This window comes from Mesorhizobium sp. RCAM 05104, from assembly GCF_059683645.1.
In genome coordinates, this window is sequence record NZ_CM185033.1 from 5,390,899 (window position 1) to 5,445,178 (window position 54,280).

A 54,280-nucleotide genomic window follows, 5' to 3' on the forward strand; every position below is an offset into this window, starting at 1 on the left:
TGAGACAGCGAAAGGACGATCATGGGTCAGCTCAATGCCGGCATCGTGCCGGTGACACCGTTCCAGCAAAACTGCACCATCCTGTTCGACATGGATGACAAACACGGTGTTGTCGTCGATCCGGGCGGCGACATCGACAAGGTGCTGGCGGTGCTGAAGGACAATGCAATTACCGCCGAAGCGATCTGGATAACGCACGGCCATATCGACCATGCCGGCGGTGCCATGGAGCTGAAGGAGGCGCTCGGCGTGGAGATCATCGGCCCGCATGAGGCCGACAAGCTGTTGCTCGACAATCTGGAGAACCAGGGCAGGCGCTACGGCATCGCTGGCGCACGCGACTGCGTGCCCGACCGCTTTCTCAGCGAAGGCGATACCGTGTCGTTCGGCTCGCATGTGTTCGAGGTGTTGCATTGCCCCGGCCATGCGCCCGGTCATGTAGTCTACTACAACCGCGCGGCGAAATTCGCCCATGTCGGCGATGTGCTGTTTCGCGGCTCGGTCGGTCGCACCGATCTGCCGGGCGGCGACCATGCGGCGCTGATCGCCTCGATCAAGGACAAGCTCCTGCCGCTCGGCGACGACATCGGCTTCATCTGCGGCCACGGCCCAGGCGGCCGCTTTGGCGAGGAGCGACGGACAAACCCGTTCCTGACTTGAATTCCTGGTTTGGAACATCCGAGGCGGTCAAGCCGAACAACAAAAAAGCGCTGGCCTTGCGGTCAGCGCTTTTTGATTTGGGCAGGGAAGCCCTGAAGCGCTTCGCGCTTCAAGGTTCTGTCCTTGTGCATGTGGTTATCCCAAAACCGTTGCGCACTTTTGGGCGACACGCACTCAGTTGGCCGTGCAGAAATGCTGTTCGCCGTCATTGCCGGTGAACGTGCCGGTGCGGGAGTTGAACGTCCGGTAACGGTCCGAACAGTATTCGTACCAGTCACGTGTCCACGGCTCGGCATAGCTATCATTGTAGACGACCCTCGGCTCCGCATAGTAGCGGCGAACCGGGGCAGGGCGCGGCCGTACATCACGATAGTAGTAACCGTCGCCGTAATCGTCGGGCGGCGGCTGGTCATTGGCCAACGCACCAACGATCAGGGCGCCGGCGGCGAGGCCGAGGACGCCGGCGGCGACGGCATCGCCATTGCCGTGGTGACGGTGATGACGCCATTCATCGGCGCTGGCCGCCGGCAAGGTCGCGAGCGTCGTGGCAACCACGGCGGCGGACAGGACGGCGATCTTGAAAATTCGGTTCATGTCGGTCTCCTTCGTGCCGGCCCGTGTAGTTTTCAGGGGGATGCGGTCCGGCTTTACCCAAGACTAATATGAGACCGTGGCTGAACGGGGGCTGAACGGATTAAAGCGGCCGATCCGCTGCGAACGTCAGACATCGCACGCTCCAGGCAGCGGATCTGCCCTGCCGGCTGCGGCGTCGATCCGAAGCCGGCTCAGCCGACCGACAGGTTGACGGCCTTGGGCCCCTTGCCGCGCTTGTCCGGCTCGGTATCGAATGTCACCTTCTGCCCGTCCTCCAGACCGGGAAGACCCGACGCCTGCACGGCCGAAATATGGACGAAGACATCCTTCGCGCCATCATCCGGCGTGATGAAGCCGAAGCCCTTGGCATGGTTGAAGAATTTGACGGTGCCGGTCTGCGGCATGGGAAGCTCCTTTGATCCCATAAAGTCCAGTCTCGGGCCGGCAAATGCCCGAGCCGAAATTTGTCCTTTATTTTAGCGTCATCGGCAAGAGAAAGTTTTGCGGGCACCTGAAGGCGCGTCGCGCTTGAGCGGATTCAGGCGACGCGCTTCAGGTCTTTGTTTTATGCATGTCGTTGTTCCAAAGCCGGGCCACTCTTGGGCGACATGCATGGGTCCGAGCCGGCGGCATGAAAAAGGCGCGGCAAAAAACGCCGCGCCTTTCAAAATTCAAATCCCTCTCCAAGCCGGCTCAAGGCATTGGAGCTTCCTTCGCGCACCCGCTAGCGCGCGCGGCGCGCCGATGGCTCAGGCAGCGCGGAGATTGACCGCCTTGGGGCCCTTGCCCATGCGGTCCGGCTCGACGTCGAAGGTGACCTTCTGGCCGTCGACGAGCGTGCGCAGGCCCGAAGCCTCGATCGCGGAAATATGGACGAACACGTCCTTGGCGCCGCCATCGGGCGTGATGAAACCGAAGCCTTTGGTCGCGTTGAAGAATTTAACGGTGCCGGTCTGGGCCATTGGGGAAACTCCTTCACCCGTTCAGTCTTTGATGGTCCTGCCCGCCACCTGTCGTCGAGGGCAAGTCCCGGTGGTTGCTTCGGCAGTCATGCATTGGCGCATGGTCAAACCCCCCGCCGAAAAACGGGGCCGTCAGAGATTCACAGTATCGGGGAAAGGTCGTCCAAAACGTTCCGCTCTCCGGGTCGCAAATGCCCGAACACGGAATTTATCGCACGGAAACGTGATGGTTGCAAGATAGCGCCACGGGCCGCCTCGATGGGCGCGTCCCGACGCATAAATCGACCGATCCGAGCGTCGACGGGCCCCGAGATAGGCCTGGTTGCCGGCCAGGTCATCGGACCAGGGCGGGGCTACGGCTGGGCCAGAGATGCCACCGCCGCGAGCTGAAGATTGCCATGGCTCCAGCCGCCCTTTCCGGTGCGGACGGCTGCAAACGGGGTTGCATTTGGGAAGGGAATGGCGAGGATCGTGATGGGGACGGGACCGTAGGAGAGAGCAACATGAAATTTCTGGCGGCAATCTTGTCGCGGCAAGGCTTTGCCATCCTGTTCCTGTCGGCAATTCTCGCCGCCTGCACCGTCGTCGTCGATGAAGGACCGGGGCCGCGTCCGCCACGGCCCGAGCCGCAATTCTGCAGCAGGCAGTACGAACCGGTCTGCGCCAGGCGGGGCGGCGACCGCCAGACCTTCGCCAATGCCTGCCTTGCCGACCGTGCCGGCTACCGCATCGTGCGCGATGGCCCCTGCCGCGACGGCGGCGGTGGCGGAGAGCAGACGTTCTGCACCCGCGAATATGCTCCCGTGTGCGCCCGCCGGCATGGCGAGATGCGCACCTTCCCCAACGCCTGCGAAGCCCGCGCCGCGGACTACCGCGTCGTTGATGATGGGCCGTGCTGAGAGGTTACTTACCGCGCCTCTCCGCTATGGGATGTCGGCAGGACATGAGCGGATCGGGGCGGAGCGTGTGGATTGAAGCGCGCGCTGCTCGTCACGGTGCCGGATAGGCGCCGTCGGCGGGGCCGGCATAAAGCTCGCTGCCATCCTCGTCGGAAATGCGCAGGCGATCGGGGATTTGCGGCATGGTGAGCGTGTGGAACAGCGCGGTGGCCCCCTGCAGGGCGGCGCGCAGGTTCGGCGCTTCCAGCGACACCTTGGCGAGCGTGGCTTCGTCGGCATCGCGTGACCGGTAAAACTCGATGACGAAGTTCAAGGACGCCTCCGTGGCGCGGGCGGGCGTTGCGCTGTCCCGCAAGGGAGAATCTTCGGCGCCGACAGGCGCCGAAGAGGCGTGCCGGATGTCAGCCCTTCGATTTCGGCTTCAGGCTGCTCTCCGCCTGCTTGACCGACGAGCCGAACGGCGAGGCGGGCTTGGCCACCACCTTGTCCTTCTTCGGTTTGCGCGCTTCGCGGTTGCTTCGCTGTTGTCCCTTGGACATGTTCTGCTCCTGGTGCTTGTTGGCTTGGCTTGCGGCGCGGTCTCAGACACTGTCTGGAAATTCTACTCTGTCGGCCTTCTGATGGCGTTTTCCGCGCTTCCGTTGCTTACGGATCAATCGTCCGCTGCGCTACGGTTCTGGAAACCGCCACCATGGGATTGGCCAGAGCGAATTTCGAAACAGTCTTTCAGATCGCGGGCATGTCGGCCGGTTCGAGATTGTCTTCCGTGGTGACCCGCTCATGGGTCTCCTGCTCGCTGCGGATGCGGTATTGCGGCGAGCCGTCCTTGACCGGCAGCATGCTCTTGATCTGGAACAGTTCCGCGGTCTTCTGGACGAGGCCGGTGCGGCTCTTCATGCGCACGGTCTGGCCGATGGCGAAGAGGTGCGCGGGCGTGTCGGTGCGCGGGCGCGCATTCTGCTGGAAACGGATCATGCTGCGTTCTCCCGGTCGCGCTTCAGCGCTGTTTCGAGTTCAAGGTAGTCGATGGCGACAAGTTGGCTGGTGGGCGGGTTCTTCACCGCCCTTGCCGGCAGATGGATGAAGGTGGCGACGCGGCGCCAGGCAAGACGCGACATGCCTTCGATCACCTCTTCGTCGTGATCGATGTCGTAGTCGCCGGCCGGCAGCAATCCTTCCAATCCGCCGAGCGCGAAAGGTGCCGCGAAATGCGCGATGGAGCGGGTGGTGCGGTCCGACATTGTCTTAACCTTGATACCTTCCGGGCCCTGAAGTTTTCCGGCATCGACAGGGAAGCGTCCTGCGCCTCGCAGCGCCATGCAGGCAGCGGTCCTGACAGCAAAAAAGCGGGGACGAGCCCCGCTTTCCTATCTCCGGCTATCGCCGGAAATAAGCCGATTTCGAGAGCTGCCAGTACATCCGTGGTCAGCGTTCATCGAATTCGGCCGGATCAGATCAGTTGCAGATTGGCGGCCGACTCGCGGCCCTTGGTGTCGCGCTCCAACTCGAATTGCAGCTTCTGGCCTTCGGCGAGGCCAGGAAAGCCGGCGCGCTCCAGTGCGCTGAAATGGACGAAAACGTCCTTGCCGCCATCGGTCGGCTGAATGAAGCCAAAGCCCTTCTGGCCGTTGTAGAACTTCACGGTTCCGGTGTTCATGTGGGTGTCTTTCGAAGAATGAGAAATGGTCGCGGAGCGAATGTGCCGCGCGCCCGGTATCGATGATTTGGAATGAGATTGGCGGGTCGGGAACCTCTGACGCCGCGAGATGCCAATTCTGGCCCCAAACGATCTTGCTTATATAGCCCAGCGGGGCCGATTGTTCAAGAAGATTTACGAAAATCCGTCGCGTTGGCAAAAAAATAGAACGCTGTAATTATTTGGAAAATTCTGATAGAGCTCGGAAGCTTTCTAAAAAAATCTTGAAATCATGCTGGGGCGATTGTCCCGGCACTTGTATTTTATTTATTTCCGAAAGGACAAAAGCCATGGTTTCCGTCAGAACCCCGAGAGGCACGACCCTCGCGATCAACCCGATCATCAAGCCAGCCGCCATACATGCCATTGCCGTTGGCCCAACCGGCAAACCGATGATCGTCAAGTCCGCACGGCTCACCGTCAGAAGCGACGAGGCGGCAAGGCGCACGGTCGCCGACACCGATGGAACCGTGAGGCGGGCCAGACAGGTTGCCGAGAGCAATCGCCTGATCTGAGAAAGGCGGCGGCTCGAATCCGCTGCCTGAGTTGGACAGCCCTGGTTGCATCCGAGCCGGCCGCATCTCGATTTTTTAACGCAGCGTCGAGGAGATGCAAATGCCCGATAGCGAAACCTACGCCTTCCCCAGCCTGAAGGGCGAACTCCTTGGTGCGATGAGCCATGATTATGGGCGGCGTGTCGAGGTGAACAGGTCGTGGACCATCTATCACGTGTTCACTGGCAGGCCGGCCGAGATCGGCACGCGGCCAATGGTCGGCCTCAGCGAGTTCGACGCCACTTCGGTGATGTTGTTCCTGAACTCTCACAACGCCGAAAGACGCAAGGCCTCGTTCTCGCGGCATCCGAGCGCCGGCGGCTCCTGCCAGCACTGATCCGCCATCGCTCGTATCGAGGTGGCTTTGCTAAGGCAGCCTCGTTGGACCCGATCCACTCTTGAATCTCCGTCTCCCATGCCTTAGGTCCGGCAAGCGGACAAACACGGCAGGTTTCCCATCAACAGAGATCAAAGAAGAGCGGCGGGCGCGGGAACCAGATCAGGCGCTGGAGGACAGCCGCCGCTGGGCCTCGACCAGTATGTGCAGCAGGCGCTGCAGTTGCATCAGGCCGGGCGCCGGCAAGAGGCCGAGGCGATCTACCGGCAGGTGCTGGCACGCCAGCCCAAGCACGCGGCCGCGGCGCATTTCCTGGGACTGCTGCTGCACCAGACCAGGCGCAGCGCCGAGGGGCTCGATCTCATCGAACAGTCGGTGAGCCTGCAGCCGACAAATCCCGACTTCCTCAACAATTTCGGCACGGTGATGCGCGATCTCGGCCGTGTCGCCGCGGCCGTCGATTTCTTCCGCGGCGCGGTGGATATCCGGCCGGACCAGCTCGCGGCGCGCGACAATCTCGGCTCGTCGCTGAAGCAGCTCGGCCAGTTCGAGGAGGCCGAGGAGATTTATCGCGGCACAGTCGCGCGCAATCCCTTCCATGTCCGTGCGCGCATCGGGCTTGCCGAAACGCTGCAGGAGGCCGGGCGGCTGGATGAGGCGCTTGGCGTCTTCCGCGAGGCGCTGGCCATCCGGCCGAAGGATGCCGAGCTGTTGCATGGGCTCGGCGTCGGGTTGATGGAAAAAGGCAAGCTCGATGAAGCGGCCGATCTGTTCCGGCAGGCGCTGGCGGTCGACCCCGGCATGGCGCGTGCCTGGCTGATGCTGACGCAGGTCAAGCGCCAGAAGGAGCGCGATGCCGAACTGACCAGCATGGAGGCGCAACATGCCAAGGCGCCGCAGGACAGCCTGGCGCGCATGCAGCTTTCCTTCGGGCTCGGCAAGGCCAATGACGATCTCAGGGATTATCCGCGAGCCTTCGATTATTTCGCCGAAGGCAATGCCATCCGCCGCAAGGGTATCGACTACGACAAGGCCAAGACGCGCGCCGAATTTGAGGCGATGAAGGCCACCTTCGATGCCGGCTTCTTCGAAAAGCACAGGCCGAGCCCAATTGCCGACGACACGCCGATCTTCGTTGTCGGCATGCCGCGCTCCGGCACCACGCTGGTCGAGCAGATCATCGCCAGCCATCCCCAGGTCTATGGCGCCGGCGAGCTCAGCATTCTGAAGACGGCGGTCGGCAAGCAGTTTCCCTTGACCATGCCAGGTGGCTTTCCCTGGGGAATATCGGACGTCGCCGACGCGGATTTTGCCGAGGCCGGGCAGGCTTATCTCGACATGCTGCACGCCCGCTATCCGCATGTCCGACATGTCACCGACAAAATGCCAGGCAACTTCCTGCTTATCGGCTTCATCCACATGATGCTGCCGAAGGCCAGGATTATCCACTGCGCCCGCGATGCGGCGGCGACGTGTCTGTCGATCTACAAGGTGCATTTCCGTGGCGACAGCCACCGCTATGGCTATGACCTTGGCGAACTCGCCGACTTCCACAATCTCTACACCGACATCATGGCGCATTGGCATACTGTGCTGCCGGGGGCGGTGCATGATGTGCGCTACGAGGATTTCGTCGCCGACCAGGAAGGGCAGACGCGGGCGCTTATCGCCCATCTCGGCCTGCCGTGGGACGACGCGGTGCTGTCGTTCCACGAGACCGACCGGCCGGTGCGCACGGCGTCGGCGGCGCAGGTGCGCCAGCCGATGTATCAAGGCTCGGTCGACTTGTGGAAGCGCTATGGCGACAGGTTGAAGCCGCTGCTCGATCGCCTCGATTAGGCGGAGACGTCAGGCGCCGCGCCTACAGCTCCATGAAGGGCTGGAAGCCGCCGAAGATCATGCGCTTGCCGTCGAACGGCATTGTCGACCAATCGGGCGTCAGGCGGGGGTCGGCCATCACCTTGGCCATGACCGCATCGCGGCTCTGCCGCGATTCATAGACGATCCAGGAAAAGACGACGATCTCGTCCTCCTTGGCCTGCACGGCACGCGGGAACGAGGTGACCTCTCCGTAGGGCACGTCATCGCCGACGCATTCGACATAGGCGAGCGCGCCGTGTTCCTTCCAGACGTCGCCGGCGGTGTTGGCCAGCTTCTTGTAGTCGTCGAGTTTTGCCTTGGGCACGGCAAGCACGAAACCATCGACATAGGACATGGTGGGTTCCTTTGCTGAAATTGAGCGCCGGGTCGGCAGGGATGCAACCCGGCGCGGAGCACGTCATTCCCTTCACCAGAGGCAAGGGTGTCGCTGCTCGCTGGATTACTTCACCGGCGCGTTCATTGCCCAGGTGACGCCGAAGGGGTCGCGCATCTGGCCCCAGCGATCGCCCCAGAACATCACCTGAAGCGGCACCCCTTCCTCGCATCCGGCATCGATCGCGCGCTTCCACCAGGCGTCGATCTCATCGCTGCCGAGATGAAGCTGCAGCGTGTAGCCCTGCGGATTCTGATGCGGGTGGCCGTGTTCTGGATAGGCATCGCCCAGCATCAGCGTCGAACCGTTGATGTGGAGATGGATATGCATGGTGCGGCCTTTGTCGTCCGCAGGATAGGCAAAGACCTGCTCGGCGCCGAAGGCCATGCGGTAGAATTCGGCTGCCTTGAAGGCGCCATCCACCTGCAGATAAGGGGTCAATCCGCCGAGCACTTCTGCCCTGGGCTGAACGGGGGTCTGGTCAGTCATGTCTTGCTCCTCTTTGCGTTTGGCTTGGCCTTGCGAACCATAGGACGCATGAGGTGACGGCGATCCTACATGGTCGCGAATTTTTCTACGAAGGCCGGGCCTGGACAGCCTGTCGGATTGAGCGGCGGCTGCACGGGCCGGCTGGTCGCGGTCATATGACCTTGGCGGAAAAGGTGGCCGCGCGACGGCTGTTCCGCGCATCGAAGATTTCTGGAAAGCCGATGTCCTTGCGCAATTCGGCTGGCAGCGAAAGCAGGATACGTTCGCTGCGGTGGCGGGCACGCGCTGCCGCATATTGGGTTGCGATGCGACTGATGGATGACAGGACCGACATGACAAATTCTCCCTGGTTGGTGCCGGCATCATCGTGTCGGCATCCCAAGGACGAGGCAGGTTCAGGCGATCCGACAGCTCGCCCGATTTATTTCAGATGACCGACGCGGCAAGCGCGGTGTCGTAATATTCCACCATCCCGATGATCTGGCCGTCGCGGATCGTCCAGAAATCAGCGCTACGCATGACAAGCTCCTCGCCGGTGGTCTTGCGCGTCAAATGGATCTCGACCTGCGCCGCGATCTTGTCGCCGCCGTCGATGATGTCGACCGGGACGAAGCTCCGGAATTCGAAATCATTGTCCAGCGACATGAGTCGGGCAAGGAACTCCTGCTTGCCGTTGCCTGACCTGATGAAAGGTGCCTGCGGTTCGGCGACCCAGGAGAAGACGACATTGTCAGAGCAGTGGGCCAGCGCGCCCACGATGTCGCGTTTTGCATAGGCATCATAGAGGTTCTTGACGAGGTCCACCCCGCGCATGACCGGTTTCCTCCCTCGGTTTGCGAACCCTCAGGATGCGCCTTTTTCGGACGGTGGGGAAGTGCGGGCCGGAAACCCTGGAATGCCGGCCCGGCGGAGGCATGGCTCTTTCAACCGCCCGCTTCGGCCACCGAGCGGAAGAAATCCTCGGGATCCTCGATTTCGGTCAGCCGCCGCTTCTCGATCAGCCAGAAGCGGTTGCCGATGGCGCGGATGAAGGAGCGGTCGTGCGAGGCGAGCACGCAACTTGCCTGATGCTCGAGCAGTTCGGCTTCCAGTGCCTCCTGGCCGTCGATATCGAGGTGGTTGGTCGGCTCGTCGAGCAGGTAGAAGTTGGGGTTGGCGAGCCTCAGCGCCAGCATCATCAGCCGCGCCTTCTGGCCGCCGGACAGTACGCCGATCCTGCGCTCCTGCATGTCGATGCCGACACCGGCGCCGGCAAGCAGCGAGCGGGCACGCTGCTCGCCGACATCGTAGCGGCGCGAGACCATCGCCAGCGGGGTGTCGTCGCCGCTGATGCCCGACAGCGACTGGTCGCTGTAGCCGAGCACCGTCGACGGCGTCACCTTCACGTTCCGCACGGTATCCGGCTCGAGGATGGCGTTGCGGATCAGGGTGACGAAGCGCGACTTGCCGACGCCATTGCGGCCGAGCAGGACGATGCGGTCGCCTTGGCAGATGTGGCGCTTGCCGGTCCTGAACAGCAGCGTGCCGTCGGGCGTTTCCACCGCCGCGTCGTCGAGCGTGATCAGCACCTTGGCATGGGTGCCGCGATTGGCCAATTTGATGGCGCCAGCCGATTTCTCGCGATGCGCCGGGGCCGCGGCCTCTTCCAGCCGCTCGGCGCGCTGGTTGAGCTGCTTGGTCTTGACCGTCAGCAGGTCGCTGCCCGAATTGATGCCGATGTTGTTGAGCTTGGCCGCCTGCCGGCGCAATTGCTGCGCGACCTTCATGTCACGCTGGAACCTGCGCTCCGTCGAGGCATCGACGTCGTCGAGCGCCTGCCGCGCGCGAGAATAGGGCAGGGCAAACACCGGCGACTGTTCCGGGCGCAGGAACAGCGTCCGGTTGGTGGTCGCGTCGAGGAAGGCGCGGTCGTGGCTGGCGATGACGACCGGCACCTCGCGCGGCAGCGTGTTCAGCCATATCTCCAGCTGGCTGATGCGGGCAAGGTCGAGATGGTTGGTCGGCTCATCGAGCAGCAGCACGTCCGGATCAGTGACCCAGACGCGCGCGATCAGCGCCAGCCTTTGCCAGCCGCCGCTCAGCGCTTGCATCTGCCGTTCGCGCATCGGCTCGGGCACGTCGAGTGAATCAAGAACCACGTCGACCCGCCACATCTCGCTGTCGGCCTGCTCAGGCGGCAAGGCATCGGCCACCACCTGATGGAAGCTGCGACCAAGAAGAGCCGGAGCAACGGACTGTTCGACATGGCCGACGCGCAGACCGCGCGTGCGGGTGATGTCGCCGGAGGTCGGCTCCATCTCGCCGGTCAGGCATTTGAGCAAGGTCGACTTGCCACGGCCATTGGCGGCTACGATGCCGAGCCGGTCGCCGGTGCCGATGGTGAGGTCAAGGTTGGAGAAGAGCGGCGCACTCATGGTGACGCCAAGGGATTTGAGGCTGATCAGGGCCATTTTGATTTCTCTGGTCTTGCCGGAAGAAACTCCGGTTCAATGCACTTTGACGGTGCGCGTGCCGGCCATCAGGCTCGGCGTTGCAACACCACGAAGGGCAGACCAAAAAATCGAAGCGGGAAAAAACCCGGACCGTCCCTGGTCAGCCCTGCAAGCTAGCTCGCAGGGCAGAAATCGGGCCACGCTGACGATGGTGACGATGAAACGTGAACACGTGAGCCCTCCTTTCAAGACGTTCGAGTGTGGAGATGACTACACCGAGGGCGCGCCCGATGGCAAGGCTACTGCTTTCACCTGGCGCGGGAACGGGTCCAGCACCAGCAAGCAGCCGCCGATGATCGCCACCGCGCCGAAGGCCTGGATGATGGTCAGAGACTCGCCCAGAAGAGCCGTGCCGACCAGCACCGCGATGACGGTCACGGCAAACTCGACACTGATCGTCCTGGTGGCGCCGATGCTGGCAACCAGCCGGAAATAAACGACATAGGTCATCGCGCTCATCACGCAGGCGAGAATGGCGAGATAAAGGAAGTCGACGGCGCGCGGCATCGCCGGCACCGGCACCGCCAGAAGCAGCGGCAGCGTCATCAGCCCACCGAACAGGAAGGCGGCGCTGGTGAGTTCGAGCGACCCGACCGCGCGCAGATGGCGGTTGGCATAGTTGCTGCCGAACGCGGCCGAGAAGGAACTGAACAGAGAGGCGGCGCAGCCAAGCGCGAAGGACGCCGTGACGGGCACGGCGGGGAAGCCGACCAGAATGATGATGCCGGCGGCGCCGAGCAGCAGCCCGGCCAGCCCGCGAACGGTGATGCGCTCAAGCCCCCACAACTGACCGATGATCATCGAGAACAGCGGGATCGCGGCAACGAGGATCGCCGCCATTGCCGTGCCGATGCGCGGCGTGGCGTAGGACAAACCGATCAGCTGTGCCGCGACGGTCGTCGCGCCGACCGCCGCGAAGTGCCGCCAGCCGGCGCTGAAATCCAGCCGGCGCCGCGTCGCCGCTGCAAGCAGCAGAAGCGTGATGCCGGCAATCAGCGAACGCAAGGTGACCGCGCCGATCCAGCCAAAGGCATGCACCACCTTGAGCAGCACCAGGAACGACAGGCCCCAGGTGACGGCGAGGAAGATGTAGGCGGCGATGTCCTTGGGTTTCATGAACGGGCGGCTGGCGGGTGGTTTGTTTCCGGAGCGGAAGGGCAGGATTGCAAGGCCCGTATAGATTCCACCGGCGGCTGGCAAGGACGGGGGCATAGTCCAGGAGCGAGTTGCCGGCGAAGTTGGTCGAAGAAGAGCTTTATGTTGGAGGGACAGAGGGGGCGAAGGATCGCTACCGTCCTGGCCTGCCGGTCTTGCCTGGCCGGCGCTTTTCACGGCGCGCGTCGCCGGGATCCTCGTAGGAGCCGATGCCGGTACGCTGGCGGACGACGGGCTTGTTGTGATCGCCGTGTTCCTTCGTGCCCCCCTCTGCCTTGCCGGCCCCCACACGAGGGGAGATTGGCTGTGGCTTGGCCGGTACTTTCCCCTCAACCGGTTTTTCCGTCCGCCTCACTGTCATCTCGTCGAGCGAGTTCTTCTTGAACAGCGGTTTGACCGGCTCGCCGGGAATGCCAAAGTCGGAGCCGTGCGCTTCGTCAGCCGACTGTTTCTTGAACAACGAGCGCGACACCGCGCCGGCGGGTGTCGGCATGTCGGTGCCGGGGCCCATGGCGTCGAGCGAGGGCTTGCGGAAGAGGTTGGACCGGGCAGTCCTGGCCGCCTCTTCGGCGGCACGTGCCTCGTCGAGCTTGCGGAAACGCTCCTGTTCCTCGACCGTACGATGTTTGGCCACGCCCTTGTTGTGCTTGCCCTTTTCGCGGCCCGAGACCGGGCTTTCCATGTCGGCATATTTGGCCAGCGGGTCTTCGGAAATGGACAGTTCCATCTCGCGAAGCCGCTTGATCTCGTCGCGGATGCGGGCTGCCTTCTCGAAGTCGAGATTGGCGGCGGCGTCGCGCATCTGTTTCTCCATGGCGTCGAGATGAGCCTTGAGATTGTTGCCCATCATGGCGCCGGCACTGTCGGTGAACTGCGAGATGTCGGCGCGGACATGGTCCTTCTCGTACACCGAGTCGAGAATGTCGGAGATGCGCGACTTCACCGATTCCGGCGTGATGCCGTTGGCCGCGTTCCACTCCATCTGCTTCTCGCGGCGGCGGCTGGTCTCGGCCATCGCCCGTTCCATCGAGCCGGTGATCTGGTCGGCATAGAGGATGACCTTGCCGTCTACGTTGCGCGCGGCGCGGCCGATGGTCTGGATCAGCGAGGTTTCCGAGCGCAAAAACCCTTCCTTGTCGGCGTCGAGAATGGCGACGAAGCCGCATTCGGGAATGTCGAGGCCCTCGCGCAGCAGGTTGATGCCGACCAGCACATCGAAGGCGCCGAGGCGCAGGTCGCGCAGGATCTCGATGCGCTCCAGCGTGTCGATGTCGGAGTGCATGTAGCGCACGCGCACGCCCTGTTCGTGCAGGTATTCGGTGAGGTCCTCGGCCATGCGCTTGGTCAGCACCGTCACCAGCGTGCGGTAGCCGGCCTTGGTGGTCTCGCGGATCTCGCCAACGACATCGTCGACCTGGCTCTTGGCCGGGCGCACCTCGACCGGCGGGTCGATCAGTCCGGTCGGGCGGATGACCTGCTCGGCGAAGACGCCGCCGGCCTGCTCCATTTCCCAGCCGCCCGGCGTCGCCGACACCGCGACGGAGAGCGGGCGCATCGCGTCCCATTCCTCGAAGCGCAGCGGCCGGTTGTCCATGCAGGAGGGCAGACGGAAGCCATATTCGGCCAGCGTCGCCTTGCGCCTGAAGTCGCCGCGATACATGCCGCCAATCTGCGGCACGGTGACATGGCTCTCGTCGATGAAGACCAGCGCGTTGTCGGGAATGTATTCAAACAGCGTCGGCGGCGGATCGCCTGGCTGGCGGCCGGTCAGATAGCGCGAATAGTTCTCGATGCCGGCGCAGGAGCCGGTGGCTTCCAGCATCTCGAGGTCGAAACGAGTGCGCTGCTCCAGACGTTGCGCCTCCAGCAGGCGGCCGGCGCGCTCAAGCTCGACCAGCCGGTGCTTGAGCTCTTCCTTGATCGACTTGATCGCCTGGTTGAGGGTCGGGCGCGGCGTCACATAGTGCGAGTTGGCGTAGATCTTGACGCTTTTCAGCTCGCCGGTCTTCTGGCCGGTCAGTGGATCGAACTCGGTGATCTGCTCGATCTCGTCGCCGAACATCGAGATGCGCCAGGCGCGATCTTCCAAGTGGGCGGGAAAGATCTCGATCGTGTCGCCACGCACGCGGAACGAGCCGCGGACGAAATTGATGTCCTGGCGCTTGTATTGCTGGGCAACGAGATCGGCGAGCAAAGCGCGCTGGTCGAGCCGGTCGCCGATCTGCATCTGGAAGGTCATCGCCGTATAGGTCTCGACCGAGCCGATACCGTAGATGCAGGACACCGAGGCGACGATGATGACGTCGTCGCGTTCGAGCAGCGAACGCGTCGCCGAATGGCGCATGCGGTCGATCTGCTCGTTGATCGACGATTCCTTCTCGATGAAGGTGTCGGTGCGCGGGACGTAGGCTTCCGGCTGGTAATAGTCGTAGTAGGAGACGAAATACTCGACGGCGTTTTCCGGGAAGAATTTCTTGAACTCGGAATAGAGCTGCGCGGCCAGCGTCTTGTTCGGCGCCAGGATCAGGGCCGGGCGCTGCGTCTCCTCGATCACCTTGGCCATGGTGAAGGTCTTGCCCGAGCCGGTGACGCCGAGCAGCACCTGGGTGCGGTCGTTGTTGTCGACGCCCTCGACAAGGTCCTTGATGGCGGTCGGCTGGTCGCCGGCCGGCTCGAAGTCCGACACCATCTTGATGGCGATGCCGCCTTCCGATTTTTCGGGCCGGGCAGGGCGGTGCGGCGTCCACAGCACGCCGTCCTTGTGCAGCGGATTGCCGGATTCGATCAGCGCCGACAGCGCGGCCACCGTGGCGGTGACGCTGCCCGAGGCCATGGTCTCGGCGTCTTCCAGCGAGATGTCGAGGCCGGCGACCGGATTGAGGCCGGCCGCAGTGCGTTCCCTGGCTGTCGCCGCGCCACCCATCGAGGTGCCGCGTGCGGTGCGGCCGGGCGAAGACGAGCGCTCGGGGATCTTTTTCGATGGCTTCGGCGATTTGCCGCCGTCGCCCTTGCCGGTCAGGCGTCCTTCCTTCTCGGCCTCTTGCTCGATCTGCTCGGCCCAATCCGCGATCGAACCGTTCAGCGGGGTGCCCGACAGTTCGGGTTGCGGCATTTCGGCGAAGCCGCCTCTGTGCAGCGGCTCCGAGGCATCGAGGAAATCGGTCAACGGACTGCGCCGCTTCGGCGCGGCGCGGTCGTCATTCGCCGTCGGCGGCGTTCTTTTATCGGAGGATTTGGCCATGTCCCGAATATGGGAGGTCTTGGCCAAAATGGAAAGAGTGCATCCGACAGGGGCGGCCAGGACGCTAGGGCTCCTGACAGCAGGTTGTCAGGAGCCTGAGGCCGGATGCGCGTTGGCTTTAAACGCCCCTGGCGGCGGATGCGACCCGCACCGGCGACCCGTTCAGGCGCGGCACGACGACCAAGCGCTTGATCTTGCCCTTCTTGTAGGCCGCGAGGAAGCGCGCATAGTCCTTGAAGGCGACGCAACCGCTGGATTGTCCATAGCGCCCGCGAAGCAGGTAGGTATGGGCCAGGAAGCCGTCGCGATTGTATTTGTTGCGGCCATCGACCGGGGTTAGGCGCAACGCCTCGACACCGTGGAAGCGCTGCTCGCGCAGCGACAGATTGTAGGTGTTGGGCGGCGTCGGTCCACGGTTCTTCTGGTCGACATAGCGCGGCTGGTCCGTCATGGCGCCGATACCGGAATGCGCCTCGAGCCTTTCGCCGTCCGGCATGTACACCATGCCGGCGCTGATGTCGTAGACAGCAACGCCGTTGCCGGCCCCCGTCCTGGCGTTCGGTGAATTGAACAGGTTCTTGAACGCCTGGCCGAGGCCCCCGGCGGGAACGTCGGGCTTGGCATAGGCCAACACGTCGCCGCCATCGGCCGGGCGGCCTTGGCGGGCCGGTTTTGCCGGCTTGCTGGCCTGCTGGACCGACCTTGAATTCTGGATGGGCTTGCCCTGCTGCGCGGGCCTTACCTGTTCGGCGGCCTTGGGCTCCTGGACGACCGTCGGCTGTCGCGGGGCCTCGAATTGCGGGCGGCGGGTCGGCAGCGGCACGTCGTCGGTCAGCGCGTCGGACAGGGAGGCGGCATCGCCGGGCTGTTCCTGCAGGGTTTCGACAGGCGCGACCGCGACATCGGCCGGGGATTCGGCCATCGGCATGGGCGAGGCGAACGCCTCGTCTTCGACCGGCAGCGACTGGGCGAGAGCCAGTGCCAGTTGCGAGCCGCTCGGCGTCTCCGACTGGGCAAAGCCCATCGGTTGCGGCGCGGTCTGGACGACGACGGAGCCGGTATCGGCGCGGGCGAAGCGTTCCGCCGCCGGAGCCGGAATGTCATCCGCCAGGCTGGCCACCACAGTGGCGGACGGCACCAGGGACGCCTGGGCGACTTGCGACGCGACGCTGGAAATCACGGGACGGGCGTTGGCCGCGACGGCAGGCTTTCCGGCATCGGCAAAGACGGCGGCAAGCCGGCTCGGCGACAGCGACGCTTCAATGCGTTCGAAACGCTCTTGCGATTTCGACTTTGCCACCGTCGGCTTCGCCTGCGCCACAAGGCGCGCGGATTTTTCGGCCTGGGGGCTCACCCGGGCCAGCTTGAAGCAGCTGGCGCCGCATTGCACGGCATGGTCGTGCAGCGCCTGCGCGCCGCCATGGGCATTGGCCAGTGCGAACGGCGCCGAAGATGTGAGGAAATGCTGCTTCAGAGGATCGGCGAGGGCAAGCGAGCTCGGCATCGCCAGCGAGCCCGGCATCGCCAGTGTCTGCGGCAGGCCGCCGGACGTCGCCGACAGCGAGGCGCCGACGGAACTCAGGCCGACCATGGTGCCGACCAGCCACAAGCCAACGGCAGCGCTGACGCCGGGCACCGCGACCCAGCGGACGATCCGTTCCGGGTTGAAGGAAGAGGAACGCGGCGCGTCACAGGCGGTCCCGCCGTCCCAACGCTCGTCCCCGACAATTGTTCTACTCAAGAACGCCATGCGACCAATCTTGCTCCAACCGGCTCCCACGTCCGCGGCTGTGATAGCCGTGACGACCATTCTGTGAGTGATCCCAGGTGGTCCCCGACGCGTTTTCCGCGTCTGTCGTTAGTTGCCGATTGCTTCAAAATATGGACAAAGTTGGTTAACCAATCCCTCTCAAAACCAACAAGAGACGCGGACTTTGTGCCGAAGAAGGCTTGTCCACGACCATGAACGCGGTATTGCAGCCCTTCCAATGGCTTTTTTGCTGCCTGTTTTTGCCGTTCAAGTCAAGCAAAACAGCCCTTGCTAATTGACGCAGAAGGCTTTTTCGGCCGGTCGTGTTGCAACGACGCACGCCGTTGCGTATCGCCGAACAAGCCTTGGCATCGGCAAAACTGTTGCGCTCCTGCCACAATTTCTCCGTCCGGGCGGCAGCCTCTCGACGGGCATTGACTCGTTTTGGGAGGCAGTGCAATCGGGGTAAGTGCTTGGTTTTGGGTGGCAAAGGCCACTTTCGGAGGCTTTTCCATGAAGCGTCGGGACTTCTTGGCGCTGTCGGCGGGTGCGGCGGCGTTTTCCCTTCTTCCAGGCGCCGTCAAGGCGAACGTGCCGGTACCCTACGACCGGAACGCCGAGGTGCCGGTGAACGACAAGAAGGCGTTCATCGACTGGATGGTGGCCCATCGCGGCGAGGATCCGAAGTTTCTCGCCGAGCGATTCGATCGCTTCCAGATCATGGTCTACAACAAGGATGTGCTGGACGACCGCAACAAGCGCGCCTTCCTGCTGACACCGCGCGAAGAGTTCGTGCTGCCGCAGAATCTGGCGCGCGCCTATGACCACGCTTTCCTCGACATCGGCTATGGCGTGACGATATCAGGTCCGCATCTGGTCGGACGCATGACGACGGCCATCGACGTGCAGCTTGGCGAAGCCGTGCTCGAGATCGGCACCGGCTCCGGCTACCAGTCGGCCTACCTGGCCAATCTCACCGACAAGGTGCACACGATCGAGATCATCAATCCGCTAGCGCAGCGCACCCGCCGCACCTATGACGCGCTGATCGAGCGCGGCTACAGCGAGTTCGGCTCGGTCACCAGCCGCAATGCCGACGGCTATTATGGCTGGGAAAGCGTCGGTCCGTTCGACAAGATCATCGTCACCTGCGGCATCGACCACATTCCGCCGTCGCTGTTGCAGCAGCTCAAGCCCAATGGCGTCATGGTCATTCCGGTCGGTCCGCCAGGCGCCCAGCACGTGCTCAAGGTGATCAAGCAGCAACTCGCCGACGGCACATTCAACATCGTCCGCTCGGACATCTACAATGGCAAGGTGGTGCCTTTCGTGCCCTTCACCAAGCTGGAAGGCGACCAGATCGTCGGCACGCACAACGCTTGAGTTGCCCCCCGGTCCAAGCCTGCCGAGCCAACCGCCGCATCAAGGGGCCTGAATGACGGCTGTCGTATCGACCTCACGACCAAGCATCGCCTCGCTGGAGGCGCCGCGGCTCGCGCACTACCTCGCGGTTGGGCTGATCGCCGGCGCCATCATCGCGCTGCAGATATCGGTCATGCGGGTGTTCGCCGTCGGCAGCTGGTCGCATTTCGGCTCGCTGGTGGTGAGCCTCGCCATGCTCGGCTTCTCGCTGTCCAGCGTCGTCATCTTTGCCGGCAAGGACTGGTTCGACCGGCACTGGCAAGGGGCGGCCACATCGGCCCTGCTGCTGACCGGTCCGCTTGCCGTCGCTGCCAACCTCGTTGCCCAGACGGTGCCGTTCAACGCCATCTTCCTGGTCTCTGACCCCGAGCAGAAATGGCGGCTGCTGGCCAATTTCCTGCTCTATCTGCTGCCGTTCCTGGCCGGAGCGTTCTTCCTCGGCATCGTCTTCCTGAAAAGCCGCACCGCCTTCGGCCGCGTCTATTTCGCCGATCTCACCGGCTCGGGGCTCGCCGGCCTCGTCGTGCTGGTGTCGATGTATCTGTTCGCGCCGGAGACCATCATCGTCGTGCCGCTGCTTTTGTGGGCGGCCGGCTCGATCCTGTGGTTCCTCGCTTTTGGCGCCTGGAAAAGTGTTGTCGCCGGCGTGGTCGTGGCGGCGCTGTCGATCGCCGGCTACCTCATGCTGCCCGGCCTGCTCGGCATCCCCGACATCGCGGTATCGCAGTACAAGGGCGTCGCCTATGCCCGCAACTTCCCGGATGGCAAGCGCATCTACCGCAACGTCTCTCCGTTCGGCGACCTGCAGGTCTATGCCAGTTCCTACATGCATTTCGCGCCGGGCCTGAGCGACAACGCCGCCTTCGGCATGCCCGAAGTTCCGGCCAACACCTATGTCGGCCTATATCGCGACGGCGACGGGCCGGAAGGCATCATGCGCAACCTGGCGCCGGCCGAGCAGGTCTATTTCCGCTATCTGCCGATGCACTACCCCTATGTCATCAAGGCGAAGCCGAAGACCTTTGTCGTGCAGTTCGGCGGCGGTATCTCCACGCAAGCCGCGCTCAATGCCGGCTCGACCTCGGTCACCGTCGCCGAGAGCAACCCGATGACATTACGGGCGTTCCGCGACCCGGTGCTGAAGGACGTCACCGGCGATATCCTGGCCGAACCGCGGCTCAAGGTGATCGATTATGATGGGCGCCTGTTCCTCGCCAACACGACAGAGCGCTACGACGTCATCGATCTCAGCCTCGCCGACAGTGTCGGCCTGTCCAATCCGGGCGGCTTCGCCATCTCGGAGAAATACGCCTACACGCATGAGGCGATGCTGAGCTACATGCGCGCGCTCGCCGATGGCGGTGTGCTGTCGTTGACCTTGTGGAACAAGGAAGAGCCACCGAAATCGGTGCTGAAGCTCTATTCGACCATCGCCGAGGCGGCCAGGACGTTCGATCCGAAGGGGGCGGCCAACGACATCTTCGCCGTGTCGAGCTATCTGTCGACAACGACCGTGCTGTTCAAGCGCGGCGGCTTCACCGAGGCGGAAATCAAGACCCTGCGCGACTACACCAAGTCGATGTCGTGGGAGGAAGTCTACTATCCCGGCATGCCATATGACGGCTCGACGGCGCAAAAGGTGCTCGACGATTATCGCGCCTCGATCTTCGGCAGCGGCGAGGATGCGACGCTCACCCAGCCCGCCGCCGATGCCACCGCTCCGGCCGATCCGACCGCGCCGGCAGGCGCTTCAGCGCCTGGGAATCCCGACTGCGACCCGACGGCGCCGGCCGACCCAACACTCGATGCCTGCGCCAACGCTGGCGGCGATGCCGGGCCGGACGTGCTGCCGGCGACCGCGCTGCAGCGCATGGCCTGGCACGCGCTTTTGACCGGCGGCTGGGAAAAGCTCGCTAGCGACTATGTCTTCGACGCGCGGGCGCTGAGCAACGACCAGCCCTATTTCGCCGCCTATGTGAAGGTCGCCGACCTGCCTAGGACGCTGGACAGGCTCGACCTGTTCCAGGACGACTGGGGCTATCTGCTGATCTGGGCGACGCTCGGCATTGCCTGCATCACGGCGGCGTCGCTGGTGCTGCTGCCGGTCATTTTCGGCTGGCGCATCGTCTTCTCGCGCTCGCGCGGCAAGCTCGGCACCATTCTCTATTTCGCCTGTCTCGGCCTTGGCTACATCATGGTCGAGGTCGGGCTGATCAGCCGCTTCACCGTGGCGCTCGCCAATCCGACCGTGTCGGCCTCGGTGCTGATCTCGTCGATGCTGGTGTTTTCCGGTCTGGGCAGCCTGTTCGCCGAACGTATCTTCGACCGCGCCAGAACGCTTCTGCCTGTCTTGTTGCTGGCGATCTGCGTGCTGCTGCTGGCCTACGGCTTCTATCTGTCGCCGGTGCTCGACTGGATCGGCGCCTATCCCTATGCCGTGCGGCTGCTGCTCTGCTTCCTGCTGGTGTCGCCGCCGGCCTTCCTGATGGGCATGCCGATGGCCACCGCCATGACCTGGCTGGCGCGGCTCGGCAAGGAGCATTTGTTCGTCTGGGCCTGGGGCATCAATGGCTGCTTCTCGGTGATCGGCTCGGCCGCGGTGCCGATCGTCGCCACCAGTTTCGGCCTCAGCGCCGTGCTGCAATGGGCGGCGATCGCCTATCTCATCGCCATCCCGGCTTTCTTCGCGGTGCTGCTGCCGTCGAGGGCGCCGTCCATCCGATTGGTGATGGCCTGATGCCCGACCGGCGCGCCATCATCGCCGGACTGCTGGCCGCCGCAACCTTCCCGGCGGCGAGCCAAGCGGCGCGCTTGCGCAAGGCCATATCGACGATCGTGCCGTTCAAGACATCGCCATTCCCCTACCGGGGAAGGCTGCCCGACGGTTCCGGGCCTTTTCTCGACGTGACGGCCAACGGCCGGCACGGCCACACCTCGCCGCGCGGCGGCATCTACTGGGAAGACGAGACCTATTCCGACCGAAGCACGCTGCTGGCGGTGCCGAAAGGGTTCGATCCGGCCAAGCCGGCGGTCATCGTGGTGTTCTTTCACGGCAATGGCGCGACCTTGCAGCGCGATGTGGTCGGGCGCCAGCGGGTTGTCGCGCAGGTCGAGGCGTCCGGCCTCAACGCCGTGCTGGTGGCGCCGCAATTCGCCAGCAACGCGCAGGATTCCAGCGCCGGCAATTTCTGGACGCCGGGCGTCTTTGCCAGGTTCATGACCGAGGCGGCCCAAGGCCTGGGCAAGCTGACCGGCGCCAAGGCGGCGAAATTCGACGCCATGCCGGTGGTGCTGGTCGCCTATAGCGGCGGCTACAATCCTTCCGCCTCCGTGCTGAAGAACGGCGACATCGGCGGCCGCCTGCTCGGCGTCATCCTGCTCGACGCGGTGTTCGACGAGGCGGACATTTTCGCCACCTGGATCGCGCGCCACAGGAAGAGCTTCTTCGTCAGCGCCTATGGCCAGTCCTCGGCCTCCGGCAATGCGCAGATCCGGCAGTTGCTGGCAGGGCAGGGCATCGACGCCAGGACGGATCCGCCGCGCCGGCTCGAAGCCGGCACCGTCGCCTTCCTCGCTTCGGATGCAGCCCACGACAGCTTCGTTACCCGCGCTTTCGTTGGTAACCCGCTGCAATGGCTGCTGGCCCGCCTGCACGGGTTTTCCCGCTAATCACAGTCGCATTCACGCAGGCAGGGCGCCATCGATGCGGATGTCGGCAATCGCTGCCAGTTCTGCGGCGACAGCGGCGGCGCGGCGTGCCTTCGGACCATGTTCGGGCCAGACGAGGCGGCGCTTGATCGTCAGCGCCGGTACATCGCGGGCGATCTCCACCAAGTGGCCAGGGTCGAGATGACGCCGCAGCACCAGTTCGCTTGCCAGCAGGGCGCCCATGCCGGCAATCGCCGCTTGTGCGGCGACGATCGTCAGACCGAAACGCGGGCCTTGCTCAATGGCTTTCGACTGTCGGTCGGCGGCCGCGAACCAGTCGCGCCATGCCGGGTAGACGTCGTCGCCCATGGTCGGGTCGATGTGCAGCAGCGGCATCTTGTCGAGCACTTCGGCTGAATCCGGCCTGCCATGGCCGCGAACCAACGCGGGCGCGCAGGCCGGGATCACCCGTTCGGTGAACAGGTCGAGCGATGCGATATCCGGTGCCGCGCCCTTGCGGTAGCTGATGGCGAGGTCGACGCCTTCCTCCAGCATGGCGTCGAGCGCGAGGGAGGCGACGATGCGGACGTCGAGCTTCGCCAGAACTCCCCGCACCCTGTTGAGCCGCGGCGCCAGCCACAGTGAGGCGAAGGACGGATCGGCCGAGATGGTGAAGGTCTCGGCTCGTCGCTCGAAGCGCAGCCGTCGCATGCCGGAAGCCAGCGCGTCGAAGCCACGGTCGATGTCGGGCAGGGCGGCCTCGGCGGCGCGGGTCAGGGCGATGCCGTTGCCTTCGCGCCGCACCAGCTTGACACCAAGCCTGTCCTCCAACTGCCGGATCTGGTGGCCGATGGCGCCTGGCGTCACGCCCAGTTCCTCCGCTGCACGCGTCAGGCTGCCAGCCCTGGCGGCGGCGAGTAGCGCCCGCAAGGCGGATAGTGGAAGGTCCCGGAGCGTCGTCATGATTGAGGTTAGCTCAAAACCTGGCGAAGGGAACTCGTTTGAACCCTTATTTTCACAGACATAGGCTTGTTGAAGAAATTCAATCGCAAGAGGTCGCCACAATGCTCGACACACCAAAGCATCCATCAAGCCATTCAACTTCGAGCATGCCAATTCGCGCCATGCGCGGCGAGGGTCAGCGCATCGCCGTCGAGCTGGCGGACGGACGGCCAGGCCGGCTTTCGACGCGGTGGCTGCGGCTCGCTTGCGAATGCGAGGAGTGCGGCGACACCGCCTCCGGCAAGAGGTGGCTGACGCCGGCTGATATTCTTGCCGGAGTCCGAGCCACCTCAATCGACGTCTCGGCAAGCGAGGTGAGCGTCGCCTGGGACGACGGCCATGTCTCGCGCTACGGTTCGGATTTCCTGGCTGCTCATGCCGGCGGCGCCGGCACGTCGCGGTTCCAGCCGCAACTGTGGAACAGCGACCTGTCAGCGCGGCTCGGTCGTTTCGCTTTCGATGCGGTGGTCGCGGATGACGAAGCGCTGTTCCATTCGCTGCGGGCGCTGCGCGATCACGGCATTGCCATGCTAACGGGCGTTCCGGCCGAGACTGAAGCAACGGCGCGGGTCGCCAGCCGCTATGGGCCGATCCGCGAGACCAGCTATGGCAAGGTGTTCGACCTGATTTCGCGGCCGGATGCCCGGGTGGCGGGCGAAACTGCGCGGGCGCAGATCCCGCATACGGATGAGCCGTTCCGCTACTCGCCGCCGGGGTTCATCTTCTTTCACGCCATCCGCACGGGTGCCGGCACCGGCGGCACCTCGCTGATGGTCGACGGCTTCCATGTCGCCGAACTGATGCGAGCGCGCACGCCGGAGCTGTTCGACCTGTTGTCGCGGCACGGCGTCACCTTCCACCGCGAGCATGCCGGCGAGGTGTTCTTCAGCGCCGAGGCGCATGTCATCAGCCTCGATACCAGCGGGGCCGTCACCGGCATCCGTTACAATGACCGCTGCCTGGCACCGCAGACCGCGCCATTGGATCGGATCGATGGGTTGATCGAGGCATTGGCCGAACTGACGCGTCTGATCTGCGATCCGCAAAACCAGTTCCAGCATCAGCTGCGGCCGGGCGAAGTGCTGGTCTTCGACAACCAGCGCGTCCTGCACGGCCGCAGCGCCTTCGATCCGACGCTGGCGGTGCGTCATCTCAGAAGCTGCAACATCGACCGCGACGGGGTGCACAGCGCGTTTCGCACGCTGGCGCGTCGGTTTGCACCGGAGGAGGCGGAGGCGGTGCTCTATCAAGGGGCGATTTTCTGAGGGCTCACAGGATGGGGTTCCTCGCCCCCACGTAGGTGGGGGAGAGGTGGCTCGGCGAAGCCGAGACGGAGAGGTGGCGGCGCGGCGTTGAATATCAGAGCAAACTTGCCGGCGCCGCAGCCCCCTCTCCGACCGCTTCGCGGCCATCTCTCCCCCGCTTTGCGGGGGCGAGGAACCCAAGTTCTGCTGGGCTTTAGTTGAACCAAAGCGCAAACGTCAGGAAACCACCGCCGCCAAACTGACGCTGGATCTGGTCGAAATCGTCGCTGGTCAGGATCTTGCCGCTTTCGAGGTAGGGCGCGATCCCCGGGCCGGTGATCGACAGCACCAGGTCGAAGGGCTTTGGCTCGTCGAAGAAGCGCTTCATGTTGATGCCCTTGCCGGTGATGCGGAAATGCGGCAGCAGCACGCGGCCTTCGAGCAGATCTTCCGCCATCGTCAAGGTGGCGAGCCAGGCCGCGACCTGCTCCTCGCCGACTTCGAGGCCGGTGAGCCGGTTTTCGCCCTTCTGCTGTGGTCCGGGCAGCCATTCGCGGTCATTGTCGGTCTCGGCGCGGATCGCTTTCCAGTCCTCGCGCGACAGCCGGATCATTTCGAGCAGTTCGCGGCGCGCCGCTTGCCGGCGTTCCGGCTCGACCACCGGCCAGTTGATCATGTGCACCATCGAGATGAAATCGGCGATGCGCCATTCCGAGGAGAAGATGCTCGAGCCCATCTCGCTTGGCGGGGGCACGAGAATGTCCTGCAACGGCAGCTTGGCGCGCGGGAACAGCATGTGGAACGAGCCGTCGAAAGTGTTTTTGAAATCATGCGCCAGCCAGAAATCGGCCTGCGCCATCAGGAACTCGGCATAGCCCTGCAGCCAGAAACCATCGGCGCGGTCGAAGCGGAAGGTCAGCGCCGGTGCTGTGTCGTCCAGCGCGCTGCCGCCGCGCGACAGCGAGGCCATGACGGCGGCCATGCTTTCATCCGGCGCGATCGTGCCGTCCTCGTTGAGGTCGATGCCGACATGGGTAAGGTCGATGACCATGCCGATATCGGCATCGGCGGGCACAGAACCCAGCGTCGCGGCAGATTTTTCCAGCCGGTCGCGAAAGGCGGCCAGAATGGCGCGGAACTGCTCGTAGGTCAGCGGCTCGGGGTTGGGATTGTCAGGCACCGGCAGCCGCATCAGCGGCAGCATGAAGGATTGCGGGCTCTCGAAACCATGACGGTGCAGGCCGCTGGCCAGGATCTCCAGCGCGGTGAAGAATTCACCGGCGCCGGCCGCATAGGCTGATGCCGGATCCTTGGGCCCGGCGGCCTCCAGCGTCGACAGGGCGCTGTCGCGCGCGGCCACGGTCTTCGCCTCGAACAGCGCGGTCGCCGCTTCGGGCATTGCCGCACGGACCGAAGACAATGGCACGAGCAGAATGAAGGCGGATGCCAGCAGGCTCGAAAGTCGGTTCATCGTGGTCCTCCGTTTTGCCGTTCCAGCGCGATCATAAACACAGCCGGTAACGCGCGCCCGTCACTTCAGCGCCGCCAGCGCCTTGTCGATTTCGGCCATCTGCGCCTGGAAGTAGCCGTCATATTGGGGATAGCCGGCGTCGTGGCAGAACGACCAGGCCAGTTGCATCCGCTGCCTGGCATCCCCGAGCAGCCTGGCATCGCCGTTCTTGCGACCGAGGACAAGCAGCCCGGCGCCGACCCCGCCTTGCAAGGACGCCCATTGCAGCGGCGCGCTCTCTTTCGTCCACTCTTTCAAGGCTTCGTCATAGGAGGCAAGACCGGCCCGGATGGTCGCGTCATCGCCCGTCCGCTCACCGGTCAAGACGAGGGCGCGGGCAAGATTGTTGTGCGCGGTCGCCCAACTGAACGGCTCGCGCTCGCGCGTCCATTCCTCAAGAGCGTTGCGGTAGGCATTGGCCGCCAGCGTAAGGCTCTGCGTGCCTTGCTCGCGCTGGCCGATGGACAACATGGCGTTGGCCAGGTTGTTCTGTTCCGTCGCCCACAGCAGCGGCACGCGCTCGCGGGTGTTTTCACTAAGCGCGGCATTGTAGGCATCCACTGCCTGTTGCAGCAGGTCGCTGCCGTCGAGCCGGTCGCCGATTGCCCATAGCGCGCTGCCCAAGCCATCCTGCGCGGCGGCCCAGGACAGGGGGTCGAGGTCGCGGGTCAGCGTCTTCAGCACATCCTCATAGGCATCGACGGCTTCGTGCAATCGGTCCGGCTGGTTGCCGCGCAGGCCGATCCAGGCGATGGCGTCGGCTTCGCCCTTGCGCGCCAATGCCCATTTGACGGGTTGCTCCTGTCGCGAAATCGCCTGCCGGGCGGCGGCGAAGGCAGTCGCCGCCTGCTGATATTGCTCCGGGCCGCTCTTGCGCATCCCGAGCATTATCAGCGCCGTTCCAAGATTGGACTGAGCCTCCGCCCACAGCGAAGGATCGACCTGCTTGATCCCGCTGGAGACGATGCCGGAGAAGATGCCGACCGCCTGCTCCAGCGACGCGGAGTCGCTCTGGCGCTGCCCATACATATACATCGCCAGGCCGAAATCGTTCTGGGTCATTATCAGTTGAGGTGTCAGGCGATCCTGGGGAAGCAGCTTGGCCGCTTCGGCAAATGTTCGCATCGAGGCCTGCAGAGCCTTGTTGTCGCCGCGAAACGTGCCGTAGGCGCGGATGGCATTGGCTTCAGCCAGCTTATAATGCCAGGCGAGGCCAGCGTCCCATTTCTTCACCTGCTCGAACGCCTTGCGGTAGTCGTCGGCCGCCTTCATCTGCTGGAAGGCGAGGAAATAGGTATCGCCGCTGCGGCTGTAGACTTCGGCGAATTCGATCCGCCTGGCCTTCACGTCGGCCTCGGCCCGATCGACGGTTTTGGACAGTCGCGCGACACGCGCCTTGGCCTGTTGCTGGAACTGGATCGCCGCTGTCACCGCGCCGTCGGCCAGCGCCTTTTCGGCGAGATCCGACAGGCGGACGATGTCTACATCCGTGCTCTTCAGCGCCTGCCTTTCCGCAATGATGGTCTTGAGATGTTCGGTCTGGCCTCGCAGCAGCCGGTCCAGTTCGCGCGGGTCGCTGGGCACATCGGTGCCAAGCGCGGCGAGCAGGCCGTAGAGCGTTCCGAGCGGCACGGCTTCCGAATTGGCGGCGGCCTCGACAAGGCGGCGCGTGTCGGCGGGCGTCTTGGCGATGGTCAGCAGCAGCTTGCGATGCTCGCCGCGGATCGCGGCGTCGTCACCGGCCGCCTGTTCCGGCGACAGGCCGAAATAAAGCAGCCGGCGCAGGCTGGCATTGGTCCATGGCCGCTGGCGCCCGCCGGTCTGCACATAAACCTCCTCGGCCACCATCGTCATGACGTCGCCGAAGGCAAAACCGCCAGCGGCGAGGTGCTTCAGCAGCGCGGCGGCATAGGGGCTGTTGCCGCCGGCATCGCCATCGAGCGCGGCGTGGCCGGGCTCGGCGGCAAAGCCGATCACCTCGCCCAGGCTTTGCGGCCCGTCGGCGGCATCGGCGAGAGGGGCGGCTCCGCGCGTCAGGTCCAGCCCGGCGGCGGCGACGGGTGCAGGACCGGAGGCGGTGACGATGGTCGCCCCGGTGGGGAACGGATTGGTGCGGCAGGCGTCCAGCAACACGATGGCGACGGGAACCCTGGCCTTCAGCTCGGCCAGCAGGCCCGATAGCGGAACGAGGTGCTTGCCGGCATCGGCGAGCGAGGATGGGTCGGCACCGACCGGCACCAGATAGTTCTCGCCGCCGGCCTCGATGCCATGTCCCGAATAGTAGAGCAGCGCCACATCGGCGCCGGCAGCGTCCTCGACGAAACGTTGCAGGCTGCGGTCGAGCCTGGTCTTGTCGCCATCGGTGACGGAGGTGACATCGAAGCCGAGTTCACCGAGCAGGCGGTCAACCGCGCGGGCGTCGTTGGCGGGGTTGGGCAGGGTGGTCAGATAATCGTAGCGGGATTCGCCGATGACCAGCGCCACGCCGCGCATCGGCTTTGCATCGTCGGCCCAGACGGAAGGCGCGTTGAAAAACAAGGCGAGGCAAAGGGCCAGCAGCAACGCCGCGAACCTGGTCCCGCAATGCCGGCCGACCATCCCCATCTTTCCGCCCGAAAGATCCAAACCCGGCCCATGCTAATGCGCTGACCGTGGCGGCTCAATGGCGCAGTCGCGGCGGCGCGGTGAATGTCTGGCGGCAAAACGGTTGCGACGACGCCATGGTCAAGCCACTTGATTGTTGCCGGATGCGCTTCAACCGGCCCGGCGGACGGTCTACACAGGGCAAACGATTGGGCGTCGCGTGTCGAACTATCCGCTTTCCTACAAACTGTTCTGGCTGCCGCGTTTCCTGAAGCCGTCGCTCGGCGGTGACGTCAGAGAATTCGCGCCGGTAGCCGCAACGATGATAGCGCCACCGCCGACGCGGACGGTGCGGCTTGCCTTCGTCGGCGACATCTCGTCGGTGGCCAATCGCGGTGCGCCGGACTGCGATCCGGTGATCAAGGCACTGCTCGGCGCAGCGGACCTGGTGATAGGCAATTGTGAAAGCCCGATCGTGGACAGACCGAATGCGGTGCTGGGGACGAAGCTCGGCACGCATCATGCCATGACCGAGCGTTTTCTTGATGAGGCGCTTGCCGTGGTTGGCATCCCGCATGACAGGCTCGTGCTGTCGCTGGCCAATAATCATGTGTTCGACCAGGGCGTCGCCGGTTTCGACGAGACGGTGGCGGCACTGAAGCGGCTCGGCATCCGCACGATCGGCTTGGCCGCCGATGCTCCGGTGCCTGTCAAAGTCGGACCGCTGACACTGGGCTTCGCCGCCTTCACGCTGTGGCGCAACGCCGATGCTGACCTGTTTGCCGGCCGCGTGTCGATGGACGGCGATCCGGCGCGCTGGCCGCGCGATGCCGGTTTCGATCTCACCTGTGCGGTGCCGCATTGGGACTGGGAGTTCCGGCATTTTCCGCGCGTGGAAACGCGGGCGCTGGCCAGGCGGCTGGCCAGGCAGGGCGTCGGGCTGATCGCCGGTCATCATGCCCATGTCGTGCAGCCGGTGGAACGGATCGACGAGACGATCGTCGCTTATGGGCTTGGCGATTTCCTCGGCACCGCCTTTTCCCGCCAGCCATGGCCCGGACGCATTGGAGGCATCCTCGTCGTCGATGTCAGTGCCGATACCGGCACGCGCGGTGCCATCGCGTCTTACCGCCTGCATCCGTTCATGCGGCTGCGGGCCGGTGATCATGAGCGGCTGGTGCCGGTGGAGGCGCTGGAGGGTCGAATGCGCGGCAGGGTCGAAGGTCGGCTGAGGGCGATTTTTCCTTCTCTCGCAACGGAAGAGGACACCGTCTAACCGTCTGGCGGCCTCCGCAAAAGCGACTATCATGCGCCGGCACAGGCAGGCTTGCGGGGGCGGCGATGGAAGCAGCGGATTTCATGCCAAGCGAAGCTGACATCGCCAATATCCGGAAAGACATCGAGATCTACGAGGCGGCGAGAGCCTCGGCGGTTCGGCAAGTGCGCTGGCGGGTGCCGTTGTTCGTTGGCCTGGTGCTGGCGTTCGTCGTTCTGGTCGCCTGGCTGTTCAACAAGGTCGCCGATCCCAACGAGCAATGGTTCTCGACGCCACATGTGTTTCTCTATCTCGTCGGCTTCGCGGCTTCGATCCTGCTTTATTTCCGGGCGATCAGGCCGGCGACACGGCTGCGGCAATCATTCCGCGAGACGCTGCTGCCGATCATCTTCGGCTTCATCAGGGATATGCGCTACCAGCACGATGTGACGCCGAATTCCTTCGACCGGTTGCCGCGCGAGACGGTGGGCGGCTTCACCATGAGCCGCTTCGACGACATCATATCCGGACGCTACGACGGCTTTCCGTTCGAGCTTTATGAGGCAGACCTGTGGGACGGGGCGGCAACCAAGAACAGGGCGACAACCTTCAAGGGCGTCATCGTCGCCTTCGAGACGGTGGAGCCGTTCCCGGGCATACTGGTGGCGGCGCGGCGGGCCAACGCGGTCATGGGTTTCTTCCGCGGCTTGTTCACAACCAGGATGCAGGAGTTGTCATCGGGCGTTCCCGAGCTCGATGCCGCCTATGAATTCCGCACCGACAACATCGAAGCGGCGCGGCCACTGGTGAATGGCCGGCTGGCGCAAGCGCTGAAATGGCTGGGTGAAACCTGGCCGGATGATCCGGCCCGCATCGGGCTCAACGGCAGCGACGGTTTCCTGCTGCTGCCGCAGGCGAAGAATTTCTTCGAGCTACCGGATATCTCGGTGCCGCTCGACTACACCAGGCATGTCGCGCCGATGATATCGGACATGGGCGCCATGCTGGCGACGGCGGCGCTGGTGCGCAAGATCGGCGCGAAGGACGAGGCAGGTTAGTCCGGCCGGAACATGATCAGCAATCGAAGCCGTATTTGTCGCGCATAGTGTCCGCGTCTTCCTTCGACATTCTCTTGAACATCACGCAGACGGTGAAGCTGCCGACTTGCCGCCCGTCGCGTCTGTATCCCCAGTCGGAAATATCGTCCCTGGTGAATTCTATGTCCTGGCCGAGGACGACGTTGTGCACTTCCTCCGGCTCGTTGGCCAATATGCCGACAAACCCGGATTCAGTGCGACGAAACGGTATGACCCAGAAGTGTTCGGTGACGTGCCCGTCCCGCACCTTGACCTTCAATTTGAACCTGTCCGTGCCGGAGGGCGGCGCTTCGGCCAATGCCAGGAATTCGTCCAGCTTGGCGAGCGCCTGCGCGGTCGCCGCCGCCATGTCTGGATCGCCGGGAGTAAAGATAACCGTTTTGTCGTCGCCTGGATCCGCGCCTTGTGCGCCGGCAGATCCCGGAGCAAGCGCCAGCATCAGGGATATCATGGTCCGGACTGCAAGTTTCATTGGATGACGGCCCCCCTTCACAATGGTCGATACCATCGTGCATCCATTCCGAATTTGCAACCGGAGCGCGAGTTTCATCCCCCTTTGGAGCGCCGGGTTGAGCGGATCCATGAAACAAAATGTGTGCCGATGAACAGTCGGAAGTCCGTTTCGTGATGCCGCCGACGCGGATTGCGGCGGGCTTGCGACGGTCACATGCCGGCCTGCACAGGCCCGACAACAGACTCTTTCCATGGGCAAAGCGCTGTCACAAACGGTTGCCCGGTTGGCAGGGAAAGCCGGATCATCAGTCAATGTGGCGGAATTAAGCCTATGATTCCGTTGCGAAAATTCATCCAACGTGATTTGCTGACAGCAGGCTTTCCGGCCCAGTCTCGGCTCGTTCGGTGCTGTCGTTCCCCAAGGCGGCGGCCCGGAAAATAGAAACAGCACGGAGTGCACCCCATGAAGAAGACCCTCGCAACCACCGTCGCTCTGCTCGCCTTCCTCGGCACGGCCTATGCCGCGACCGTCCAGGGCACCATCCAGGCCGTCGACCCGACGACCAAGTCGATCACCCTCGACGACGGCAAGATCTATCAGCTGTCGCCGGACGCGGCGATCGGGAAACTGAAGGTCGGCGCCAAGGTGGCGGTGACGGTCGATGAGAAGACCGGCATGGTGACGTCGATCAAGAAGGCTTCGTAGTCGCGAGCATGAGTTCCGGCGTTGTCTGAAACAGTCAACGCCGCGCTGCCCCTCATCCGCCTGCCGGCACCTTCTCCCCGTATAGGACGGGGAGAAGAGAGCTAGTCGCGACGCCGGTGACCCCCTCTCCCCGTGCTTCACGGGGAGAGGGTAAGGGTGAGGGGCGCAATCCTTCGAATTTATCCCCGTGACGTCGAAGTCCCACCATTACCGCGCCTTGGCTCTGCCACGCGCCGCTATGGTTTTTACCAAGAAGCCACGCTATCCCTTGGCCAACGGGGGATTTTCATGGTCGAGGAACAAAAAGGGTTTCGCCTGTCGCGACGGCTGCTGCTCGGCGCGGCTGTCGTGGGCGGCGCGGTGCTGTGGGGCGGCACCACCATGGCGCGGCTGGCGCGCGGGCCTTCGGGACCCAAGAATGCCGGACGCATCGCCGATATCGACGGCATCGCCTTGCCGCTGAAGCCGATCGCCAGCCCGCCGGCTTTTGATCCTTCGCTGCCGTGGTCGGCCAAGGGTGGCGACATCAACGATGCCAGCGGGCTATCGAGGACGCCGATCTATGGCGTTGTCGAGATCAGCGAGGAGGACCACATCGCCAAGGCGCTGGCCTTCGCGCGCGCCAACGGCTTGAAAGTCTCGCTGGCCGCTGTCCGTCACTCGATGGGCGGGCATGCGTTCGACGACAATGCGCTGGTGCTCGACCTCAGAAAGTTCAACAAGGTCAGCGTCGACGCGGCGACGAAGACCATGACCCTGCAGCCGGGCGCGCGCTGGCACGACATCCAGAACCTTTTGCATCCGCGCTTCGCGGTGAAGGCAATGCAGTCGACCGATATCTTCTCGGTCGGCGGCTCGCTGTCGGTGAACGCGCATGGCATGGACCATCAGGCCGGTTCGGTGGCCGGCTCGATCCGCTCGATGCGGGTGATGCTGGCCGACGGTTCGGTGACCACGTGCTCGTCGACCGAAAACAGCGACCTGTTCCGCCATGTCGTCGGCGGCTACGGCCTGTTCGGCGTGGTGCTGGAGGCAACGCTCGATATCGTCGAGAACGCCGTCTACCGGACCTCGCGCGAGATCATCAAGTCGGATGATTTCCCGAAATTCTTTGCCGAGGTGCTGGAGCCGAACAAGGATATCGGCCTGTTCTATGGCCATCTCTCGACGGCGCCGGGCAATTTCCTCGAGGACATGATCGTCTACCGCTACGACAAGGTGGCCGAGCAGCCGCCGGCTGATCAGCCTGAAATCGGCGAGCCGGAGGGCGTCGGACTGAAGCGGGTGATCATGAACCTCGCCAAGAAGGGCAGCCTGTTCCAGGAACTGAAATGGTTCACGGAAAAGACGCTGGAGCCGAAATTTGAAAGCTGCACGGTGGCGCGCACGGCGGCGATGGCCGAGGGCGAGGCCTGCCTCGTCACGCGCAACAACCCGATGCACGATTCGGTGCCGTATCTGTTCAACGATCTGATGGACGAGACCGACATCCTGCACGAGTATTTCATCCCGCGCGCCGCCTATGTCGAGTTCATCGCGGAAGCCCGCGAGATCCTGCGCAACCAGGACCTGCCGGTGCTCAATGCCTCCGTGCGCATCGTCCACAAGGAGGATGTGGCGCTGACCTACGCGCCGGAGCCGGCCTATTCGCTGGTGCTCTACATCAACCAGCCGACCGATGCCGACGGCAATGCCAGGATGCGGGCACTGACCCGGGCGTTGATCGACGTGACGATCAAGCATGGAGGACGCTTCTTCCTGCCGTATCAGCTGCATTACACGGCCAGGGAATTGCTGGCGTCCTATCCCGAGCTGCCAGCCTTCCTGGCGGCGAAACGGCAATATGACCCGACGGAACTGTTTTCCTCGACCTTCTACCGTGCCATCAAGGCGCTGAGCGGGGTGGCGTAGCAGGCAGGAGACAACCATGCGCATGGTATCAGCGGCGGCACTCACCCTCATCACGCTGTGCGCTGGACCGGGCGTGGCCGAGGACCTCAAGGCTTTCAGGCTGACCATCGACGGGGTGACGGTCGACATCGATCCCGGCGAGAGCGCTGATGTGACGCTGCCCGGCGGCAAAAAGAGCAAGGTCACGCTCGAACGCAACGACTTCGCCACCTTTTCCGGCGGCAGTTTCTCCTTCGTCCATCCGAGCAACATTTCGGTGACCAAGACCGATCTCGGCGAAGACATCACGCAGTATCTGATGGCCTCGGCGCTGGGCACGATCGTCGTCGTGCAGGAATACGGCAAGATGAACCCGGTCTCGCTCAACCAGCTGATGCTGCAGGAGATGACCAAGGAATCGGTGCAGGCCGGTGCCGCGCTGACGCAGGAGCCGACGACGCGCAAGCTCGCCGACGGCAGGGAATTGACCGGCATCCGTGCCCAGGTGAAGACGCGCACCGACACCGCCGATTTCGAGATCGTCGGCTTCGGCCGCGCCGATCAGGGGCTGCTGTTCATCACGCGCGTCGCCGGTGAGGACGCGGCCACCGAAAAGCCGCTGATCGACAAGTTCTGGCAGAGCCTCAAGCTGAAGCCGTAGACGTCGGCGTCGGAACCGCGTCGCGTCCGCGCTTCAGGTCTTTGTTTTATGCATGTCGTTCTCCCAAAACCGGGGCCCATTCTTGGGAGACATGCCTTTTAGAGCTTGCTCGGCACCAGGCCAGCCAGCCAGTTCGCCGACCGTTTCGCCATATCGGCGGTTGCCGACACGGCGCGGCCAAGATCGGTCTTGACCACGGCGTAGCCGTTTTTCGTGCGGTAGAGCACGCCGGTTCCACCATCGACCACCTGTTCATAGGCGACGGGCCGGGCGGCGGCCGCGTCCATGGCCGTCGCCGGCGAGCCGACGGGGACGCTCGGCCGGTGGCTCAATTCCGGCGGCAGCGGGCTTTCGATCTTAACGACCCTGCTGACGGGCTTCAGTTCCGGGCGCGACGCGGCCGCGGCCAGTTGCGAGGAGGACGACGAGCCTTTCGCGCGGCAGATGCCGGAGACGAGCGGATAGTTGAAATTGCGCTCGTGCAGCATCTGGCTTTTCATCGCCGCTTCGCACTCGGCGATGGTCGACCACTTGGCCGGCGTCTCGCCGATATATTCGCAGAGCTTGGCGTCGCAGTCGCAACCAACGATGGTCATGGCGACAAGGGCGGTCTTGATCACGGTCTTGTCCCTTCGAGATGCCTGCCGGCAGCCCATCTACGTGCATGTCGAGGTCCCGAAACCGGTTTCCACCCCAAGGTAGAACCCGTGGGTGTGCTTTTGGGCGACATGCAACCATCCATCGCGCGCGAACAAGGCGGGATTTGGCCGCGATTGTGGAATGACCATGGCGGCACGCCGAACGGCCGCCTATCGGGCGGTCGGCGAGGTCTGTTTGAGGAAATTCGCGATCAGCCGCACCACGTCTTGCGGGCGTTCGATCTGCGGGATGTGGTTGACGCCATCGAGAACGGCCATTTCGGCGTGCGGAAACAGCGAGGCGATTTCTTCACCCTGTTTGAGAGGCGTGGTCAGATCGTCTCGTCCCCAGATGACGAGAACAGGCGGCGCGAAGATGCGATAGTTCGCCGGGTCGGCGGCAAGCGATTTTCGCTCGTCGTTGAAGAGGCCGCTGAACAGCCAATGGCCAACGGCATCGGTGGTGCCTTTGACGTTCAGGGGGCGCGTGTAGATTGCTATGCGCTCCGCGGTGACCAGATCGTCGTTTTCAATAAACCGGCGCAAACCGGTGCCGGTCATCAGCGGATTGGTGAAGGTCGCGGCGGTCAGCAACTGGCGTGGCCACTCCCTGTCGAGGAAAGATGCGAATGGAAAGGCCGGCGCCTCGGTCTGGCCAAGGCCAAGTGCCACGTCGAGCAGGATCAGCGAGTCGATGCGAGAGGGGGCGGAGAAGGCGGCTTCGATCACTCCACCGCCGCCATAGGAGTGGACGCCGACGCTGAAATGGCGAAGGCCGAGCGCGTCGGCAAAACCGAGGACGCGTCTTGCGTGGGCGGCGCGCGAATAATCCTGATCGGCCGGTCTTTCCGAATAGCCAAAGGGCGGCATGTCGACGGCGATCACGCGAAAGCCCTGTTCTCCCAATGGCATTGCGATGTCACGATAGGTCTCGGCCCAGGAGGCGGTGCCGTGGAACAGAAGCAGTGGCGGTCCGTCCTGCGGGCCCCAGACCTGATAGTGCATCTTCAGCCCGTCGACCGTGGCAAACAGCGCTCCCGCCGGGGCTGCCTCCTCGGGCGACAGGTTCTCTCGCAGTGCAGCCGCACCGCGAAAGCCGACCAGCGTGACCACAATGAGCACGACCAGCGTGAGCGCCAGCCAGCCGAAGATCCGGATCAGTCGACGCATGGCCGGGCTATCGTCTCAATAGTCATAGACGTGTTCGAGCCTGGCGCCCGACTTGATCAGCGCCGGCAGCACCAGATGCAGCTTGCGCACGGCGACGGTCATGCCGGTGCGACGCGTCGAAGGGTCGGCCGGCAGGGGGTAGCTGAACAGGATGCGCATGCCTTCGGGGACAGCGATCGAGTCGGTGGAGAGCACGGTGACCATGATTTCGTCATTGCCGCCGATCTCGACGAAGGACACGCCCTTGTCGATCAGGCGCGGGATCATCTCGGTAAACACCTGGTAGCGCTTGGTAAGGAAGATGGTGCCGTCAGCGCCGAGGTCCCGTTCGAGCAAGGTATCGGGCTCGTTGCGCGTCGCTTCACCGACCGGCCCCTTGGCCCAGACATGGATGTCGAGGAAGGCCGGGTCGGAGGTGGCGGCAAGCGCCTTAGTGATCAGGTCGGCATAGCCCTGCTTGATGGTGTCGGCGAGGCCGAAGGCCAGCTTGCGTTCGCTGGTGCGGATGGAGCTGTCGCCCGGCGCCGGCTGCACGGCAAACAGGCCGGCGCGCTTCTCGGCATAGGGAAACTGATACCATGGCACCTGATCGAGGAAGGCGGCATAGTCGGCCGCCACCTTGGCCTGGTAGATATCGGCGGCGGTGCGCTTGCTGGCGGTCGCTTCGGTGATGCGGCCAACCGTGTTCTCATAGGCCCACTGCAATATGTGCTCGATCGAATGGCTGGTGCCGATGACGACCAGCATCTGGTGGTTGGCCAAATTGAACTTGTAGGAAGAGCTGGCGCGGATCACCGTCGCGTAGTCCTGCCAGAAGCGGCCGACATAGGACCAGTAGGGAAAGCCGCTCGGCTGGTTCTTGTCGACGAAGCCGGCATATTCGCGCGCGGCATAGACGATCGCCCATTCCGGGTAGGTGAGGAAGGTCGATTCCTCCGGCCGCTGGTAGCCGGGAATCTCGGCGCGGACCTTGTCGGCCAGCACCTTGGGCGGCGCGCCATCGGCGATACCGGGCAAGGGCGTGGTATCCAGCGACGGCGTTGTCAGGAAACCATAGGCCAGCCCGGCGATCGGGATCAGGATGACGATGACGATCAGCCAGAGGATCGTCTTGATGATGCGCTTCAGCCAGCGGAACAGGAACATGGCCGGTCAGGCCGTGGCGAAGTGGTCGTGTATGCGCTTCGACAGCCAGAAGCCGACATAGACGGCGAAGCCGCCGATGACAATGTGCGGCAGGTTGGCGAAGAAACGCGCCGGGAATTCGATGTCGTTGAGGGAACGGAAGCCGTTGATGAAGATGCCGGCATCGAGGCAGCCGGAACCGGTGACCAGCCCTAGCACGCCGTCGAACAGATAGACCGAGCCAAACAGCTTGAAATAGAACACCGCCTGGCGGTGCGAGATGAAGGCAGCGGCGAGCGCCCAGACGCCGGAGAAGGCATGCAGCAGGTCGTCATACCATTGCAGCGAGAACAGCCCGAACAGATTGCCGTTGGCGTCGTTGAACGCCGGTATGTAGCCGATGGCGACGACGCCGAAGAACAGGAAGGCATAGGCAACGGCGAGCTTCTGGATCAACGTCATGAAGTATCCCCCTTCAAGTAACGATGAACGTTAGCTTATTTTGCCGCCGGTTGCAGCCCCAACCGGAAACACCGTAAAGATTGTGGGGGATAGCCAAAAGACAGTCGGCGCCGGGATTTCTCCCAGCGCCTCCCTGTCAGATCAGGACACGGTCACGGCAGCAACTTCCGCAAAGTCGTCGCGCCTTGCCGGCCTTGATTTTGACGGTCCTGCCAGCCGCCACCCGAGGGCAGCGTCCGTTCCGGACCACGCCGGTCTCCACCCTTGCGGGCTTCGCCCTGCGCGCCATCGAAGGTTTTTGCCGTCCTTCATGGCAGCATCGGTCCGCCGTCGGCGTTGGCACGCTTTCCGCGGCCCCGTAGGTCTCGGCTCCGTCCCTAGAAACAGGCAAGCCTGCTCTCGCTTCGGGCCGTACGGGCCTCAGGAAGTCCGCTTTCGCTCTGCCTTTCGGTTGGGCGATCGGCAGCCGCCTGAGATGGGTTCAATGTAGGGGGATTTAAGGGTTCTGGGGAATGGTCCCGTGCCTGTGGATAACGGGATTATCGGGGATCATCGCGGACATTTGCCGGTCACGGCGAAAATAGGGACAGCGCGTTTCGCCCCTTGCTCCGCTGGCGGGCGCGGGCTTCAATGCCGGCAAAGGATCGGGCTACATGCTCGGCGCCGGGGAGGGTGTATTGAAAGTCGGGGTGGTTCTCAATCCGATTGCCGGTGGCGGCTGGCTGAAACGACATTGGCCGGAGGTCGCCGCTTCGCTGAAAAAGCATTTCGGCGATTTCGAGTTGCGTGAAACGCAAGCCGAGGGCGATGCCGAGAGGCTGGCAATCGATCTCGCGGCAACTGGTTTCGATCTGGTGATCGCGGCCGGCGGCGATGGCACGGCCAGCGAGGTGGCCGACGGGCTGCTGCAGGCGTCGCGGGAAAGCGGCAGGACGACCGAGCTTGGCCTGCTTCCTTGCGGCACCGGCATCGATTTCGCGCGTGGGCTCGGCCTGCCGAAGGAGGTGGACGCGACGCTGAAGCGGATCGCCGAGGCGAAGGGGCGCAAGGTCGATGCCGGACGCATCTGCTACATCGACGACCATGGCGCGCTGGCCAGCCGCCATTTCATCAACATCGCCAGCCTGGGGCTTTCCGGCGCCACCGACCGCGCGGTCAATGCCGACAAGCGCAAGGGCAGGGTGTCGGCCAAGGCGCTGTTTTTCTGGCGCACCGTGGTCGAGTTCATCCGCTACCGGTTCCAGGATGTCAGGATCACCATCGACGACGGCACTCCGGTCGAAGCGCGCATGGCGCTGGTGGCGGTGGCCAACGGCAAGTTCTTCGGCGGGGGCATGATGATCGCGCCCGACGCCGAACTCACCGACGGGCAGTTCGACATCGTCATCCTGCGTGCGGCCGGCAAGCTGAAGCTGATCTGGGACATCCGCCTGCTCTATGGCGGCCGGCACCGCAACCATCCGGCGATTACCATCCTGCGCGGCAAGAAAGTGGTTGTCGAACCGCTCGGCGATGTGGAAAAGAACGGCGCGCTGGTCGACATAGACGGTGAGTCGCCAGGGCGTATACCCGCGACCTTCGAGATCCTGCCCGGCGCGCTGACGCTCAGATATTGAATCAAGCGGTTGAGGCGTTGAATCAGGTCGCTCCGGCCTTGATTCCGGCCAAGCATTCAATGCCTTGAAATTGCTTGAGGTTTTGCCAGGCTTCAAATTTCCAGCTTGGCCGGGAAACCGGGCGCGCGCAGATCGGTGCCGACGGCGTCCTCGAGCAATTTGACGATCTGGGTCGACCAGGCGCCGCCCCCATAGGCTTCCCTGCCTTGCTCAAAAATAGCGTTGACGCGCGATGCCAGGTCGAGCGGCACGCCGAAATCCTTGCCCATGCCAAGCGCGAAGCCGAGGTCCTTCAGCGCCAGGTCCATGGTGAAGCCGATGTCGTAGGAACCGTTGAGAATAAGCTGGCTCTCGGTCTCGTGGACGAAGCTGTTGCCGGAGGAGGCGACGATGGCGTGGTAGGACTGGGCGAGGTCGAGCCCACCCTGCTTGGCCAGCATCAGCGCCTCGCCGGCGGCGACGAGATGGATGAAGGCAAGCATGTTGGTGATCACCTTGATCACCGCCGCCGAGCCGATCGGCCCCATCAGAAACGACTTCGCGCACATCGCCTCGATCGCCGGACGATGACGTGCGTAGAGCGCCGCATCGCCGCCGACCAGCGCGGTGATCTTTCCCACCGCCGCCAGATGCACGCCGCCGGTGACCGGGCATTCCAGTGTCTCGATACCCCTGGCCGAGGCGAGCGCTGCCAGCCGCACGATCTCGTCGCGACCATTGGTCGACATCTCGATCCAGGTGCCACCCGTGGGCAGGCCTTCGAGCAACCCGCCGGGGCCAGCCAGAACCGTTTCGCTAACCTTCGGCGAGGGCAGGCACGTGATGGCATTGCCGGCCCGCGCCGCGGCCTCGGCCGGGCTGTTCGCGGCGGTGGCGCCGAGCGCCACCAGGCGCCCGGCGGCTGCAGGATCGCGATCGAAGACGGTGACGGCAAAGCCGTTGCGGATCAGGCTGGCGGCAAGATGGCCGCCGAGATGGCCAAGACCGATAAAGGCGTAGCTTTCGCTCATGGCATCAACGGCGTCTGCATCATCTGCAAATGCAGGTCCTTGCCGGTCCAGGGATGTGCGTCGCAGACCGCCTCGTTGAGCTCGACGCCGAGACCGGGCTCCTTCGACGGGATGACATTGCCGTCCTGCCACTCGATCTTCTTGGTGAGCAGCGTGGCGTGGAAGCCGTCCCACTGCTTCAGCGATTCCAGGATGAGGAAGTTGGGCAGCGTCACCGCCAGCTGGATGTTGGCGGCGCCGACGATCGGCCCGCAATAGCAGTGCGGGGCGATCTGGATGTGGTAGGCCTCGGCCATGGCGGCGATCTTCTTGGTCTCCAGAATGCCGCCGGAGCGGCCGAGGTCGGGTTGCAGGATGGTCGCGGCGCGGTTCTCGATGACACGGGCGAATTCGAACTTGGTCGTCAGCCGCTCTCCCGTGGCGATCGGGATCGACGTGCCGCGGGCGACCTGCGCCATCACCTCGGGCATGTCAGGCGGCACCGGCTCCTCGAACCACAGCGGGTCGTAAGGCTCGATGGCGCGGGCCATGCGCAGCGCGCCCGATGCGGTGAACTGGCCGTGCGTGCCGAACAGGATATCGGCCCTGGTGCCGACCGCCTCGCGGATCGCCTTGATCATGCGGGTGGAGAGATCGATGTCGACAAGGCGCGGCTGATGGCCGTCGAAGGCGGTGTAGGGGCCGGCCGGGTCGAGCTTGATGGCGTTGAAACCCTGCTCGACATATTCGAGCGCGCAGGCGGCGGCCAGGTCGGGGTCGTTGTAGACGTTCTTGCCGCGCGCATCCTCGGAATGGACGCTGCCGGTGTGCGGATAGAGGTAGGTGTAGGAGCGCAGCGTCTCGTGCACCTGGCCGCCGAGCAGTTTGTAGACCGGCTTGTTGGCCTCCTTGCCGATGATGTCCCAGCAGGCCATCTCCAGCGCCGAGAAGCAGCCCATGCCGGAAACATCCGGGCGCTGGGTGAAGCCGGATGAATAGGCGCGGCGGAAGAAATTCTCGATGTCGTGCGGATCGCGGCCGACGAGATAGCGTTCGGCCATGTCCTCGACCATCTTCGCGGTGACATGGGCGGAGAAGGTGGCGTTGTAGGCCTCGCCATAGCCGACAACGCCGCCATCGGTGGTGAGCTTGACGAAGATGAAATATTTGCCGCCGATGCCGGGCGGCGGGTTGCCGACAACCCAGGTCTTGACGTCGGTGATTTTCATTTTTGGTCCTCCAGAACCAGTTCGGCGCCCTTCCAACCGGTCATGACCGAGGCGGCGTTGGTGTTGCCGGTGATGTTGTCGGGAAAGATCGAGGCGTCGATGACGCGCAGGCCTTCGAGCCCGTGCACTTTCAGACGCGGGTCGACGACGGCGCGCGACGCGTCCGGCCCCATGCGGCAGGTCGAGACCGGATGATAGACGGTGCCGGAGCGTTTTCTGAAATCGGTGATCAGGTCCGCGTCTGATTGGATCGACGGGCCGGGCAAAACCTCTTCCTCGATGATCTCGGCCATGGCGGGCATCGAAGCGATCTTGCGCACGAACTTCACCGCCGCCAGCATCTCCTCGACATCGGCATTGGTCGAATAGGCATTGGCGACGATCTTGGGATAATCCAGCGGGTTGCTGGAACGGATCATGATCTCGCCACGGCTCGACGGGCGGCAGTTGGACAGGCCGATGGAGAAGCCCGGCCATGGGTCGGGGGTCAGGATGGGGCGCTCGCCGCTTTTGGGAATGACGGTCGAGAATGCCTGGAAATAGAGCTGCATGTTGGGCCGCGAAAACGCCGGGTCGGTGCGGAAGAAGCCGCCGCCATGGTTCATCGACAGCGACAGCGGGCCGGAGCGGGTGAGGATGTACCGCATGCCGACAAGCAACTTGCCCCACCAGGGGCGCAGGATCTGGTTGAGCGTCGGCAGCCTGCCCTTGAACGTGTAGTTGATGCCGACATGGTCCTGCAGATGCGCGCCGACATTCTCGTTGGCGTGGATGACGGGAATGCCGAGGTTGTTCAGCAGCGCCAAGGGACCGATGCCGGAGAGCTGCAGCAGTTGCGGCGAATTGATCGAGCCACCGGAAAGGATGACCTCGCGGCCGGCGCGGGCGGTTTTCGTCTCGCCATTCTGGAGATACTCGATGCCGACGGCGCGCTTGCCGTCGAACAGGATGCGGGTTGCCAGCGCACCGGTCTCGACGCGGACATTGCCGCGCTTCATCGCCGGGCGCAGGAAGGCGCGTGCGGCCGACATACGGCGGCCGTTCTTGGTTGAGATCTGGTAGGTGCCGACGCCTTCCTGGGCAGCACCATTGAAATCGGGGTTGAGCGGCAGCCCGGCCTGCCGGCCGGCGGCGAGATAGCGCCTGGTCAAGGGATGGACGGCATTCGTGCAGTCGGTGATGTGCAGGGGGCCGCCGACGCCACGCCATTTGTCGGCGCCGGCCTCGTTGTCCTCCAGCGCCTTGAAGGCGGGCAGGAGATCGTCAAAACCCCAGCCGGGATTGCCGGCGTTCCGCCAGTCGTCGAAATCCTCGCGTGCGCCCCTGATCCAGACCATGGCATTGATCGAGCTCGAACCGCCAAGCAGCTTGCCGCGCGGCCAATGATCGACATTGCCGCCAAGGCCCGGGTCCGGCTCGGTCTTGTAGTTCCAGTTGACGGCCGGGTCGAAGAAGGTCTTGCCGTAGCCAAGCGGCATCTGGACATAGAAGCGGCGGTCAGTGCCACCGGCCTCCAGCACCAGCACCGAGAAGCGGCCCGAGGCTGACAGTCTTTCGGCCAGAACCGAGCCGGCCGAGCCGGAGCCGACGATGATGAAATCATAGGTCTGCATGATGGATGAGGCGGCTCCGGAAATCTGGCCGCAGCCTAGACGCGGCGGGCGCGCCAAGTCGCCGGGCCTTCCGGCATGGGTTGTGAAAAAAGCGACCGCGAAGGGGGCGTGTTTCGGAAACCCCACGACGGAACCGACATTGCGATCCGGTTCCTGGCGCGGCGCGTTGACCTGTGGGCACCGTGACGGTACGGGATCGAGGGCAGTTTATGTCGAAGGATTTCCCCATGGTGCATTACGCGGACGGCCGGCCGCTCGGCGATCTCACGCTGCGGACACTGGCCATGCCTTCCGACGCCAATGCGGCGGGCGATATCTTCGGCGGTTGGGTGATGGCGCAGATGGATCTTGCCTGTGGCATCCGCGCCGCCGAACGCGCCAAGGGCCGCGTGGTGACCGCGGCGGTGAAGGAAATGTCGTTCGCCAAGCCGATGAAGATCGGCGACACGCTCTGCATCTACACCCATGTCGAGCGCGTCGGCCGCACCTCGATGACGCTCAAGGTCGAGGCCTGGGCGCAGCGCTACCTCTCCGACCTGATGGAGAAGGTCACCCATGCCGATTTCGTCATGGTGGCGCTGGATGGCGAAGGCAAGCCAAAGGCCGTTCCGGCGGAAGGCTGACTGATGCAGTCGGCTTAAATCAAACAGCAGGCCCTGTTTCACCCGCAAGGGAATGCGAACAGCGTTGCTGTGTGGTGCTTTTCATATTCGCGTTGGCAAACTTCCGTGATCGTGTCCGAACGGGCCGGGAGGGAAGACAATGCGTCAACGATTGCTGAACGGTGCATTGGCGGGCGCGCTTGCTGGCTTGTTCTGCCTGCTGGCCGCAACCGCCTACACCGAGGTCAAACAAGACGATGCCGAGGCCGGTTGCGCCTCCGCAAATCACGCCTTCCCGCAGCAAGCGGACAGATGCGAAAACTGCGTTGCCGCGACGTACGACACCTGTGCGGTGAGCGTGAGCAATTGCGTTGGACGGGCGACCTGCACCATTGACGGCAAGGTGGTCGATCGGGTCCCGAAGTCGAAGCGGACCGAAAGCCGTCCGTGGGCCTTGGTGCAGGTGCAGCCGTAAGACCCGTCCGCGCTACGTGGCGCGCTGAAACCCTTGCCATGCAAGGGTTTCAGGCATGCATGCCGTCGAATTTCTCGCGCGCCGCCTTGACGCGGGTGGTGTTCTTGCGCGCCCATTCGCCAAGCGCGCTGACCGGGATCAGCAATTCATGGCCGAGTTCGGTCAGCTCGTAATCGACGCGCGGCGGAATGGTCGGGAACACGGTGCGGGTGACGAAGCCGTCGCGCTCCAGCCCGCGCAAGGTGGTGGTCAGCATCTTCTGCGAAATGCCGCCGACGGCCGCGCGCAATTCATTGAAGCGCAGCGGCCCGTCGCCCAGCTTTCCGACCACCAGAACGGTCCATTTGTCGCCGACGCGCTGCAGGATTTCCGAGACGGCGCGGCAGTCCTCGGTGTTGTGCGGGTTCCTCAGTAACAAAAAAGTGCCTCCTTGCGCCTCGAGTTGACAGTATCTCATATAGCGCCGGTATCCAAACGATACCAGCTTTACTTGCAAGGAGAGCCCCCATGTCAAAACCCAAGATCGCCATCATTGTCGGTTCGACGCGCGCCGCGCGCTTCGCCGACGTGCCGACCCAGTGGATCGCCAAGATCGCCAAGTCGCATGCCGACATCGACGTCGAGATCGTCGACCTGCGCGACTTCCCGCTGCCGTTCTTCGACGAGGTCGCATCCTCCGCCTGGGCGCCGTCGCAGAACGAAGTGGCCAAGCGCTGGCAGAAGAAGGTCGCCGAGTTTGACGGCTTCATCTTCACCGCCGCCGAGTACAATCACGGCCCAACGGCCGTGCTGAAGAACGCCATCGATTACGCCGCCAATGAGTGGAACAAGAAGTCGGCCGGCTTCGTCGGCTATGGCAGCGTCGGTGGCGCACGTGCCGTCGAGCAGCTCCGCCTTCATGCGGTCGAATTGCAGATGGCGCCGGTCAAGTCGGCCGTCCATATCGCCTGGGGCGATTTCCTCGCCGTCCGTCAGGGCGAGAAGAAGCTCGAGGATCTCGAGCATCTGAACCAGGCCGCCACGGCCCTGGTCAACGACGTTGCCTGGTGGGCCAAGGTGCTCAAGGCCGCGCGTCAGGCCGACGCCGTCGCCGAGGAAGTCAAGGCGGCCTGACCGCCGGTTCGAATTATCCTCCCAAGGATCTGGGGCGGCGCTTGCGCCGCCCTTTTTCAATTCCGGCCGGAGTGGCGCTTGCGCCGCTCTTTTTTCAATTGTGGGAAGCCATGGCGTCGTGCTGCGCCTGCCTCGGCCGGATGATGCAGTCGGCGAGGCGGTCCATCTCGTTCAACTCATCGGCGTGATGCTGGCCCCACTGGCAGAGCGCCAGCAGGATCGGCTCGAGGCTGAGGCCGAGGTGCGTCGCCGAATATTCGACGCGCGAGGGCACTTCGGCAAAGATCTCGCGGCTGACGAGGCCGTGCTCCTCCATTTCCCGAAGCTGCTGGATCAGCACTTTCTGGGTGATGCCGGGCATCAGCGCCTTCAGCGCCGACAGCCGCCGGGGACCATCGAACAGATGGTAGAGAATGACCGCCTTCCAGCGTCCCGCGATCACTTTCAGCGCTCGCTCAGCCGGCAGCAGGGGCAGTCTCTTGATGGGTGCGGCCATGGTCACCTCCCGGTCAGCAGGGGACAAATGAGTGTGTAGTCGAGGTCTCGCAGATAGTGGCAAACCGCCGCCGATGCCATAGCGATCGGAGTTTGCCATGAAAGCCATTCAACTCAGCCGCTTCGGCGGTCCAGACGTGCTGGAGGTGGTCGACCTGCCGGCGCCGGTACCGCAGGCCGGCGAAGTGCTGATCCGTGTCCAAGCCGCCGGGATCAATTTCTTCGAAGTGCTGATGCGGGCGAATCGCTACGCGGTGACGCCGCAATTGCCGATGATTCCCGGTGTCGAGGCGGCGGGCGTGGTGGAGGCGGTCGGGCAAGGGGTGGATGCGACGCTGCTGGGGACCCGTGTCGGCGCGCCTTTGTTCGTGTCGCAACGTCCCCACAGCGGCTGTGCGGAGCAGGTGACGATGTCAGCCGATCTCGTCGTGCCGCTGCCGGACGCGCTTTCGTTCGAGGAGGCGACGGCCTTGATGGTGCAAGGGCTGACGGCCCTTCATCTGCTCCGCCAAAGTCCGCCGGACGGCAAGTCGGTGTTGGTGCCGGCGGCCGCGGGTGGCGTCGGATCGTTGCTGCTTCAGCTTGCGAGGCTAAGGGGCGCCAGCCAGGTGATCGCGGCCGCCGGCGGCAAGGCCAAGCTCGATCTCGCGCTGTCGCGCGGAGCCGATGCCGCCGTCGACTATATCAAGCCGGATTGGCCCGCCCGGGTCCGCGACGCCACGGGCGGCGAGGGCGCCGACATCATCTACGATACGGTTGGCGGCGCGCTGACGGCAGCGTCGCTGCAGGCGCTGGCGCCTAGTGGGGAACTGATGTTCGCGGCGCTCGGGCGCTATGCGCTCGCGGCTTCCGATGTGGAGGCGATGATCGGCCGCAACCAGTCGCTCAGAGGTTTCGCGCTGCTGCCGCTGTTGTCTCCCGCCGTGCTGAGGGCCAGCCTGACCGAGTTGTTCCAGTTGGCGGCGAGCGGCCGGCTGCAGGTCGCGATCGGCGGCCGCTTCCCGCTTGACCAGGCCGGCGAGGCGCATCGGCTGCTGGAGGAGCGGCGCTCGACGGGGAAGGTCGTGCTGATGCCCTGAGCTTGAGGCGGTTTTCTACCGCACCGCCTCGCGATGGGCGCTGGGCAGGCGGGTGGCGATCAGCTTGTCGATGCGGCGGCCGTCGAGGTCGACCACCTCGAAGCGCCAGCCCTGCGCATCGACGCATTCGCCGGTCGCCGGCAGGTGGTGCATGTGCGACAGCACATAGCCGGCGACGGTCTCGTAGTCGCGGTTTTCCGGCAGGTCGATGCCGAGCACGTCGGCCATCTCGTCGGCCTGCATGTAGCCAGCGAGCAGCCATGAGCCGTCCTCGCGCTTGACGGCGTTCTCCTCGTCGCCGGCATCGGTGTCCGCCCGGAAGACGCCGGTGATGGCCTCGAGAATGTCGGCCGGGGTGACGATGCCTTCGAAATGGCCGTATTCGTCATGCACGAGCGCCATCGGCACGTCGGATTCCTTGAGCTTCTGCAGCACGTCCAGCGCGTCTGCCTGGTCGTAGACTATGGGGGCCGCGCGCACATGCCTGCGCGGGTCGAGGGCGCGGCCGGCCAGCAGCGCGGCCAGCACGTCGCGCGTCTGGACGACGCCGACCATGACATCGACGCCGCCGTCGCCGGCAGGCAGGCGCGAATGCTGGGTTTCCATCAAAAGCTTGCGGATGGTGCTTTCGTCGGATTGCAAGTTGATCCAGTCGACCTCGGTGCGCGGCGTCATCACCGCCCGCACGGCGCGGTCGCCAAGCCGCATGACACCAGCGATCATGCGCCGTTCGTCGGATTCGATGGTGCCGTGGTGTTCGGCCTCGGCGACCAGCATCTTGATCTCCTCGTCGGTCACCTTCTCCTCGCTTTCACCGCGCTGGCCAAGCAGCCACAGGATGGCGCGGCCGGAGAAGTCGAGCAGGAAGACCAGCGGCGCCGAAACGGTGGCAAGGATGGTCATGGCCGGGGCAGCGCGTGCGGCGACGCGCTCGGGATCGCGCAGCGCGATCTGCTTGGGCACCAGTTCGCCGACGATCAGCGAGAAATAGGTGATGATGGCAACGACGATGCCGACGCCGATCGGATCGGCGATGGTCTCGCGGATGCCGGTCGAGGCCAGGTACTGCGCCAGCCGGTCACCAAGCGTGGCGCCGGAAAACGCGCCGGAGAGGACGCCGACCAGGGTGATGCCGATCTGCACCGAGGACAGGAACTTGCCGGGATTGGAGCCAAGCTCAAGGGCCCGGCCGGCGCCGTTGACGCCACGGTCGATCATCGCCTTGAGCCGGGCCGGGCGCGATGAAACGATAGCGAGTTCGGACATCGACAAAAGGCCGTTCACGCAGATGAGGACGACCACGATAGCAATTTCGACGTATAGCATGAGGGCTCAATAGCATTGCGGCGCGGTTTTCGAAAATAGTCCGCCATGATTTTTAGAAGATGACGAGTGTCTTTCAGGCGCTATCCCAGGATGGCGCCGAAAAGTGTTCAACCAGGGCGTCCACGACAACCCGGACTTTTGGCGTGAGTGCGCGCGTCACCGGCCAGACGGCGTGCACGACGATGTTTTCGACCAGACAGTCCGACAGCACCATTTCGAGGTCGCCGCGCTTGAGGTTTTCTGCGGCCAGCCAGGTCGGCAGAAAGGCGATGCCGCAGCCGGCAAGCGCGGCATCGAGCATCGGCTCGCCATGGCCGAGGACAAGCCGCGCCTTGGGGACGAATGTCGCGAGATGGCCATCGGCATGCCTGATGAGCCAGGGGCGGACGACGCCCTCGCGGCCATAGCCGATGACGCTGTGATCGGCGAGGTCCTTGACCGATCGCGGCCTGCCATGCCTGTCGAGATAGGCGGGAGCCGCGCAGATGGCCGAGCGCTGGGCATAGATGCGTCTGGCCGCGAGCGACAGGCTGTCGTCGAGATCGCCCATGCGGATTGCCAGGTCGATGCCTTCCTCGATCAGGTCGACGCGCCGGTCGTTGAAGGAGATCTCCATCGTCAGGTCCGGGAATTTCATGGAAATCTCGAACAGCACAGGTGCGACGCAGCGGCGGCCGAAAGCCAGCGGCACATCCACCCGCAGGCGGCCGGCCGGAACCTGCCGGCGCGAGGCGAGCAGCGACTGCGCGGCTTCGATTTCGGCCAGCGCCCTGACGCAGGCTTCATAGTAACCGAGGCCTTCGCTGGTCGGGCTGAGGCTGCGGGTGGTGCGGTTGAGCAAGCGAACGCCGAGCCGCTGCTCAAGCTGCGCGATCGACTTGCCGACCGCCGATTTCGTCACACGCAGCCGTTCGCCAGCGCTGGTGAAGCTGCCGGCCTCCACCACGTGGACGAATGCGACGATGCCTTGCAGGTCAGCGGTTTCCACGTTGGTTCCTTATTGTCGACTTTTGGTCCGCAATCAGTCGCCAATTATGCGGCATAGACGCCCTATTTTCCATAGCCGAAAGGCATAAATGTCTCGCGTGGCCATTAACGGAGCGCGGAACGAGATGAACACTGACATCAACAGATCCTGGCAGATGAGCGGCTTCGGCCTGTCCAGGCTGGGCCAGGTGAAGGGCAAGATCGCCGAGCCCGGGCCACACGAACTTCTGGTGCGGACGAAGGCCGTGTCGCTGAACTACAAGGACAAGATGATCGTCGAAGGCACGCTGATCCCCGACCTCGCCTTCCCCTTCGTCCCGACATCGGATGCGGTCGGCGAGGTGGTGGCCACCGGCAGTGCGGTCAGCCGCTTCCGGCGCGGGCAGCGTGTGCTTGGCCAGGTGATCGCCGACTGGCCGGATGGCGACGCGCCGCCTGTGCTGCACAAGCACACGCTTGGGTCCTCGCTGTCGGGCATGCTCTCGGACTTTGTTGTCTTCGGCGAGGACGCCGCGGTGCCGGCGCCGCCGTCGCTCAGCGATATCGAGGCCGCCACGCTGCCGATCGCGGCGCTGACCGCCTGGTTTGCGATGGCCGAGGCGACCAAACCGGTGCCGGGCCAGACCATCCTCATCCAGGGCACGGGTGGTGTGTCGCTGTTCGCGCTGCAGTTCGCCAAAGCCTTCGGTCTGCGCGCCATCGTCACCTCGAGCAGCGACGAGAAGCTCGAGCGGGCAAAAAAACTTGGCGCCTGGCAGGTGATCAACTACCGCACGCAGCCGGCATGGGACGAGGCGGCGCGTGAGCTGACGAATGGGATGGGTGTGAATCACGTGCTGGAAATGGTTGGCGGCGACAATGCGCGGCGATCGCTCAACGCGCTCGCCGCCGACGGCCGGCTGTCGATCATCGGCCTGCTGGGCGCGATGGAACTCAGCTTTCCGATCCTGCCCTTCATGCGCAACCGCATCGTCGTGCAGGGTCTGTCGGTCGGCCATCGCCGCGCCTTCGAGCGGATGAACCTGGCGATCGAGGCGCTGGCGATCAGGCCGGTCATCGACAAGGTCTTTGGCTTCGATGAAGTGCCCCAGGCCTTCCAACATCTGGAGAAAGGGCCATTCGGCAAGATCGTGATCGCCATGTCTTGAAGACGGCGGCGGTGAGGGGACCGTCAGGGGTCTGGCATTGCTCTGAAGGGCCCGAAAAAGCCCACGACCAGCGACAGCTTTCCCTCCTTGGAAATGCGGCAGATGTCCATGCTGTCGGCGCCACGAAATCCATTTTCGCCTCTCTGCACCCATCCAAAACGCAGGAAGTCGTGATGAATATCGACCAGGGTCGTCCGTTCGAGCCAGAAGCCCGGACGGGTTTTCACGACCTGATCGATGTGACGGAGCAGCGCCTCGGCTCCAGAAACGTGCACCTTCGGATCGATGTAGGTGCCTTCAGCTTCGAATGACGTGAACAGCAGCCGCCGGCGCTCTTCGGGCTCCGGGGCGAACCATGCCTTGCAGTAGCTATCCACCACGCTTTGCGCGTCGAACATCTGAACCCCCTTCGAAACCGCTTGACGTCGCAGTATGCGCGGCACGGCTAAGCTACTGTTTGAGCACGCCGACCACGGCCTTGCCATCGGTGAAATAGGGATCGCCGCCGCCGTTGCGGCCGGTCTTGGTGGCGCCGATGCCGTCCATGTCGCTGGTCGAGATCAGTTCGCCGGCGGCATCCAGGTCATGCATCAGGAAATCGCGTTCGGCGTCGATGTCGGGGCCGATGTGATGGGTGATGGCGCCGGTGTCGTGGCTCAGCCCAACGCCGCGATCGAAGCTGGCCGAGCCCAGCCACAGCGGCCGGCCGTCGTCGCCGGTCGCGCTGGTCTCCCAGAAGCGGACATGATGACGCCGGTCGGCACTGTCGCCGACCGGCTTTTCGAAGGCGAGATCCTGGGCGCGGCCCTCGAACAGCAGGCGGCTGACCGGCGCGTCGGGATAGGGGCGAGAGAACAGCACGCTTTCGCCGATATCGATCGCGGTCTTCAAGGTCACGGCATCGGCGGTGTCCCAGCCGGCGACGGCCAAGGCATGGACGACCTCCTTCTGGGTGCCGACAAGGCCGACATTGATCGGGTCGCAGGGAATGCCCTGCGGCGTGTGCGTCACCATCTCGAAGCGCTGGCTGCGAAAGCCGCGATCCCGGAATGTCCAGAATTCCGGCACGGCGAAATAGGCGAGCGCCAGATAGGCGGTGAGCAAGGCCGCCACCCAGATTGTAACGCGTCGCCAAAGGCTTCGTTGGCTCATGAAGGAGGCTCGATCCGTGCGGTATCTGTTGCCTGACCGGCCTTGGAAATCAATGGCCAGGGATGTCCAGCCGGTCTATCGTCTGCCATCGTTTTTGCATGGGGGCAGGAATGAAGCGGAAGCCGACAGACCTGGGATCGATGGCCTTGACCGCCGATCTTGTCGCGAGGGTCGAGCGTATCGAACCGGATCCCGGTCCCGAGCCTGGGACAGCCGAACATACCGACGCGGAGTTCGACAGCCTTGTCGAGCAACTCCTGTCGGAACACCGGCCTGAAGCGCTGTGGGTCTTTGCCTATGGCTCACTGATCTGGAATCCCGAATTCGTGCCAGTCGAGCAGCGCCCGGCTACGGCGCCAGGATGGCACCGCTCATTCTGCCTGAAGCTGACACGCTGGCGGGGAACCCGCGATTTGCCGGCTCTGATGCTGGCGCTCGATCGCGGCGGCAGCTGCAACGGCATCGTTTACCGTCTGCCGGCGGAAGACCATTTTGGGCAACTCGGCCGGCTGATGCGCCGCGAGATCGATGCCAACCCGCCAACCAACGTGCCGTGCTGGATCAAGGTCAAGACCAAGGAGGGGCCGCTACGTGCTTTGACTTTCGTCGCCGCGCCGGGCGGCAACGCCTATGCCGGGCGGTTGCCGTTGGAGCAGGTTGCGGACACGCTGGCGCGAGCCGCCGGACACTGGGGCTCCTCGGCGCAGTATCTGTTTCGGACCGTCAGCAAGCTGGAGGAAAGCGGTATCCGCGACAGGAATCTCTGGCGCATCCAGGATCTGGTGGCACGGCAAATCATCGCGTCCACTGGTGACGCCTGATCTTTCCTACCTGCAGGCGCGATAACCGTTCTTGCGGTTCTTGATGTCGAAATGGAAATGGTTGCGGTGGTCGTAGTTGTAGCCGGGGCCAAGCACCGTGGTGAAATACTGGCAGCCGTCGGCGCGTACATTGTTGAGGAAGCCACGGGTGCGGAAGGCAAACAGGCCGGGCTTGCGCACGTCGATGTCGTCGCCATTGTTGAGTTCGATGCTCATGACGTCGAGCGCGTTGCCCTTGCCGTGCTCCGACAGCACGCCTTCGCCGGCGATGTTGCGGCAGGAGTAGCTGGAGCCCTGGTGGATGGTTCTGACGCCGGAGAAATAGCGCCAGCGGGCCGAGGGAACCAGTTCGTTCCTCGTCCAGCCGGCGAAGGTGGCGGCCATGTCGCAGGTCAAGGTGGCTGCGGGCTTCATCTGGATGTTGCCGATGGCGGAGACCTTAACGGGAAAGTCGATGCCGCACTGGCCTTCGTGGATCGGCGCGAGGTCGGTGTAGGCGACGTCGAGGCGCTTCAATTGCTGGCGGCAGTCGATTTCGCTGGCCGGCATCTGCTCGACCGGCGACATCGGCTCATCCATGCGCGGATAGGCGGCCTGGGTCATGTAGGGATTGGAAGGAACAAGCTTCTGCATGCCAGTGTATTGCGGCACGGCAGCGGTCTGGGAGCCGACGTCGACGGCCGGCTGCAGCGACAGCACGCTGCCGGTGTTGCAGGCCGAAACGGCCGCGAGCGCAAGGCCGGCGGCCACCATCGCCGCAGGTTTCGATTGGCGCGCGGCGGCGGAAAACACGGCGCGAAATTTGCCGGCCATTGGCGGAATCCTATCCCCGAACCTGATCCCGATCAGGTTCTGCCTTTTGCCTGACCATGGTCTTTTGCGAAAACCGGTTCCCGCTTTTCGGGATCATGGTTCAGATGTCCGGCATTTTAACGATCAAGGGTAAAGGAAAGCTCTGCGGCCGCGTTCACGCCTGCGGCAGAAATGCGGCACGCGGTTTGCGCCAACCATGTTCACTGGCAGAACGTGCCGCCATGGCGGCGCGGCTCGAGATCGAGATGGAAATGCAGGGAATGATCGGCGTCGGCGCCCGGCCCCAGCACGGTCTTGAAGGGACCGCATGCAGCCTTGCGCACGGCGTTGAGGAATTTGCCTTCCTGCTCGGGCGGTGCCGGACCGACTTCGATCTTCTTGCCATCCGAAAGCGTGAAGCTGGCGATGTCGAGCGCGTTGCCAAAAGCATGCTCCGACGGTTTTCTGGTGCCATTGCGCGGCCGGCAAACAAAGGCCGATGCCTGGCCGATCGATTTCAGATCGGCACCGAATTCGGCTTTCGCCGCCGGTTGGATGACATCAGCGGCAAAGCGCGCCGCCGCCTCGGCCATCGGGCAATTGAGCTCGGTGCCGGGCGCGATGGCAATCGACTTGCCGAGTGTCTTCAGCACCAGAGGATAGGGGATCGAGCAGCCGATTTCAGGGTTGCTTTCCGCCTTGTGCTCCTCGAACTCGACGCCGAGCGTCTTCAGCCGCTCCCGGCAGGCGATTTCCTCCTGCGGCATCTTCTCGTCGGGCAGATCGGCCGAGCGCGGGTCGGGGAGCATCTTCTTGTCGCCCGCATCCGCCGGCTTTTGTGGCGGCTGCGGGGCGACGGCCGGCGGCGCACCCTCAGGCTCGGCAATGGCCGGC

The 54,280-nt window shown here is 64.0% G+C and carries 57 protein-coding genes (1 of these 57 cut by a window edge); 21 read left to right on the forward strand and 36 right to left on the reverse strand.

The window, feature by feature from the left end; genetic code table 11:
- Nucleotides 1-21: 21 nt before the first annotated feature.
- Nucleotides 22-660: an MBL fold metallo-hydrolase gene (locus AC56QP_RS26380; RefSeq protein ID WP_489862807.1), complete on the forward strand. Its 639-nt coding sequence runs from the start codon at nt 22-24 to the stop codon at nt 658-660.
- A gap of 174 nt (nt 661-834) precedes the next feature.
- On the opposite strand, the gene AC56QP_RS26385 is transcribed toward AC56QP_RS26380, so the two are convergent.
- From AC56QP_RS26385 to AC56QP_RS26395, 3 genes are all read right to left on the reverse strand, one after another.
- Nucleotides 835-1,254 carry a BA14K family protein gene (locus AC56QP_RS26385; RefSeq protein WP_489862806.1) on the reverse strand — a complete coding sequence of 140 codons (420 nt, stop codon included), beginning with the start codon at nt 1,252-1,254 and terminating at the stop codon, nt 835-837.
- A gap of 191 nt (nt 1,255-1,445) precedes the next feature.
- A complete protein-coding gene (locus AC56QP_RS26390) occupies nt 1,446-1,658 on the reverse strand; it encodes a cold-shock protein (RefSeq protein ID WP_008877668.1) in 213 nt (70 codons plus the stop codon).
- A 345-nt stretch (nt 1,659-2,003) separates the two neighbouring features.
- On the reverse strand, nt 2,004-2,216 hold the full coding sequence (locus tag AC56QP_RS26395; protein WP_006202520.1) for a cold-shock protein: 213 nt from the start codon (nt 2,214-2,216) through the stop codon (nt 2,004-2,006).
- A 503-nt stretch (nt 2,217-2,719) separates the two neighbouring features.
- Between AC56QP_RS26395 and AC56QP_RS26400 the strand changes: the two genes are divergently transcribed.
- Complete coding sequence (locus AC56QP_RS26400) at nt 2,720-3,115, forward strand: Kazal-type serine protease inhibitor family protein (protein ID WP_489862805.1); 396 nt, start codon at nt 2,720-2,722, stop codon at nt 3,113-3,115.
- A 91-nt stretch (nt 3,116-3,206) separates the two neighbouring features.
- Here AC56QP_RS26400 and AC56QP_RS26405 read toward each other — a convergent pair whose 3' ends face one another.
- From AC56QP_RS26405 to AC56QP_RS26425, 5 genes are all read right to left on the reverse strand, one after another.
- On the reverse strand, nt 3,207-3,428 hold the full coding sequence (locus tag AC56QP_RS26405; protein ID WP_489862804.1) for a hypothetical protein: 222 nt from the start codon (nt 3,426-3,428) through the stop codon (nt 3,207-3,209).
- Nucleotides 3,429-3,516: 88 nt separating this feature from the next.
- Nucleotides 3,517-3,654 (reverse strand): hypothetical protein, encoded by a 138-nt coding sequence (locus tag AC56QP_RS26410; RefSeq protein WP_167365109.1) that lies wholly within the window; start codon nt 3,652-3,654, stop codon nt 3,517-3,519.
- A gap of 187 nt (nt 3,655-3,841) precedes the next feature.
- Entirely contained in the window at nt 3,842-4,090 is a 249-nt protein-coding gene (locus tag AC56QP_RS26415; RefSeq protein ID WP_091579156.1) for a hypothetical protein, read from the reverse strand.
- Entirely contained in the window at nt 4,087-4,356 is a 270-nt protein-coding gene (locus AC56QP_RS26420) for a hypothetical protein (RefSeq protein WP_269905215.1), read from the reverse strand. The genes AC56QP_RS26415 and AC56QP_RS26420 overlap by 4 nt, the downstream gene beginning before the upstream one ends.
- A gap of 209 nt (nt 4,357-4,565) precedes the next feature.
- Complete coding sequence (locus AC56QP_RS26425) at nt 4,566-4,772, reverse strand: cold-shock protein (protein WP_489862803.1); 207 nt, start codon at nt 4,770-4,772, stop codon at nt 4,566-4,568.
- A gap of 329 nt (nt 4,773-5,101) precedes the next feature.
- Between AC56QP_RS26425 and AC56QP_RS26430 the strand changes: the two genes are divergently transcribed.
- From AC56QP_RS26430 to AC56QP_RS26440, 3 genes are all read left to right on the forward strand, one after another.
- On the forward strand, nt 5,102-5,326 hold the full coding sequence (locus tag AC56QP_RS26430; protein ID WP_489862802.1) for a hypothetical protein: 225 nt from the start codon (nt 5,102-5,104) through the stop codon (nt 5,324-5,326).
- A gap of 100 nt (nt 5,327-5,426) precedes the next feature.
- Nucleotides 5,427-5,702 (forward strand): hypothetical protein, encoded by a 276-nt coding sequence (locus AC56QP_RS26435; RefSeq protein WP_489862801.1) that lies wholly within the window; start codon nt 5,427-5,429, stop codon nt 5,700-5,702.
- 204 nt (nt 5,703-5,906) lie between these two features.
- Nucleotides 5,907-7,541 carry a tetratricopeptide repeat-containing sulfotransferase family protein gene (locus AC56QP_RS26440; protein ID WP_489862800.1) on the forward strand — a complete coding sequence of 545 codons (1,635 nt, stop codon included), beginning with the start codon at nt 5,907-5,909 and terminating at the stop codon, nt 7,539-7,541.
- 22 nt (nt 7,542-7,563) lie between these two features.
- Here AC56QP_RS26440 and AC56QP_RS26445 read toward each other — a convergent pair whose 3' ends face one another.
- The 9 genes from AC56QP_RS26445 to AC56QP_RS26485 form a co-directional block, all read right to left on the reverse strand.
- Entirely contained in the window at nt 7,564-7,917 is a 354-nt protein-coding gene (locus tag AC56QP_RS26445; RefSeq protein WP_489862799.1) for a DUF1428 domain-containing protein, read from the reverse strand.
- Between the two features lie 105 nt (nt 7,918-8,022).
- Nucleotides 8,023-8,445 carry a VOC family protein gene (locus tag AC56QP_RS26450; RefSeq protein ID WP_489862798.1) on the reverse strand — a complete coding sequence of 141 codons (423 nt, stop codon included), beginning with the start codon at nt 8,443-8,445 and terminating at the stop codon, nt 8,023-8,025.
- Nucleotides 8,446-8,596: 151 nt separating this feature from the next.
- Entirely contained in the window at nt 8,597-8,779 is a 183-nt protein-coding gene (locus AC56QP_RS26455) for a hypothetical protein (protein ID WP_489862797.1), read from the reverse strand.
- Between the two features lie 92 nt (nt 8,780-8,871).
- A complete protein-coding gene (locus tag AC56QP_RS26460) occupies nt 8,872-9,258 on the reverse strand; it encodes a nuclear transport factor 2 family protein (RefSeq protein WP_489862796.1) in 387 nt (128 codons plus the stop codon).
- Nucleotides 9,259-9,368: 110 nt separating this feature from the next.
- Complete coding sequence (locus tag AC56QP_RS26465) at nt 9,369-10,895, reverse strand: ABC-F family ATP-binding cassette domain-containing protein (RefSeq protein WP_489862795.1); 1,527 nt, start codon at nt 10,893-10,895, stop codon at nt 9,369-9,371.
- A 252-nt stretch (nt 10,896-11,147) separates the two neighbouring features.
- Nucleotides 11,148-12,053 (reverse strand): DMT family transporter, encoded by a 906-nt coding sequence (locus AC56QP_RS26470; RefSeq protein WP_489862794.1) that lies wholly within the window; start codon nt 12,051-12,053, stop codon nt 11,148-11,150.
- Nucleotides 12,054-12,225: 172 nt separating this feature from the next.
- Nucleotides 12,226-15,333 (reverse strand): excinuclease ABC subunit UvrB, encoded by a 3,108-nt coding sequence (gene uvrB / locus AC56QP_RS26475; protein ID WP_497100982.1) that lies wholly within the window; start codon nt 15,331-15,333, stop codon nt 12,226-12,228.
- Nucleotides 15,334-15,451: 118 nt separating this feature from the next.
- Nucleotides 15,452-17,083 (reverse strand): DUF2778 domain-containing protein, encoded by a 1,632-nt coding sequence (locus tag AC56QP_RS26480; RefSeq protein WP_489862792.1) that lies wholly within the window; start codon nt 17,081-17,083, stop codon nt 15,452-15,454.
- A gap of 145 nt (nt 17,084-17,228) precedes the next feature.
- Entirely contained in the window at nt 17,229-17,483 is a 255-nt protein-coding gene (locus AC56QP_RS26485) for a hypothetical protein (RefSeq protein WP_489862791.1), read from the reverse strand.
- Between the two features lie 113 nt (nt 17,484-17,596).
- Here AC56QP_RS26485 and AC56QP_RS26490 point away from each other — a divergent pair, with 113 nt between their 5' ends.
- The 3 genes from AC56QP_RS26490 to AC56QP_RS26500 are packed head-to-tail and all read left to right on the forward strand — an operon-like array spanning nt 17,597 to nt 22,174.
- Entirely contained in the window at nt 17,597-18,466 is an 870-nt protein-coding gene (locus AC56QP_RS26490) for a protein-L-isoaspartate O-methyltransferase family protein (RefSeq protein WP_489862790.1), read from the forward strand.
- Nucleotides 18,467-18,518: 52 nt separating this feature from the next.
- A complete protein-coding gene (locus AC56QP_RS26495; protein ID WP_489862789.1) occupies nt 18,519-21,242 on the forward strand; it encodes a spermidine synthase family protein in 2,724 nt (907 codons plus the stop codon).
- A complete protein-coding gene (locus AC56QP_RS26500; protein ID WP_489862788.1) occupies nt 21,242-22,174 on the forward strand; it encodes a hypothetical protein in 933 nt (310 codons plus the stop codon). The genes AC56QP_RS26495 and AC56QP_RS26500 overlap by 1 nt, the downstream gene beginning before the upstream one ends.
- Nucleotides 22,175-22,186: 12 nt before the next feature.
- On the opposite strand, the gene AC56QP_RS26505 is transcribed toward AC56QP_RS26500, so the two are convergent.
- Nucleotides 22,187-23,116, reverse strand: a complete 930-nt coding sequence (locus AC56QP_RS26505; RefSeq protein WP_489862787.1) for a LysR substrate-binding domain-containing protein — start codon at nt 23,114-23,116, stop codon at nt 22,187-22,189.
- A gap of 146 nt (nt 23,117-23,262) precedes the next feature.
- Here AC56QP_RS26505 and AC56QP_RS26510 point away from each other — a divergent pair, with 146 nt between their 5' ends.
- Nucleotides 23,263-24,420 (forward strand): clavaminate synthase family protein, encoded by a 1,158-nt coding sequence (locus AC56QP_RS26510; RefSeq protein ID WP_489862786.1) that lies wholly within the window; start codon nt 23,263-23,265, stop codon nt 24,418-24,420.
- A gap of 193 nt (nt 24,421-24,613) precedes the next feature.
- Here AC56QP_RS26510 and AC56QP_RS26515 read toward each other — a convergent pair whose 3' ends face one another.
- Nucleotides 24,614-25,870, reverse strand: coding sequence for a hypothetical protein (locus AC56QP_RS26515; RefSeq protein WP_489862785.1), 1,257 nt, complete (start codon nt 25,868-25,870; stop codon nt 24,614-24,616).
- Between the two features lie 60 nt (nt 25,871-25,930).
- A complete protein-coding gene (locus AC56QP_RS26520; protein ID WP_489862784.1) occupies nt 25,931-28,507 on the reverse strand; it encodes a caspase family protein in 2,577 nt (858 codons plus the stop codon).
- A gap of 205 nt (nt 28,508-28,712) precedes the next feature.
- Here AC56QP_RS26520 and AC56QP_RS26525 point away from each other — a divergent pair, with 205 nt between their 5' ends.
- Together AC56QP_RS26525 and AC56QP_RS26530 are read left to right on the forward strand one after the other, a co-directional pair.
- On the forward strand, nt 28,713-29,768 hold the full coding sequence (locus AC56QP_RS26525; RefSeq protein WP_489862783.1) for a CapA family protein: 1,056 nt from the start codon (nt 28,713-28,715) through the stop codon (nt 29,766-29,768).
- A gap of 65 nt (nt 29,769-29,833) precedes the next feature.
- On the forward strand, nt 29,834-30,805 hold the full coding sequence (locus AC56QP_RS26530; RefSeq protein WP_489862782.1) for a hypothetical protein: 972 nt from the start codon (nt 29,834-29,836) through the stop codon (nt 30,803-30,805).
- 16 nt (nt 30,806-30,821) lie between these two features.
- Here the strand turns inward: AC56QP_RS26530 and AC56QP_RS26535 are convergent, their stop codons facing one another.
- Entirely contained in the window at nt 30,822-31,427 is a 606-nt protein-coding gene (locus tag AC56QP_RS26535) for a YegJ family protein (protein ID WP_497100981.1), read from the reverse strand.
- A gap of 333 nt (nt 31,428-31,760) precedes the next feature.
- Here AC56QP_RS26535 and AC56QP_RS26540 point away from each other — a divergent pair, with 333 nt between their 5' ends.
- From AC56QP_RS26540 to AC56QP_RS26550, 3 genes are all read left to right on the forward strand, one after another.
- Nucleotides 31,761-32,003 (forward strand): DUF1344 domain-containing protein, encoded by a 243-nt coding sequence (locus AC56QP_RS26540; RefSeq protein WP_489862780.1) that lies wholly within the window; start codon nt 31,761-31,763, stop codon nt 32,001-32,003.
- A 288-nt stretch (nt 32,004-32,291) separates the two neighbouring features.
- Nucleotides 32,292-33,914: an FAD-binding oxidoreductase gene (locus AC56QP_RS26545; RefSeq protein WP_489862779.1), complete on the forward strand. Its 1,623-nt coding sequence runs from the start codon at nt 32,292-32,294 to the stop codon at nt 33,912-33,914.
- 16 nt (nt 33,915-33,930) lie between these two features.
- Nucleotides 33,931-34,554, forward strand: a complete 624-nt coding sequence (locus AC56QP_RS26550) for a hypothetical protein (protein ID WP_489862778.1) — start codon at nt 33,931-33,933, stop codon at nt 34,552-34,554.
- Between the two features lie 98 nt (nt 34,555-34,652).
- Here AC56QP_RS26550 and AC56QP_RS26555 read toward each other — a convergent pair whose 3' ends face one another.
- The 4 genes from AC56QP_RS26555 to AC56QP_RS26570 all read right to left on the reverse strand — a co-directional run bounded on the left by AC56QP_RS26555 (nt 34,653) and on the right by AC56QP_RS26570 (nt 37,949).
- Nucleotides 34,653-35,174 (reverse strand): hypothetical protein, encoded by a 522-nt coding sequence (locus tag AC56QP_RS26555; protein WP_091579200.1) that lies wholly within the window; start codon nt 35,172-35,174, stop codon nt 34,653-34,655.
- Nucleotides 35,175-35,363: 189 nt separating this feature from the next.
- On the reverse strand, nt 35,364-36,362 hold the full coding sequence (locus tag AC56QP_RS26560; protein ID WP_497108999.1) for an alpha/beta fold hydrolase: 999 nt from the start codon (nt 36,360-36,362) through the stop codon (nt 35,364-35,366).
- Between the two features lie 15 nt (nt 36,363-36,377).
- Nucleotides 36,378-37,508: a hypothetical protein gene (locus AC56QP_RS26565; protein ID WP_489862776.1), complete on the reverse strand. Its 1,131-nt coding sequence runs from the start codon at nt 37,506-37,508 to the stop codon at nt 36,378-36,380.
- Nucleotides 37,509-37,514: 6 nt separating this feature from the next.
- Nucleotides 37,515-37,949 carry a hypothetical protein gene (locus AC56QP_RS26570; protein ID WP_091579209.1) on the reverse strand — a complete coding sequence of 145 codons (435 nt, stop codon included), beginning with the start codon at nt 37,947-37,949 and terminating at the stop codon, nt 37,515-37,517.
- Between the two features lie 677 nt (nt 37,950-38,626).
- Between AC56QP_RS26570 and AC56QP_RS26575 the strand changes: the two genes are divergently transcribed.
- Nucleotides 38,627-39,565, forward strand: a complete 939-nt coding sequence (locus AC56QP_RS26575; RefSeq protein WP_489863512.1) for a diacylglycerol/lipid kinase family protein — start codon at nt 38,627-38,629, stop codon at nt 39,563-39,565.
- 92 nt (nt 39,566-39,657) lie between these two features.
- On the opposite strand, the gene AC56QP_RS26580 is transcribed toward AC56QP_RS26575, so the two are convergent.
- The 3 genes from AC56QP_RS26580 to AC56QP_RS26590 are packed head-to-tail and all read right to left on the reverse strand — an operon-like array spanning nt 39,658 to nt 43,396.
- Nucleotides 39,658-40,575: an NAD(P)-dependent oxidoreductase gene (locus AC56QP_RS26580; protein WP_489862775.1), complete on the reverse strand. Its 918-nt coding sequence runs from the start codon at nt 40,573-40,575 to the stop codon at nt 39,658-39,660.
- Nucleotides 40,572-41,783, reverse strand: coding sequence for a mandelate racemase/muconate lactonizing enzyme family protein (locus AC56QP_RS26585; protein WP_489862774.1), 1,212 nt, complete (start codon nt 41,781-41,783; stop codon nt 40,572-40,574). The genes AC56QP_RS26580 and AC56QP_RS26585 overlap by 4 nt, the downstream gene beginning before the upstream one ends.
- Nucleotides 41,780-43,396, reverse strand: a complete 1,617-nt coding sequence (locus AC56QP_RS26590; protein ID WP_489862773.1) for a GMC family oxidoreductase — start codon at nt 43,394-43,396, stop codon at nt 41,780-41,782. The genes AC56QP_RS26585 and AC56QP_RS26590 overlap by 4 nt, the downstream gene beginning before the upstream one ends.
- A 227-nt stretch (nt 43,397-43,623) precedes the next feature.
- On the opposite strand from AC56QP_RS26590, the gene AC56QP_RS26595 reads away from it, so the two are divergent.
- Both AC56QP_RS26595 and AC56QP_RS26600 read left to right on the forward strand, forming a co-directional pair.
- Nucleotides 43,624-44,019: an acyl-CoA thioesterase gene (locus tag AC56QP_RS26595; protein WP_111542927.1), complete on the forward strand. Its 396-nt coding sequence runs from the start codon at nt 43,624-43,626 to the stop codon at nt 44,017-44,019.
- A 139-nt stretch (nt 44,020-44,158) separates the two neighbouring features.
- A complete protein-coding gene (locus AC56QP_RS26600; protein WP_489862772.1) occupies nt 44,159-44,473 on the forward strand; it encodes a hypothetical protein in 315 nt (104 codons plus the stop codon).
- Between the two features lie 49 nt (nt 44,474-44,522).
- Here AC56QP_RS26600 and AC56QP_RS26605 read toward each other — a convergent pair whose 3' ends face one another.
- A complete protein-coding gene (locus AC56QP_RS26605; protein ID WP_256754350.1) occupies nt 44,523-44,891 on the reverse strand; it encodes a winged helix-turn-helix transcriptional regulator in 369 nt (122 codons plus the stop codon).
- A gap of 89 nt (nt 44,892-44,980) precedes the next feature.
- Here AC56QP_RS26605 and AC56QP_RS26610 point away from each other — a divergent pair, with 89 nt between their 5' ends.
- The gene (locus tag AC56QP_RS26610) at nt 44,981-45,586 is read left to right on the forward strand and encodes an NADPH-dependent FMN reductase (RefSeq protein WP_489862771.1); all 606 of its coding nucleotides are present in this window, start codon (nt 44,981-44,983) and stop codon (nt 45,584-45,586) included.
- 94 nt (nt 45,587-45,680) lie between these two features.
- On the opposite strand, the gene AC56QP_RS26615 is transcribed toward AC56QP_RS26610, so the two are convergent.
- Nucleotides 45,681-46,082, reverse strand: a complete 402-nt coding sequence (locus AC56QP_RS26615) for a winged helix-turn-helix transcriptional regulator (protein WP_489862770.1) — start codon at nt 46,080-46,082, stop codon at nt 45,681-45,683.
- A 97-nt stretch (nt 46,083-46,179) separates the two neighbouring features.
- Between AC56QP_RS26615 and AC56QP_RS26620 the strand changes: the two genes are divergently transcribed.
- Entirely contained in the window at nt 46,180-47,160 is a 981-nt protein-coding gene (locus AC56QP_RS26620) for a quinone oxidoreductase family protein (RefSeq protein ID WP_489862769.1), read from the forward strand.
- Nucleotides 47,161-47,175: 15 nt separating this feature from the next.
- On the opposite strand, the gene AC56QP_RS26625 is transcribed toward AC56QP_RS26620, so the two are convergent.
- Nucleotides 47,176-48,486 (reverse strand): hemolysin family protein, encoded by a 1,311-nt coding sequence (locus AC56QP_RS26625; RefSeq protein WP_489862768.1) that lies wholly within the window; start codon nt 48,484-48,486, stop codon nt 47,176-47,178.
- Nucleotides 48,487-48,559: 73 nt separating this feature from the next.
- A complete protein-coding gene (locus AC56QP_RS26630) occupies nt 48,560-49,474 on the reverse strand; it encodes a LysR family transcriptional regulator (RefSeq protein WP_489862767.1) in 915 nt (304 codons plus the stop codon).
- Between the two features lie 124 nt (nt 49,475-49,598).
- Between AC56QP_RS26630 and AC56QP_RS26635 the strand changes: the two genes are divergently transcribed.
- Entirely contained in the window at nt 49,599-50,621 is a 1,023-nt protein-coding gene (locus AC56QP_RS26635) for a zinc-dependent alcohol dehydrogenase family protein (RefSeq protein ID WP_489862766.1), read from the forward strand.
- Between the two features lie 23 nt (nt 50,622-50,644).
- Here AC56QP_RS26635 and AC56QP_RS26640 read toward each other — a convergent pair whose 3' ends face one another.
- Entirely contained in the window at nt 50,645-51,019 is a 375-nt protein-coding gene (locus tag AC56QP_RS26640; RefSeq protein WP_489862765.1) for a hypothetical protein, read from the reverse strand.
- Between the two features lie 52 nt (nt 51,020-51,071).
- The gene (locus tag AC56QP_RS26645) at nt 51,072-51,773 is read right to left on the reverse strand and encodes an LssY C-terminal domain-containing protein (RefSeq protein ID WP_489862764.1); all 702 of its coding nucleotides are present in this window, start codon (nt 51,771-51,773) and stop codon (nt 51,072-51,074) included.
- 110 nt (nt 51,774-51,883) lie between these two features.
- Here AC56QP_RS26645 and AC56QP_RS26650 point away from each other — a divergent pair, with 110 nt between their 5' ends.
- Entirely contained in the window at nt 51,884-52,594 is a 711-nt protein-coding gene (locus AC56QP_RS26650; RefSeq protein ID WP_489862763.1) for a gamma-glutamylcyclotransferase, read from the forward strand.
- 6 nt (nt 52,595-52,600) lie between these two features.
- Here the strand turns inward: AC56QP_RS26650 and AC56QP_RS26655 are convergent, their stop codons facing one another.
- The gene (locus AC56QP_RS26655; protein WP_489862762.1) at nt 52,601-53,407 is read right to left on the reverse strand and encodes an extensin-like domain-containing protein; all 807 of its coding nucleotides are present in this window, start codon (nt 53,405-53,407) and stop codon (nt 52,601-52,603) included.
- A 200-nt stretch (nt 53,408-53,607) separates the two neighbouring features.
- Nucleotides 53,608-54,280, reverse strand: partial view of an extensin-like domain-containing protein gene (locus tag AC56QP_RS26660; protein ID WP_489863511.1) — the 3' portion only. 353 nt of this gene lie beyond the right edge of the window; the window shows 673 of its 1,026 coding nt (coding positions 354-1,026); its start codon lies beyond the right edge, outside the window; it ends in the stop codon at nt 53,608-53,610.

What these genes read in the sequence shown, in the direction of transcription:
- AC56QP_RS26380 (WP_489862807.1), top strand. Translation starts at nt 22, where the DNA reads ATGGGTCAGCTCAATGCCGGCATCGTGCCGGTGACACCGTTCCAGCAA.
- AC56QP_RS26385 (WP_489862806.1), bottom strand. Translation starts at nt 1,254, where the DNA reads ATGAACCGAATTTTCAAGATCGCCGTCCTGTCCGCCGCCGTGGTTGCC.
- AC56QP_RS26390 (WP_008877668.1), bottom strand. Translation starts at nt 1,658, where the DNA reads ATGCCGCAGACCGGCACCGTCAAATTCTTCAACCATGCCAAGGGCTTC.
- AC56QP_RS26395 (WP_006202520.1), bottom strand. Translation starts at nt 2,216, where the DNA reads ATGGCCCAGACCGGCACCGTTAAATTCTTCAACGCGACCAAAGGCTTC.
- AC56QP_RS26400 (WP_489862805.1), top strand. Translation starts at nt 2,720, where the DNA reads ATGAAATTTCTGGCGGCAATCTTGTCGCGGCAAGGCTTTGCCATCCTG.
- AC56QP_RS26410 (WP_167365109.1), bottom strand. Translation starts at nt 3,654, where the DNA reads ATGTCCAAGGGACAACAGCGAAGCAACCGCGAAGCGCGCAAACCGAAG.
- AC56QP_RS26415 (WP_091579156.1), bottom strand. Translation starts at nt 4,090, where the DNA reads ATGATCCGTTTCCAGCAGAATGCGCGCCCGCGCACCGACACGCCCGCG.
- AC56QP_RS26420 (WP_269905215.1), bottom strand. Translation starts at nt 4,356, where the DNA reads ATGTCGGACCGCACCACCCGCTCCATCGCGCATTTCGCGGCACCTTTC.
- AC56QP_RS26425 (WP_489862803.1), bottom strand. Translation starts at nt 4,772, where the DNA reads ATGAACACCGGAACCGTGAAGTTCTACAACGGCCAGAAGGGCTTTGGC.
- AC56QP_RS26430 (WP_489862802.1), top strand. Translation starts at nt 5,102, where the DNA reads ATGGTTTCCGTCAGAACCCCGAGAGGCACGACCCTCGCGATCAACCCG.
- AC56QP_RS26435 (WP_489862801.1), top strand. Translation starts at nt 5,427, where the DNA reads ATGCCCGATAGCGAAACCTACGCCTTCCCCAGCCTGAAGGGCGAACTC.
- AC56QP_RS26445 (WP_489862799.1), bottom strand. Translation starts at nt 7,917, where the DNA reads ATGTCCTATGTCGATGGTTTCGTGCTTGCCGTGCCCAAGGCAAAACTC.
- AC56QP_RS26450 (WP_489862798.1), bottom strand. Translation starts at nt 8,445, where the DNA reads ATGACTGACCAGACCCCCGTTCAGCCCAGGGCAGAAGTGCTCGGCGGA.
- AC56QP_RS26455 (WP_489862797.1), bottom strand. Translation starts at nt 8,779, where the DNA reads ATGTCGGTCCTGTCATCCATCAGTCGCATCGCAACCCAATATGCGGCA.
- AC56QP_RS26460 (WP_489862796.1), bottom strand. Translation starts at nt 9,258, where the DNA reads ATGCGCGGGGTGGACCTCGTCAAGAACCTCTATGATGCCTATGCAAAA.
- AC56QP_RS26465 (WP_489862795.1), bottom strand. Translation starts at nt 10,895, where the DNA reads ATGGCCCTGATCAGCCTCAAATCCCTTGGCGTCACCATGAGTGCGCCG.
- AC56QP_RS26470 (WP_489862794.1), bottom strand. Translation starts at nt 12,053, where the DNA reads ATGAAACCCAAGGACATCGCCGCCTACATCTTCCTCGCCGTCACCTGG.
- uvrB (WP_497100982.1), bottom strand. Translation starts at nt 15,333, where the DNA reads ATGGCCAAATCCTCCGATAAAAGAACGCCGCCGACGGCGAATGACGAC.
- AC56QP_RS26480 (WP_489862792.1), bottom strand. Translation starts at nt 17,083, where the DNA reads ATGGCGTTCTTGAGTAGAACAATTGTCGGGGACGAGCGTTGGGACGGC.
- AC56QP_RS26490 (WP_489862790.1), top strand. Translation starts at nt 17,597, where the DNA reads ATGAAGCGTCGGGACTTCTTGGCGCTGTCGGCGGGTGCGGCGGCGTTT.
- AC56QP_RS26495 (WP_489862789.1), top strand. Translation starts at nt 18,519, where the DNA reads ATGACGGCTGTCGTATCGACCTCACGACCAAGCATCGCCTCGCTGGAG.
- AC56QP_RS26500 (WP_489862788.1), top strand. Translation starts at nt 21,242, where the DNA reads ATGCCCGACCGGCGCGCCATCATCGCCGGACTGCTGGCCGCCGCAACC.
- AC56QP_RS26505 (WP_489862787.1), bottom strand. Translation starts at nt 23,116, where the DNA reads ATGACGACGCTCCGGGACCTTCCACTATCCGCCTTGCGGGCGCTACTC.
- AC56QP_RS26510 (WP_489862786.1), top strand. Translation starts at nt 23,263, where the DNA reads ATGCCAATTCGCGCCATGCGCGGCGAGGGTCAGCGCATCGCCGTCGAG.
- AC56QP_RS26515 (WP_489862785.1), bottom strand. Translation starts at nt 25,870, where the DNA reads ATGAACCGACTTTCGAGCCTGCTGGCATCCGCCTTCATTCTGCTCGTG.
- AC56QP_RS26520 (WP_489862784.1), bottom strand. Translation starts at nt 28,507, where the DNA reads ATGGTCGGCCGGCATTGCGGGACCAGGTTCGCGGCGTTGCTGCTGGCC.
- AC56QP_RS26530 (WP_489862782.1), top strand. Translation starts at nt 29,834, where the DNA reads ATGGAAGCAGCGGATTTCATGCCAAGCGAAGCTGACATCGCCAATATC.
- AC56QP_RS26535 (WP_497100981.1), bottom strand. Translation starts at nt 31,427, where the DNA reads ATGGATCCGCTCAACCCGGCGCTCCAAAGGGGGATGAAACTCGCGCTC.
- AC56QP_RS26540 (WP_489862780.1), top strand. Translation starts at nt 31,761, where the DNA reads ATGAAGAAGACCCTCGCAACCACCGTCGCTCTGCTCGCCTTCCTCGGC.
- AC56QP_RS26545 (WP_489862779.1), top strand. Translation starts at nt 32,292, where the DNA reads ATGGTCGAGGAACAAAAAGGGTTTCGCCTGTCGCGACGGCTGCTGCTC.
- AC56QP_RS26550 (WP_489862778.1), top strand. Translation starts at nt 33,931, where the DNA reads ATGCGCATGGTATCAGCGGCGGCACTCACCCTCATCACGCTGTGCGCT.
- AC56QP_RS26560 (WP_497108999.1), bottom strand. Translation starts at nt 36,362, where the DNA reads ATGCGTCGACTGATCCGGATCTTCGGCTGGCTGGCGCTCACGCTGGTC.
- AC56QP_RS26565 (WP_489862776.1), bottom strand. Translation starts at nt 37,508, where the DNA reads ATGTTCCTGTTCCGCTGGCTGAAGCGCATCATCAAGACGATCCTCTGG.
- AC56QP_RS26570 (WP_091579209.1), bottom strand. Translation starts at nt 37,949, where the DNA reads ATGACGTTGATCCAGAAGCTCGCCGTTGCCTATGCCTTCCTGTTCTTC.
- AC56QP_RS26580 (WP_489862775.1), bottom strand. Translation starts at nt 40,575, where the DNA reads ATGAGCGAAAGCTACGCCTTTATCGGTCTTGGCCATCTCGGCGGCCAT.
- AC56QP_RS26585 (WP_489862774.1), bottom strand. Translation starts at nt 41,783, where the DNA reads ATGAAAATCACCGACGTCAAGACCTGGGTTGTCGGCAACCCGCCGCCC.
- AC56QP_RS26590 (WP_489862773.1), bottom strand. Translation starts at nt 43,396, where the DNA reads ATGCAGACCTATGATTTCATCATCGTCGGCTCCGGCTCGGCCGGCTCG.
- AC56QP_RS26595 (WP_111542927.1), top strand. Translation starts at nt 43,624, where the DNA reads ATGGTGCATTACGCGGACGGCCGGCCGCTCGGCGATCTCACGCTGCGG.
- AC56QP_RS26600 (WP_489862772.1), top strand. Translation starts at nt 44,159, where the DNA reads ATGCGTCAACGATTGCTGAACGGTGCATTGGCGGGCGCGCTTGCTGGC.
- AC56QP_RS26610 (WP_489862771.1), top strand. Translation starts at nt 44,981, where the DNA reads ATGTCAAAACCCAAGATCGCCATCATTGTCGGTTCGACGCGCGCCGCG.
- AC56QP_RS26615 (WP_489862770.1), bottom strand. Translation starts at nt 46,082, where the DNA reads ATGGCCGCACCCATCAAGAGACTGCCCCTGCTGCCGGCTGAGCGAGCG.
- AC56QP_RS26620 (WP_489862769.1), top strand. Translation starts at nt 46,180, where the DNA reads ATGAAAGCCATTCAACTCAGCCGCTTCGGCGGTCCAGACGTGCTGGAG.
- AC56QP_RS26625 (WP_489862768.1), bottom strand. Translation starts at nt 48,486, where the DNA reads ATGCTATACGTCGAAATTGCTATCGTGGTCGTCCTCATCTGCGTGAAC.
- AC56QP_RS26635 (WP_489862766.1), top strand. Translation starts at nt 49,599, where the DNA reads ATGAACACTGACATCAACAGATCCTGGCAGATGAGCGGCTTCGGCCTG.
- AC56QP_RS26640 (WP_489862765.1), bottom strand. Translation starts at nt 51,019, where the DNA reads ATGTTCGACGCGCAAAGCGTGGTGGATAGCTACTGCAAGGCATGGTTC.
- AC56QP_RS26645 (WP_489862764.1), bottom strand. Translation starts at nt 51,773, where the DNA reads ATGAGCCAACGAAGCCTTTGGCGACGCGTTACAATCTGGGTGGCGGCC.
- AC56QP_RS26650 (WP_489862763.1), top strand. Translation starts at nt 51,884, where the DNA reads ATGAAGCGGAAGCCGACAGACCTGGGATCGATGGCCTTGACCGCCGAT.
- AC56QP_RS26655 (WP_489862762.1), bottom strand. Translation starts at nt 53,407, where the DNA reads ATGGCCGGCAAATTTCGCGCCGTGTTTTCCGCCGCCGCGCGCCAATCG.